Genomic DNA, 42,525 nt, shown 5'->3' with positions numbered 1-42,525 from the left:
TGTCCCTGCAGCACTTCAACCTGCCGCAGCTTCAGCACAATCTCTTCGGGCTTGTCTCGCTTTCCAGCCATCGCTTGGTCCTCCTGACATCGGGACAAATCTATCCCAGTTGGTGGACCACTTCAGTGGGGGCACTCCACTTGAAAACCCGCAATCCAGCGCGATCGGATCGTTGATCGTAAAGGGATTCCCCCTGAACGCGGCCGGCTGACCGTTGTTCTGAAACCCGACAAACGCCCCGTCAGGGTCTGAAAACTGATAATAGAGGTTGCCGTTCACACCCTGCAGAACGATCGCCACACCGCCCGCTTCTGGATAGCCATCAGGCAAAACGATGGACGTTCCGGGAACGGTTGACGTGAAGGGCGTGGCTCCGGCCAGCGTGGCCGCAAAGGTCAACCAAATTATGCCGAGAAGCCGTGCGGCGTGCACAATCCGTGGACTCATCATGCAGCCCTTCCCGACACTCATTTCTTTGATTTTCCACCTGTGCCGGAGGTGTGCCCATCGCGCCACTTGGGCCGACGCAATGTCGACGGTTGTGCCTCCCGCGCAACACAATTAAAATCTTATATTATAAGATACTTATAAGGATTTTCGCAGATCTTGAGCCATCAGGATCGGCGGTTTACCGCAAGTCACGCTGGCCGGGATCGTTTTTTCTCGAACGGGGCGTTTTGCGTCGCGTCTGGCTGCACGGTAAGCTGCGCCACTCGCATTCGGGTGAAATATCCAATACGCGCACGTCCGACCTGCGTGACATCACACGCGTTGCACCTTGCGCTCGGCGTCGATTGGCACAAGTAAATCTTTAAGTCACAGCCCACACGCACGTCATTCATTGATGTCCAAAGCCTTCGACCAAGGGAACATTTTCATGCATATTCGGTCATTCCCCGCATTCGCGCTTCTTTCCCTTCTTTCGATCCTGACGAGCCCTGTCGGGGCGCAAGACACCGACGCCCCCCCGAGCGAACTCGTCAGGCCCGCGAAGCTCATGACGCTCAGCGCCGAGCAGGCCATGCTGCGCCGGGATTTCTTCGGGCGCGTCACCGCGAAGGAAACGGTCGATCTCGCTTTCCAGGTCAGCGGGCAGATCGAACGCTTCCCGGTCGCCGAGGGCGAGACCTACGAGGAAGGCGCGCTTCTGGCGCAGCTCGACCTCGAGCCCCTGGAACGGAGCGTCGCACAGGCCGAGGTCAATCTGAACAAGTCGCAGCGCGACCTCGACCGGCTGCAGGAACTCTCCAGCGCGAATGTCGCCGAGGTGCAGGTGCAGGATACCCGCACGCAGCGCGACCTGGCGCGGATCGCGCTCGAGGATGCGGAGGAACGGCTGGCCGACGCGACCCTCCGCGCTCCCTTCGAGGCGCTGATCGTGCGGCGCCTCGCCGCCTCCTACTCGACGGTCTCGGCGGGCACGCCGGTCGTGCGCCTGTCGGACATGTCGGAGATCCGCGTGGATATCGACGTGCCGGAGATCCTCTTCCGCCGGGCGCAATCGACGAACGACGTGCGGTTCCTGGCGAAGCTGCCGGATACCGACGCGACCTATCCGCTGGTCATACGCGAGTTCGAGGCGGAGACCGCCGCGGTGGCGCAGACCTTCCGCGTCACGCTCGCCTTCACCGAGACACCCGGCGCCTTCGTGCTGCCCGGCGCCTCGGTGACCGTGACCGCCGAGGCCCGCGAAGGCGACCGGACGCGGATGCAGCTGCCGGAGACCGCGCTGGTCTACGACGCGGAGGGCGCACCGCATGTGATGGTGTTCGAACCGTCGTCGGACAATCCCGATACCGGCACCGTGCGCCGGACCCCGGTCGAGATCGCGGTCGGCGATGACGGGCGGATCGGCATCGCCGACGGCCCTGCCCCGGGCACCGAGATCGTGCGCGCGGGTGCTGCGATGCTGCGCGACGGGCAAAGCGTGCGCCGCTTCACCGGCATCGGGGAGTAAGACCATGGGCAAGGGTATCGCCGAGGGCGCCATCAACCGCCCGCTTCTGACATGGATGCTGATGATCGGCTGCCTGTTGGGCGGTCTCTGGGGCTTTGCCAGCATGGGGCGGCTGGAGGATCCGGCCTTCACCATCAAGACCGCCGTGGTCTTCACACAATATCCCGGCGCTTCCGCCGAACAGGTGGCGACCGAGGTCAGCGAACCGCTCGAATCGGCCATCCAGCAGATGTCCGAGATCAAGTTCATCACCTCCTCCAACAAGCCCGGAACGAGCCGCATCACGGTCGAGATCGAATCGACCTATGACGGATCGGAATTGCCGCAGATCTGGGACAAGCTGCGAAAACGCGTGGAGGACGCGCAGAACGCCCTGCCCTCGGGGGCGGGCCCAAGCCGGGTCAACGACAATTTCGGCGACGTCTACGGCATCTTCTACGCCGTCACGGCACCGGGTTTCACCGATGCCGAACGGCACGACATGGCCGATTACCTGCGGCGCGAATTGCTGACCGTCACGGGTGTGGCGGACGTGACCGTGGCGGGCCTGCCCGAGGAACGGATCTTCGTGGAGCCCGACACCGCCGTCATCACCAATCTCGGCCTGCCGCCGGGTGCGATCATTCAGGCCATCTCGGATTCGAACGCCGTCACCGATGCGGGATCGGTCAGCCAGATGGGGCAGGAAATCCGCATCGACGCGCCCGAGGGATCGGGCACCGTGGACGATATCAGCAGTCTGACCATCGGCGTCGCCGGAGAGGTCATCGAGGTCACCGATTTCGCCCGCGTCTACCGCGCGCGGGTCGCCGATCCCGAGATGCTGATCCGCTTCGACGGCGAAGAGGCCTTCACCTTGGGCGTCTCCGGCAAGGAGGGCGAGAACATCGTCGATGTGGGGCGCGGCGTCGACGCCAAGCTCGACCAGCTGCAATCGAATATTCCCATCGGGGTGACGCTGCACCCCATCTACCAGCAGCATGTGGTGGTGGACGAGGCCTCGACGAGCTTCCTCGTGAACCTCGCGATGTCGGTGGGCATCGTGGTGGCGGTGCTGGCGCTCTTCATGGGCTGGCGGGCCGCGATCGTTGTGGGCTCCACCCTGCTGCTGACCGTGGTCGGCACGCTGTTCTTCATGGCGCTCGCCGATCTGCAGATGCAGCGGATCTCGCTGGGCGCGCTGATCATCGCGATGGGCATGCTGGTCGACAATGCCATCGTGGTGGCCGAGGGCATGCAGGGCGACATGAAACAGGGCAAGACCGCCCGCGAGGCCGCACGGGACGTTGCGGGCAAGACGCAGGTGCCGCTCCTGGGGGCGACGGTCATCGGCATCATGGCCTTTGCCGGGATCGGCCTGTCGCCCGATGCGACCGGCGAGTTTCTGTTCTCGCTCTTTGCCGTGATCGGAATCTCGCTTCTGCTGTCTTGGGTGCTGGCGATCACCGCCACGCCGCTTCTGGCGCATTACGTGTTCACGCAAGGCACCGGCGAAGGCGGCGATCCCTATGGCGGTCCGGTCTTCCGGGCCTACGGGGCGGTGCTGCGTGGCGCGCTCAACCTGCGTTGGCTGGTGATCGTCGCGCTGATCGCGGTGACCGTCGCCTGCTACTGGGGGTTCGGGCAGGTGAAGCAGCAATTCTTCCCCGACAGCAACACGCCGCTCTTCTACGCGCATTACAAGCTGCCGCAGGGGGCCAGCGTCAACGCCACCGCGGCGGACATGGCCATCCTCGAGGAATGGCTGGCGGACCGCGACGATGTCGTGTCGGTCGCGACCTTCGTGGGCGGCGGGGCCACGCGCTTCATGCTGACCTATGCGCCCGAGGAATCGCTGCCGACCTATGGCCATCTGGTGATCCGCACCGAGACGCTCGAGGAAATCCCGTCCTTGCGCGCCGATCTGGAAACCTTCGGGCGCAATGCCCTGCCCGAGGGCGAGTTCCGGACCGAGCGTCTGGCCTTCGGCCCGGGTGGCGGCGCGCCCATCGCCGCGCGCTTCTCGGGCAACGATCCGGACGTGCTGCGCGCGCTGGCCGAAGAGGCGAGCCAGATCATGCGCGACAGTTCGGACCAGGTGCGCGACCTCCGCACCGACTGGCGCGAACGGGAGCTTGTGTTGCGGCCGGTCTATTCCGACGAACGCGCACAGACCGCCGGGGTCACGCGTGCCAACCTTGCCACCGCGCTGCAGACCGCGACAGACGGCTCGCGCGCCGGGGTCTACCGCGAAGAGGACCGGCTGATCCCGATCCTGGTGCGCATGCCCGGCGCGGCGGAACCGGGGGCGGCCCACCTCATCGACCAGATCGTCTATTCCGAGGCGGCAGGCGACTTCATCCCGGTGGAGCAGATCATCGACGGCTTCGATTACGGTGTCGAGGACACGCTCTACCAGCGCCGCGACCGCATGCCGACGATCACCGTCGAGGCGGGCGTTCCCGCAGGCGTCAACGCCTCGTCGGTCTTCGCCGAGGTGCGCGGCCCGATCGAGGCCATGACGCTGCCCGAGGGCTACAGCCTCGAATGGGGCGGCGAATACGAAAGCTCGACCGAGGCGCAGCAAAGCCTCGGCGGTCAGCTGCCGGTCTCGCTCTTGGTGATGGTGGTGATCTCCATCCTCCTCTTCGGCAAGTTGCGCCAGCCGCTCATCGTCTGGCTTCTGGTGCCCATGGCGGTGAATGGCGTGGCCATCGGGTTGCTGAGCACGGGCCTGCCCTTTTCTTTCACCGCCCTTCTGGGCCTGCTGTCGCTGTCGGGCATGCTCATTAAGAACGGCATCGTCCTGGTGGAGGAGATCGACCTGACCCGCGCCGACGGCATGCCCTTCCGGGACGCCATAATCTACGCCTCGACCACGCGTCTGCGGCCGGTCGTGCTGGCGGCGGGCACGACGATCCTCGGGATGATCCCGCTGCTCTGGGACGCCTTCTTCGCCTCTATGGCGGTGACGATCATGGGCGGTCTGGGCTTCGCCTCGATCCTGACGCTGATCGCGGCGCCGGTGCTCTATTCGCTAATGTTCCCGAAGGCGGACAAGGAAGCCCGGCAGGCGGCCTGACCCGTCTTCCCTGCAACCATGGGGCCGCCGTCACACCGGCGGCCTCATGTCTTCAAAGCGGCAGCGCGGTGGTGTCCTTGATCTCTTCCATGGCGAAGCTGGCGGAGACATCCGCGCTTGGCACCTTCTGGATGAAACGCTGATAGAACCGGTCATATTCCCCGACCGAACCCACGCGGACGCGCAGCATGTAGTCGATCTCGCCGCTCATGCGGAAGGCACCGACGATTTCCGGCATCTCCGAGACCGCCGCGCGAAACCGCTTGAGCCAGTCTTCCGAATGCTCCTTCGCGCGCAGCATCACGAAGACCGAAAGCCCGAGCCCCAGCGCCTCGGGATCGAGCCGCGCGATCCGCGCCACGATGACCCCGGCATCCTCCATCTGCTTGATCCGCCGCCAGCAGGCGTTGCGCGACAGGTGCACCGCCTCGGACAGGGCATCGAGAGACCGGCTCGCATCCTTTTGCAGGAATGCGAGGATACGCCGGTCCGTTTCGTCGATATTCATGCTCATGTATGGGACGTTATCCCATCTCATCCCGAATCTTCAATTATGATTGGGATCCATGCTCTCGTCCCGCAGGATAAACGTAGCGAAACAGAGGAGTTTCCGATGCAACATCTTGCCCGCCGTTTCACCGACCACCCCGCCAGCGTGGACGAGACCTATCTCGAGCATATGCGCTTTGCCGCGAGTTTCGCGGGCAAGCTCCTGCTGGCCGGCTGCGCCGCGACCGTGCACGCCATCCTGCCCTGGATGTTCGAGAAGACCGCGAGCCGCATCATCCGCGACCTGCATCATCGCATGGAGAACCGCTGACGCTCAGTCCGAAAGGACGGCGGTCGCCTCGATCTCTATCTTGGCGTCGTCCTCGACCAGCGCCGAGACGACGACCATCGTCATCGCCGGAAAATGGTAACCCATGACCTCGCGATAGGCCGCGCCGATCTCTTTCTGATGGGCGAGGTATTCGGTCTTGTCGGTGACATACCAGGTCAGCCGGGCGATGTCGGCCACGCAGCCGCCCGCCTCCTCGACCACGGCGCGGATGTTCTTCAGCGCCTGCACCATTTGGCCGATGAAATCATGCGCCTCGAAGACCTGATCGGCGGTCCAGCCGATCTGGCCGCCCACGAACAGGATGCGGCCCTCGGCGACGATGCCGTTGGCGTAGCCCTTGGCAGGCTTCCAGCCCTCGGGATGAATAGTGATCGTGCTCACGGTGTATCCTCCATGAATTGGGCAAGTGCCGCCCGTTTGTCTTCCGGCCAGCGCACCGAACGCATCGCTTCGAGATCAACATAGACCAGCGTCAGCGTTGCGGTCAGACGCGCCTCGCCCGCGCATGCGGCGGACACCGTCGCATCGAGGCTCGCCCCGCCGATCCGCGTGACGACGAGCCGCCAGTCGAGCACATCGCCCAGGCGCGACGGGGCGTGGAAATCGGTGGAGATCTTACCGGTCGGCACGCCCATGCGCTCGCGCACATGCATCTCGGCGAAGGGCCAACGCAAAGCGTCGCGAAACAGCGTCTCGACCACCTCGTTGATCATCTCGAAATAGCGGGGATAGAAGACGATGCCCGCGGGATCGCAATGCTGGAACATCACTGCGTTGCGATATGTGTAGCCCGCCATGCCGCACTCGTCCCGTTGCATCCCTGCCCCATCTGAGACCCGGAGCATTCCGCCGAGACTGTCCCGCACCGCGACAAAAACTTCAAGCCTAAAGTTTTATACTTGAAATTTCTTGGGCCCGGTAGATACTCCCCCTACCCAAGCTCGAAGGAGGGGACGCCGATGAAGACCGTCTGTCTGGGAGGTGGGCCTGCCGGCCTCTACTTCGCGATCAGTCTGAAGCTGCGCCAGCCCGACACGGAGGTCGTCGTGATCGAGCGCAACCGCGCCGACGACACCTTCGGCTGGGGCGTGGTCCTGTCCGACGAGACGCTCGACAACCTCGCGCGGAACGACGCCAAAAGCGCCGAGGCGATCCGCGAACACTTCGCCTATTGGGACGATATCGCCGTCGTGAAGGACGGCACCCGCATCACCTCCACCGGGCACGGGTTTTGCGGGATCGGGCGCAAGAAGATGCTGCTTCTTCTGCAGGACCGCGCCCGCGAGCTGGGCGTCGATCTGCGCTTCGAGACCGAGGTCGAGGATATCGACGCACTGCGCCGCGATTACGATCTGGTGGTCGCCGCTGATGGTGTGAATTCCCGCACGCGCACTCGCTTTGAGGACGCCTTCAAGCCCGAGATCGACACCCGCGCCTGCAAGTTCATCTGGCTCGGCACCCATGCCAAGTTCGACGACGCCTTCACCTTCATCTTCGAGAAGACCGAGCATGGCTGGATCTGGGCCCATGCCTACCAGTTCGACGACGACACTGCGACCTTCATCGTCGAATGCTCCGAAGAGACTTGGCGCAGCGCGGGTTTCGACAAGATGGACCAGGACCAGACCATCGCCGTCTGCGAGGCGATCTTCGCCAAGGATCTCGATGGCAACGCGCTGATCTCGAACATGAAGCATCTGCGCGGCTCGGCCTGGCTCAACTTCAACCGCGTGCTCTGCGAAAAGTGGCACTTCGATAATGTGGTGCTCTTGGGTGATGCCTCGGCCACGGCGCATTTCTCCATCGGGTCGGGCACCAAGCTGGCGCTCGAATCCGCCATCGCGCTGGCGGAGCTCGTCTCGACCAAGCCGACGCTCGAGGATGCCTTCACCACCTATCAGGAAGACCGCCGCCTCGACGTTCTGCGCCTGCAATCGGCCGCGCGCAACTCGACCGAATGGTTCGAGGACGTCGAGCGTTATCTCGACCTCGACCCGGTGCAGTTCAACTATTCGCTGCTGACCCGCTCGCAGCGGATCAGCCACGAGAACCTGCGCCTGCGCGACGCCAAATGGCTGCGCGAGGCCGAGGAATGGTTCCAGGCGCAGGCCGGGGCGAACGGCGTGCACCGCGCGCCTATGTTCGCACCCTTCCAGCTGCGCGACATGCGGCTCGCGAACCGCGTCGTCGTCTCGCCGATGGCGCAATACAAGGCCGTGGATGGCTGCCCGACCGATTGGCATTTCTCGCATTACGCCGAACGCGCCAAGGGCGGCGCGGGGCTCGTCTATGTCGAGATGACCTGCGTCTCGCCCGAGGGACGGATCACGCCAGGCTGCCCCGGGCTTTACGCGCCAGAGCACGAGGCCGCCTGGAAGCGGCTGGTGGATTTCGTCCATGCGGAGACCGAGGCGAAGCTCTGCATGCAAATCGGTCACGCGGGCCGCAAGGGCGCCACCCAGCTTGGCTGGGAAGAAATGGATGCGCCGCTCGAGGATGGCGGCTGGCCGCTTCTGTCCGCCTCAGCGATCCCGTGGTCGGACCGGAACGCGACGCCCAAGGCCATGGACCGCGCCGATATGGACATGGTCCGCGACCAATTCGTCGCCGCGACCGAAATGGCCGCGCGCGCGGGCTTCGACATGGTGGAGCTGCACGCCGCGCACGGCTACCTGATCTCCTCCTTCATCTCGCCGATCTCGAATATCCGCGAGGATGAATATGGCGGCAGCCTCGAGAACCGGCTGCGCTATCCGCTCGAAGTGTTCCGCGCCATGCGCGCCGTCTGGCCCGAGGGCAAGCCCATGTCCGTGCGTATCTCGGCCACCGACTGGGTCGGCGATCGTGGCATCGAGGGTGAGGAGGCGGTCGACATCGCCGCGGCCTTCCGCGACGCGGGCGTCGATATCGTCGATGTCTCCGCCGGTCAGACCAGCGTCGAGGCGAAGCCCGTCTACGGCCGCATGTTCCAGACGCCCTTCTCGGACCGGATCCGCAACGAGCGCGGCATTCCCACCATGGCCGTGGGCAACATCTACGAACCCGACCACGTCAATTCGATCCTGATGGCGGGCCGCGCCGATCTCGTGGCGCTCGCCCGTCCGCATCTGGCGGATCCCTACTGGACGCTTCATGCCGCCGCGGCCCTGGGCGACAACGAAACCGCGTGGCCCCTGCCCTATCTGCCCGGACGGGACCAGATGCAACGCCTTGCCGAACGCGGCGAAGGTCTGGGCATCCGCGTATGACGGACCTGTCCGGCAAGACCGTGCTCGTGACCGGCGGCGGCACCGGCCTGGGGGCAGCGCTTGCCCGGGCCTATGCGGATGCGGGCGCCACAGTCTGGATTGCCGGGCGCCGCGACGGCCCATTGGCCGCGCTCGCCGCCGATCACGACCGCATTCACGCCGTGACCGCCGATGTCACCGATGAGGCCTCCGTCGCGGCCATGTTCGAGGCGATCGGCCCCTGCGATATCGTGATCGCCAATGCAGGCGCCTCTGCCTCTGCGCCTTTCCCGAAGACCGACCTCGCCACTTGGCAGCAGATGCTCGACGTCAATCTGACGGGGGCGTTCCTGACCCTGCGCGAAGGCGCGCGGCATCTGAAAGGCCGCGATTGGGGACGCCTGATCGCCGTCGCCTCCACTGCCGGGCTGAAGGGCTATCCCTATGTCGCCGCCTACACCGCCGCCAAACACGGCGTGATTGGCATGGTGAAGGCCACCGCCCTCGAGATGGCCAAGACCGGTGTCACCGTGAACGCGCTCTGCCCCGGCTTTCTCGACACCGAGATGACCGAACGGTCGATCGAGAACATCATGGACAAGACCGGCATGTCCGCCGCCGATGCCCGCGCGCAGCTTGAAAAGATGAGCCCGCAGCGGCGCCTGACCCAGCGCGCCGAGGTCGTGGCCGCCGCCATGTGGCTGACGGGGCCGGGATCTGAAGGGATCACCGGGCAGGCAATCTCAATCTCGGGCGGGGAGGCCTGAGCCTACCGGAAGCCGTGCAATAGCAGGTCCGCCGCGGCGAGCAGGTCATCGCGGACAAGGTCCGCACTACCAACGGCAATCCCGATCTCGGTCGGCGGAAGCGCCACCATCTGCGACACTAGGATGATATAGGGCGCGCCCGTGATCACGGTCTCCACATGCAGCTTCGGCACCAACGCGCCCCAATAGGTGCGCGGCACCACCGGCGCGCACAGGATATAGGGCGTCTCAATCCCCAGATCGGCCTGCAAGCGGCAGAGGAGGTGCAGACCGTCCTACGTCTGGAAGATCGTGCCTTGGCTCAGCCCATTCGCGCCACCTTAGGTTCCAACACAGCCGGAATTACTGCTGGAGCGACCAAGGGAAGTAGAACGCAAATCAAACTTGTCTGGCATGGTCTGCCACGATCTGTCGTCTATCGGCGTCCATTGTTGAGAATAACGTTAGGAATATGGTGATAGGCAAGCATGAACAGGCCAATTATGCACAACCTGAGGGGCCAATGTTACGGCAGGCCAGCTACTTTGCCGGCTTCTTGGAGGCGCACATAGCCGCGGAGAAAGCGGTCGAGTCGGTGATCTAAGAGATGTGGATCGGCGGTGTCTCAACCTGCCGCTTCAATGAGTTGGCGCAGGCGATGGGCCTTCAGGGCATGTCCAAGAGGGCGGTGTCGAAGCTCTGCAAATAGATCGATGAAAGGGCGAATGGGTTCCTCAACCGCCCGCTCTCCGGCGAATGGCCCTATGTTTGGCCGGATGTGACTTACCTGAAGGTGCGCCGAGGAAGCCGGATCGTCAGCGTGGCGGCAATAATCGCCGTTGCAGCCAGCACCGACTGGCGGCGCGGAATAATCGCGTTGGGGCTGGAGCCATCCGAAGATGAGACCTTCTGGATGGATTTTCGGCACGTGTTGAAAGCCCGTGGGTTCAACGGAAGCACGCTGGCTATCTCAGACGCCCATAGCGTTCTGAGTGGCAGCCATAGAGCCGGTCTCGTGAGCGGTCTGGTTTAGAATAACGATTGCTGAGAGCCGAGGCTCGGATATGGCCACCCACCGCGCTATTTGAGCACCTTGCGCGTGGCCATAACCTTGAAGAACCTCTTCTTCGCGACGTGCTCCGGCCCAGTTTTTGCTGGGCGTCTGCTCGCCCGGAAGGCTTCCCCTAACAATGACGAGGTCGACTTCTGACGACCCGGAAATCCAAGCGACTATGCGTGCATCGAGGCATTCAATAGTTGCGTCAGGCATGAGCGTCTCAACGCCTCGTGGTTTGAATCCACGGGCGATGTCCGCTAAGGGATCGGCTAGTGGCGTATTTTTTCGACATAAGCCGGCCGAATACGGCACTCGGAAACCTGACTTCACCCGCCTAGGCTGCCCAACTTCAACGCCTCCGAAAGGTCACATGTAGCCGCGTCGAAAAACGAAGTGAGATCTTAGTTTGACAATCCTTGTTTGTGGGATACTCCATTTGAGGACTACTCGCTGGTATTTTAAGAAGAAACCATGCTTATGAGAATATCTCAGGATTGACTCGCCCCGACAAGACGCTACCTATGGTTGCAAAAGAAGCTGAACGAGACCACGAGCATGTCGGACGCAAGAACCAGGGCAGACAAATGCGGCAAGGCCCGCACGCTTTTCGCCTTGGTCGTCGCCTCTAGCGGATTCTGGACAGTGCTTCTGCTGGTCGGTCTGGGCACGGACACGGGGTGGGGCTACGCACTGATTGCAGGCCTCGTCACAATGATCATTCTGTTTTCGCTCGTCTATATCTACCCCGGCCTGCGCAACAATATTACAAGCGGAGCAGCCAGCAATACTGCCTCAAACCGCTGACGATCCTTTCTGCGCACAACATTATCAATTTCTTTTACGCGGCGTCCGTGTCATTCTAGACCCGCACCGTGTCGCATCTTGCGATCTAGTATTGGTATGTGCGCATGTTAATTTCGGTCTGTAAGTTTTGCCATGTTCAAGCACTTAGCTCATATTTTCGCCGTGTTGCTTTTGCTCGGCGCCCTTTCCGCCTGCGATTCATCTGAGGATCGAGCAGAGAAACACTTCCGCAAGAGCGTTGAGCTTTACGAAGCTGGCGATACCGCGCGTGCAGCGGTTGAGTTGCGCAATGTTTTCAAGCTCAACGGCGCCCACCTCGACGCGCGCAAACTGATGGCGCGAATCGAAGAGGATAGAGGCAATCCAGCTGCGGCCTTCAACCAATACTTAGCGGTTACCGAGCACCATCCCGAAGACATTCAAGCAGTGCGCGGCGCAGCGCGGCTGGCAGCGATGCTGGGGAATTGGACTGCAGCGAGCCATCACGCCAAGGTCGCTGGCGAATTGCTGGCGGTCGGGCAGACCGATCAGGTGTTAAGAGAAATCAACCTCGCCCTTGCTTACCGACGTGCGCGTGAGGACCAAGATCCGCAAGAGATGCAACGCATTTCGCGGCAGATGGCGGACCTGCTGACGGACGACCCCACCCTTATCCTGGCACGCAGGGCGCAGATCGACGAGCGGCTCTACCGGCAGGATTGGACCTCCGCGCTGCAAGCCATCGACGCGGGCCTAGAACACAATCCTGACGAACGCGTTTATTATGGGCTTCGGCTTGTAGTGCTCAAGAAATTGGGGCGGTCCGATGCCATTGAGGCGCAGCTTCGGGATATGGTTGACCGTTTCCCCGACGAGGACAGCCTGCGAAGAACACTGCTGCGCTGGTACGTATCTCAGAATCGCACAGACGATGCCGAGGCTTATCTGCGGGATCGAATACAGCCGGATGTTCGTAATCCCGATGCGCGCCTCATGCTAGTCGACTTCCTTATCCAATTTCGCGGACCCGATGCCGCCCTTGCAGAGATCGACAAAATCCTCGCCGACACCGCACCCGCCGATCCGGACCGGCCGTTATACCAGGCGGCGCAGGCCATGCTGGCCTTTGAGGCTGGTGATCACGAGACCACAATCACCGAAATGCGCGCAATCGTCGACGGGGCGCAGTCCTCCGAACACCTCCCTGCGATCAAGATCGCGTTGGCGAAAATGATAGAGCAGTCCGGAGATCTGGTCGCTTCCCGGGCCCTCGTCCAAGAGGTTTTGGACGCCGACGCGACAAATGTCGAAGCCCTCAAGATGCGCGCCGAGTGGATGATTCAGGCGGATCGCCCTGAAGAAGCGCTGGTGGACCTGCGGCGCGCTCTTGATCAGGCACCGCGCAATGCGGATCTGTTCACCCTCATGGCCCATGCACATGAACGCCTCGGCAACAACAGCGTGATGGGCGAAATGCTGTCGCGAGCGCTCGAGGCGTCCAACAGCGCTCCCGAGGAATCAATGCGTTACGCGGCCTTCCTCATGGGAGAAGATCGGCTCCTACCTGCGGAAGACGTCTTGATCGGCGCGCTGAGGCTGAGACCGGACCACATTCAAATGCTCGTCATGCTGGGCGACTTGTACGTCCAACTTGAAGATTGGCGCAGGGCGCAAGGTGTCGTTGATCGATTGGCCCAACTCCAAGAAGCCGACGCCGCAGTCAATGCTCTTACCATCCGGGTCCTCGTCGGCCAGCGTCGGCAAGACGATCTTCGTGCCATGCTTGAACGGCTGTCTAGAAATACGAGCGGTGACAAGAGGGCCGTAGGATTGGCTGCAAGGGCGCGGCTGGATGAAGGGAATCTCCACGGAGCGTTGGACCTAATCGCTGACGGACTGGCTGAATTCCCAGATGACCCCGAGTTGCGACTCATCTCTGCGGGGCTGTCGGCGCTCAGCGGCGAGACCAATGAAGCACGAAAGACACTTCTGAAGCTCGTGGAAGAGAGCCCTAAAAATGAGCGGCCTTGGATCGCGTTATATTATCTGCATCAGAGCGAAGGAGAGCCCGAGCAGGCGGAAGAAGTGCTGGACCGAGCACGGAAAGCCTTGCCGGAAAGCTCTGTTTTGAACTTGGCATTAGCCGGACATCTTGAAAAAATGGGAAATTTCGAAGCGGCGATCGCTGTTTACGAGGACCTCTATAACCGAAATTCGGACTCCGCTGTGCTCGCCAACAACCTGGCAAGCTTGCTCTCTTCCTTCCGTGAGGACAAAGCCAGTCTCGAGCGGGCCCACGTCATTGCCCGCCGCCTACGTGGCACCAACGTACCTCAATTTCAGGACACCTATGGCTGGATCACTGCCAGGTTGGGCAACCATCGGGAAGCGTTGGACTATCTCGAGCCTGCCGCGAAGGCGCTTCCCGATGACCCGGTGGTGAACTACCATCTTGCTCGGACCCTCGCCATGGCCGGGAATAACAAATCGGCTCTAGAAACTTATCGAAAAACGCTACGACTAATAGAGACGAGCGGACGGCCCCTGCCCTTCAGAGATGAGATCAATACCGAAATAGTTCGATTGAGCAGCGATCTGGCTGTCCAAGAGTGATTTGTACCGTGCGGTGATAGGCGGCCGGGCTGACTGAATGGATAACAGAATTGCCGTTGTCGATAGAACAGGAAGCAAAGAATAGCTATGTGACCAGTATTCGTTTACAAGTATATCCCTTTAGATTTTTTGAAGGATATGAGGATAATATGTCCTTGAAGGATTCAATTATTGTATTCGGTTTTATTTGAAATTGTCCATTATCCGGTACTCTAAAGAAGCGCAACCGCGAACATTTCAACCTATGCGTGCAAGATAAATAATTTGTTGATTTTCCACGCCTTCCCAAGGATTATGAGTAAATCATTGAACTCAAGTCAGGTGTCTGAGACCGGCAGCCTGAATGCATTTTGGAGACCTATTGATGAAAACGGCTATTCTTGCCGGGGGCAAGGGCACTAGACTTGCCGAAGAAACAAGCATTCGTCCGAAACCGATGGTAGAGATCGGCGGAAAGCCGATCCTATGGCACATCATGCAAATCTATTCCCATTACGGGTTCAATGAATTTGCCGTCGCGCTTGGCTATAAGGGTGACGACATAAAGCGCTATTTCGTCGAATACGGGACACTGTCAGGCAACTTGACGGTCGATTTGAACAAATCGGACGCATTGATGCGTCACGAAAAAGACCATGCGCCCTGGAAGATCGATCTGATTGAGACCGGCGACGAAACCTTGACCGGCGGTCGGGTGAAACGTCTGCAACCCTACCTTGGTAATGAAACCTTCATGTTGACCTGGGGTGACGGGGTTTCAGACATCGATATCAAGAAGCTCATCGCCTTCCATAAGAGCCACGGCAAACTTGCCACTGTCACTGCAGTGCGACCACAGGCGCGCTATGGCCACATGCGATTTGACGGCGATCGGGTCACGGCTTTCGAGGAGAAGCCGCAGACCGCAGAAGGCTGGATCAATGGCGCGTTCTTCGTACTCGAACCGCAAGTTTTTGATTACATCGAAGGCGATATGGCCATGTTCGAACATGCGCCGCTAGAAAATCTCGCTAAGGACGGTCAACTTATGGCCTATCGTCATGAAGGCTTCTGGGCGGCGATGGATACTTTGCGTGACAAGCACACGCTGCAAAAAGCCTGGGAATCCGGCGAGCGTCCTTGGGCGGTTTGGGAAGAATGAACATGCGCGTATTGGTTACCGGACACCGCGGTTACATTGGAACCGTACTCACCCCGATGCTTCTGAATGCAGGATATGACGTCGCAGGCATCGACAGTGATCTCTACGAGCGTTGCACCTTCGAACCAGGCGGTAAAATGCCTGACATTCCTACTGTCCTCAAAGATATCCGGGCAATCACCCCAGCTGACCTTCTAGGCTTTGACGCGGTATTGCATCTGGCGGCGCTGTCGAACGATCCTCTTGGTGATTTCCGTCCCGAAACCACCTACGACATTAACTTCGAAGGCACGATGAAAGTGGCCCGCGCCGCCAAGGCAGCGGGGGTGGAACGCTTCGTCTTTTCCTCTTCATGCTCGAATTACGGTGCGTCGGGCTCCGACTTCATCGACGAAACCGGTGCCTTCAACCCGGTTACGCCTTACGGCGTATCGAAGGTCCGGTCGGAGAAGGCGCTGGCAGAGCTGGCGGATGACGGGTTCTGCCCAACCTTCCTGCGGTCTGCCACCGCATACGGCGTCAGTCCGCGGATCCGCTTCGACCTGGTTTTGAACAATCTTGTCGCCTGGGCGGTCACAACGGGTAACATCCACATGAAGTCCGATGGGACACCTTGGCGGCCGATCACGCATATCGAGGATATCTCGCGCGCGTTCCTGGCCACCCTGTCGACGCCGGTAGATCGGATCCGCAACGAGGCGTTCAATGTCGGCGTTACCGAGCACAACTACCAGATCAAGGAATTGGCTCAGATTGTGGCGGATGTCGTGCCGGGCTGTGAAGTGACGTTTGCCGACGACGCTGGCCCAGACAAGCGCAGCTACCGCGTGAATTGCGACAAGATACGTCGGGTCATGCCTCAGTTCGAACCGCAATGGAACGCCCGAAGCGGTGCCGAATCCCTTTATGAAGCCTACAAGGCGCAGCACCTTACTCTGGAGGAATTCGAAGGGCCGCGCTATCAGCGGATCGGGCATATCAAGAGCCTTATCGCTGACGGAATCATCGACCAGACGCTTACGCATTCCCAAAAAGCAATCGACGAACGCGCTGGAGCGTCGCCAGACGCGCATGGAGCCGGTTTCGCCGCTGATGCGGCCAAGGTTAGCTGCATCTCCTGCCATCACAAAGGCCTCCGCCCAATCCTCGATTTGGGCCGAATGCCTCGGTCCGACGGACTTCTTGAAGAAGGGGCGCTCGATCGTCAGGAATCGCTCGTTCCCCTTCGATTGGGATTTTGCCCAAACTGCACACTCGTACAGCTTCTGGAAACACGCCCGCCCGAAGAGATGTTTGGCGATGACTATCTTTACTTCTCATCGTTCTCTGAGGATCTGCTGAAGCATAGCCGCGAAAATGCCTTGGAGCTCATTGAGACGCGGGCCCTAGGATCGGAAAACCTAGTGGTCGAGATCGCGTCCAACGACGGCTACCTGCTGCAAAATTTCAAAGAAAAGGGCGTACCGGTCCTTGGTGTAGATCCGGCCAAACAACCTGCGAGCGCGGCTATCGAAAAGGGTATCGAGACAATCAACGATTTCTTTGGCACACGCTTAGCAGGCGATCTGGTCGGTCAGGGGCGAAAAGCCGATGTCATCATCGCCAACAATGTCGTCGCCCATGTTGCTGACCAGAATGACCTTGTGGCCGGGATGGCCGCCCTCCTCGCGGAGGATGGGATCATTTCAGTCGAATTCCCATACGTCCGGGACCTGATCGACTTCATCGAGTTCGACACGATCTATCATGAACATCTGTGCTATTTTTCGGTATGTTCTGCCAAATCACTCTTCGAACGCCACGGGCTCTTTCTTAACGACGTGCGTCGGTTGCCGATACACGGCGGATCTCTCCGGCTCTACTTCGGGAAGACCACCGCGCCATCCAACTCCGTCGTCCGTATCCTCGCTGAAGAACGCGAACTTGGCCTCGACAGCTTTGAATATTATGCCAACTTCGGCTCGCGCGTCCGCGCTTTCCGCGATGAGGCCCGCGCATTGATCGGCAAGCTGAAGGCCGACGGCAAACGCATCGCTGTCTACGGCGCCGCCGCCAAGGGTACGATCATGCTTAACTTTCTTGATCTCAACTCGCGCGCCATCGAATATGCCGTAGACCGCAACGTTCACAAGCAAGGCAAGTACATGCCGGGTGTGCGGGTTCGTATTGACGACCCCGATAGGCTTGCCTCTGACCGACCAGACTACGTGATCATTCTGCCCTGGAACTTCCGGGACGAGATCATTCGTCAACAACAGCACTTTCTGGCGAACGGCGGCAAGTTTGTGGTGCCGATCCCCGAACTCGAAATCGTCTCGAACTGATGGTGGAAGAGTTGCGCGCTTGCCCGGCCTGTGAATCCCAAGCCGTGGCTGAGATTTACCGGCTGGATGCAGTCCCGGTTCAGAGTTGCATTCTGTTGGACAGCGAAGCGGAGGCTCGGTCGTTTCCGCGTCGGCCGCTCCAGCTCAAGTTCTGCGACGACTGCGGTTTCGTGTTCAACGCTGTGTTCGATCTCGCTTTGGTGGACTATGCCTCGACCACCGAGGAGAGCCAGCATTTCTCGGGAACCTTCAACCGCTTCGCAAAAAATCTCGCTTCCGAGATCGCTTCGATTTACGATCTTAAGGGCAAGCAGACGGTGGAAATCGGCTGCGGCAAGGGCGAGTTCTTGCAGGAACTGTCCCAACAGACGGGCACCCGAGGCCTAGGTGTCGATCCAGGTTTCATTCCCGACCGTCTGCCGGGGGCCGACGGTCACGATATCTATTTCCAACGCGAATACTTCGACTCTACAACCATTACCGATCCACCGGACTTCGTGGTCTGCCGCCACACGCTGGAGCACATCCCTGAGGTCGGTCGGTTCATGAACGATATCGCTCGGATGATCGGCAACCGCAGTGACGTAGGCATTTTTTTCGAGACACCCGATGTACGACGCGTCCTCGATGAGGGCGCATTCTGGGACATTTACTACGAGCACTGCTCGTATTTCACTTTGGGCTCACACGCGCGACTATTCCGCCGACACGGCATGGACGTCACGAAACTCTATCTGGCCTATGACAACCAGTACATCATCCAGTATGCCAAGCCGACCATTGGCAGCCGTCCCCTGCCGGAAGAAGACGATCTGGACACTCTGCGCGCGCTAGCAAAGACCTTCCCCAGGAAGGTCGCTGAAACCCGCGCCTATTGGACCGATTTCGTCCAAACCCGGCATGCAGCAGGCAAACGCGTGGCGATCTGGGGGGGCGGTTCAAAGGGCGTGTCCTTCCTAACAACCAACGGGCTCGGGCCGGAGGTGGCGCAGGTCGTCGACATCAATCCTTTCAAACAAGGCCGTTTCCTGCCCGGTACCGGACACCGCGTCTGCGGCCCCGAAAGCCTGAAGCACGCTCCGCCAGATACGGTGATCGTGATGAACCCGATCTACCTCGACGAAATTGGCAGTGATCTCGCTAAGAATGGGCTTGCCCCCGAACTGGTGGCTGTCTGATGAGCCTGAAGACGACATGCCCCGTCTGCGGCGGAACCGACCTTCGTGGTGTATTCATCCTCGGCAACGTGCCCGTAATCTGCAATCAACTCTGGCCTAACGCTGAGACTGCCCGCGCCGCGCCTGCCGGCGACGTGGACCTGATGCGTTGCGGCGCCTGTGCGATGATCTGGAACACGGCCTTCGAACCCGATCGCATGGTCTACGCGCCCGGCTACGAGAACGCGCTGCATTTTTCACCCAAGTTCCAGGCCTTCGCCGAAGATCTTGCAAAGGGCTTGGTTGAGCGCTTCGGCTTGAAGGGCCGCCACGTCGTCGAGATCGGCTGCGGCGACGGCCATATGCTCGACCTGTTGGTGAAGCACGGTGCGGCCACCGCCACTGGCTTTGACCCATCCATGGAAGGCAAAGAGACACCCTTCACCGCCCGCGACGGGGTCGAAATCGTGCCGGAATACTTCCGCTCCGACCAGTTGAACCGCTCCTTTGACGCGATCCTCTGCCGTCATGTGCTGGAGCATCTCGATGCGCCGATGCCATTGCTGCACGATATCCGCCGCGCCATCGGAGACCGCGACGTACCGGTCTATTTCGAGGTCCCCAACGCCGGGTGGATGCTGCGCGCAGTTTCGATGTGGGACGTGATCTACGAGCACGTCGGCTACTGGACCGCCGCCTCGATGGAGACAGCTTTTCGCCGCGCCGGCTTCGAGCCGGCCTCGGTGCGCGAAGGCTATGACGGCCAGTTCCTGATGCTAGAGGCAGCCCCGGCCGCGCCGGACCCGGCCTGGGTCTCGCCGGATGCGACAGAAGTGGCGGCGGACGCCGACGCATTCGCCAAGGAAGCCAATGGCCTACTCGAGAAGTGGCGCAACCGTCTCGGCCAGCTCGACGGCACCGCAGTGATATGGGGCGCTGGCTCGAAGGGCATCACCTTCGCCAACGCGCTCGGCCAGGCGGCTGAGCCGCTCGTTGCCCTCGTTGACTTAAACCCGCGCAAGCACGGGCTCCATGCTCCTGGCGTCGCGCTGGCTGTGGTAGCCCCGGACGCGCTTGCGAAAGTGAGACCCGACCTCTTGCTCATTTCCAATGCGCTTTATGAGGCCGAGATCACGGCCCATGTGCGTGGGTTAGCGCTCGATACTGAAATTGCGGTGGTAGCAGGCTGATATTGTGAGTCTTTTAGGTGCGTTCGCTGCAATTCGCCACAACCGCAGAGCCTCACGGAATGAACGGCCGTTCTCAAAGACGTGCAGCGGCGCCACACCCGCTGAAAATATGATCAAGTCACGGGCGCGCCAAGAATTTACCATATTGATATCAAAGGGTTCACTAACTGGAGCTGTCTGAAGATTTCGCCTATACTGAGTTATTATTTACCATGTGTTGTCGCGTCAGCGATTCCTTCTGAAGGTTTGCGTAGGTTTCATGTCGTCAGCGAATATCTACCTTGATTTCTTCGGCTTCGATAACCGCCCGTTTTCGCTTGTTCCTGACTCAGACTTCCTTTTCTGGTCAGAACAACATAAGCGCGCGTATGCCATCTTGGAGTTCGGCATTTTTTCGAGCGCGCCTATAACGCTGATTACCGGCGAAATCGGCACCGGAAAGACGACACTGATCCAAAAGTTGCTGGACGACGCTTCTCGTGATCTGACGTTCGGTTTGGTTTCCAACGCTCATGGCGACCGAGGAGAACTCCTCCAATGGATATTGAATGCGCTTTCGGTCAGCTTCGAGTCAAAGGCCAGCTACGTCGAAATGTTTCAGATCTTGCAGGATTACCTTTTGGAACAATATGCCGATGGTCAGCGCGTCATTATTGTATTCGACGAAGCACAAAACCTGACGCTTGAGGGGCTTGAAGAGCTTCGGCTACTCACCAACATCAACTCCAAAAACGATGTCTTGATCCAGCTAATATTGTCTGGCCAGCCTGAATTGCGTGACATGGTGAAAAGCCGGTCGATGCAGCAACTTGCGCAGCGCGTCGCCGCCAGTTTTCATCTTGGACCAATGGACGCTGAGACCACGATCGAATACCTCTCACACCGGTTGAAAACAGCCGGCGGGACGGGTTTAGAATTTACTCCAGCTGCTTGCAAAATGATCCATGGAGAAGCTGGGGGTGTGCCACGACTAGTCAACCAACTGTGTGAATTCTGTTTGCTCTACGCCTGGGAAGCCGAAAGCCGGGTCGTGGATGAAATCACCGTCCGAAATGTCTTGGACGACGACATATTCTTCAAAGGATATCAGCCAGCCAGCCCTCCGTTGGCTCTCATAGAAGCAGGGGGCGACAGCAATGGATGATTTGAGGTTTTACCTCTCACTTTTCCTGCGGCGGCTGCCCTATTTTCTGGTGGTCGCCACCATCGTTTCAACCATCTCGATCACCGTGGCCGTGTCGTTGCCCCCTGCCTATGTCAGCCAGATGCGGCTTGTGGTTGAATCACCGCAGATTCCCGAGGACCTTGCGGCGTCGACCGTACGCACGCCTGCGCTCGAACAGTTACAGATCATTGAACAGAGACTTTTGACCCGCGCCAACCTGCTGGACCTCGCGCGGCGGCTGCAGGTCCTGCCCAATATCGACGAAATGAATCCAGACGAAATCGTCCGGGCGATGCGCTCCCGAACGATTATTGAGACATCGTCGGCACGTAGCCCCGCAAAGATGATGTTCGTGAGCTTCGAGGCGCCGGAGGCGCACAAAGCTGCCGAGGTCCTGAACGAATACCTAACGACCATCCTTGAGGCTGATGCCGAATTCCGCCGCGGCAGGGCCAGCGACACGCTGGAGTTTTTTTCCCAGCAAGTAGCGCGTGTCGGCGACGAGCTGAGTGAAGCGAGCGCCAAGATCATCGCGCTTAAGCAAGAGAATTCGGATGCGCTGCCCGAAAGCCTGGATTTCCGCCTGGAAAAGCGTTCGGAACTTCAAGAGCGCGTGATCCAGACCGAGCGCGACATCTCGCGCTTGCGCGGCCAACGCGCTCGTCTGTTGGAAATCTACGAGACGACAGGACGCACCGACCGCTTGTTGCCCCAGGAACCACCGAGCTTGGCGGAACAGCAGCTTAGCCAGGCCGAAACCGAGCTCGCGCAAGCGCTTTTGGTATTTTCCGAGCAAAACCCAAAAGTCAAACTGCTGCGCGGGAAGGTCGAGGTGATGAAGGCCGAAGTCGCTGGCGAACAAGCTGTTGTTTCGCCGTCAGACGACGATCAGCCTAACGATCCTCAACGCAACCTGATTAATGCGCAACTTGACGAGATCGACGCAGAAATAGAACAGACCGAAATCCAGGTCGCGGCGCTGCAATCCGAAATCGCAGCCTTGACCGACTCCATCGAGCGGACACCCGAAGTAGCCGCACAGCTGTCAGCGCTGGAACGGGCTTATGAATTGCTCGTAACCCAATACACGATAGCGGAAGAGCAGGTGTCGAGAGCGCAAACTGGAGATCTGATTGAGTCGCGCTCGCGCGGGCAGAGAATAGCTGTGATCGAACAGCCGAACCTGCCCAACGCTCCGAGCAAGCCAAACCGCATCCTAATCGCCGGTGGCGGAAGTATTCTTGGACTGCTGGCCGGCCTCGGGCTGGTTGTACTTCTGGAATTATTGAAAGCTACGACAATCCGTCGACCCGAGGACCTGGTAGCACGGTTCGACATCGTGCCGTTCACCACAGTTCCCTATATCTTGACGCGCCGGCAGCTCATTCTTCAGCGAGGCATCAAAGCGTCGCTGATACTTACGATACTCATCGGCATTCCAGCGATGATATATGCGGTGCACGTGTATTATCTGCCGATAGACCTTTTGGCGGAAAAGTTGATGAACAGATTGGGCGTGCGCTGGTAAGACGCGCTGTAAAGGAGACCCGCGGGCATGGAACGGCTACAGGCTGCAATCGACAAGGCTCGTGCCCAAAGAGACGGAGAATTGGGCATCGAGACCCAATCTCAAAGGTCCAGGCCCAAACCGGCCTCTTCCGCAGAGCAGGAAGCTGCCTGGCTGGCCGTCCCTGAAATCAAGCTGAGAAGTTCCCTTCTCAGCAGTAAACGCGTGTTCACAGTGCAAAGTGGGCCAATAGCGGCGCCCTTCGATATTTTGCGAACCCGCGTTATCCAGCAGGCGCAGAGCAATGGCTGGCGCCGCATCGCCGTGGTATCGCCACGCAGCGGCTCGGGAAAGACCACGACGGTGGCCAATTTGGCGTTCGGCCTTGCGCGTCAGCAAGGGATCCGAACCATTGCCATGGACGCGGATTTACGACGCAACGGGCTAGGCCGCGTGCTTGGGCAGAAGGGCGATGTGCCGATGTCCGATGTGCTAAACGGTCTGATACCCTTTTCTCACGCAGCCCGGCGCTACGGCAGCAACCTTATATTTGGTCTGGGCTTCGGCGCGGCCGGTAACCCGGCGGCAATCCTGCAAAGTGCAATATCTGACGACGTACTCAGAGGTATCGAAGCGAAGTTTGGCCCCGATATCTTCCTTTTCGATATGCCGCCACTCTCGGCCAGTGATGACAATCTGGGTTTCCTGACCCGCGTCGATGCAGCGTTGATCGTCGTGGAAGCTGAGAAAACAAGGTCGAAGGAATTCGATGTGGCCGAGCGCCAAGTCAGCGAGCTGACCAATGTCATGGGCGTAGTGCTGAACAAGTGCGTCTACACGTCTGGCGCCTATGGCTACGAGGAAGGCTATTACTGACGTTCCAGAGGTGACCGAAACAATTCTCAGATCGCCGAAACCAAGAGCTCCGTCCTAGAACAAGAGCTTCAGTGCGGCACGAATCGAGGCAAATATCCGAGGCTTTGTTCGACGAAGCCTTGCAGCCGCGCCTCGGCGTCCGCCTCAGTTTCGTCGGGATTGATCGCGGTGACGTAGCGCACTAAGGCACCGTCGGTACGGCCAAGGACAACTCCATCCACCAGCACACTGAATTTCGCCAAGACGTCGTTGGTCATCCGTTTGCCGCGCTGCTCGAACCAGTAATAAACCAACTGTTGCGACAATTCTTTCTGGATCACCGCGCGGTTTACCTTGAACGAGCCATATCCCACCATGGTCATGTCGATCAGGTGCGGCTCCAACGCGAAGATTTCCCAACCACCAACCGGCAGACAGACCTCCGGCGAATGAAGTCCTTCGCCTTCGACCTGGGAGTCATAGAAAGCTACGAACATATTTACCTGGGCGCGCGCAACAGGTGATTGATAGGAGACATTGAGATAGTCGCTGGCACCCAGAACGGCCTCGATCTCAGGCGACAGCTGCTCGCTGTAGCCTGACCAATCGCCAATCTGGTGCGGGAAGAGACTGAATCGCTCCCGATCCAGCGTCAGCGCATCGGATTCGCCGCGCGCTATCCACACCGCCGAGACCGCCAGCGTCGCCACGGCGCCGATAGCCAAGGCACCCGTGGGGCGGATAAAACGAATACGTCCCAAGATCGACAAGAACCCCTCGGTATCGAGGTCGATCAAATCTGCCATCGGCTTCGGGCTGTCCGTCAGCCGCTGTAGCCCCGCAGCTGTCGCGAACAAGATACCGATGCAGGACACGAAGATCACCCAGCCTTCGAAGAAATGCAGAAATCCTTCAGCCTGTGCGATACCATAGCGGTCGACCAGGATACCGATGACGCCGATCCGGAATGAATTCATTAATACCGTCAGGGGAGCTGCCATCAGCAGAAGCAGAATCTTGTGCCAAACCGGCCCGCGATAGAGGATTGAGAAGAGATAGGAGAAGCTCAGGATAGGAAAGAGGTACCGTAAACCGGAACAAGCCTCGGCCACTTGCAGTTTATAGATGCCAAGGTCGATAACATTTCCTTCCAGGAAAACCGGGATTCCTGCAAGTCCGACGAGCCATACCCCCACGAGCGAAGAAATCCACTGCAGGAAGATCGTAAGTTTCCAGTAGAGGACCTGCGGCAAGGGCAACATGAAGATAAGGTGCACGACACCCAGTTGGTAACGTCTGCCCAGCTGCCAACCGAAGACGGTCAGCACCACTCCACCGACCCAGATAATGATAGCGTAGGTCACGATATCCGGGATGTGAGCCAGGTTGCCCAAGACGGCAACGACCAGAGAGGTCAAGACCACAAGGATACCTGGCAGGCGATTGATTGGGCCCGCTTTCGCCTCAGGCATCTGACGCATTTGGCGCAAAAAGAGATACAGCGACACTATGGGGATCAGCGGCCCGTGGCTGTATTCGGGCGTGCTCCACGCTGCCCAGAGCGACTCCAGGCCAATCCAGAAGATCGGCAGCGATCCAATGACCAGCAGCGCAAACAGCAAAAGTCCTATGGCATTGAAGCCATACCGGCTGAGCTCGAAGTGATGGTCAGAGCGGACGCTCATAGGCTTCAGCTTTCGCTAGTAATGTTCATAAGTAGCAATCGAAATTGCGCTTTGGGAAATATCCCAAGGCGGCGTACGGCGTACGGCTTGCGGATCGGGGCGTAGGCGCATGATCGGAAACTCCAAGATGCAAAGCCGTTCGTGCGCTTCCTCATAGTCGCATGCCGTGGCCTGAGCCTCTGATTGTTCACACGTATCGAAGATGTCCTTTCGTTCAAGCTTATTGATCGAAGCTCGTAGGCGAAAGTACCCCAACACCACAGCAGCAGGCAAGAAAGACGCAAGGCGCTGCGCGCTGTCGGCTTGCCAACCCCTGCCCGGCCAGACTGCATCAAGCCACATGGCGACCGCGTTTTCCAAATCGGTCACCAATTCCCGAACAGCCTGGCAGAGCGACTAGGCCCAAGAAATAAGCGAACGAAATTGATGATGATTTCCTTTACCAGCGCGTTGCCTTCAGATCTGCGCCTCACATAAAATCCGCACATTTCTTGAAAGCAGCGAACTCTATCGCGGCCGGAGGGCAAGACAATCGCTCCCCGCACTCTTTGCCAGAATGCTCGCCACCGAGGGAAAATCAGTCGCGGGGCCTGTTTACCGGAGAACCATTCGGTTCGGGCATCGTATTCTTCACTGTCTCGCATTGAGCGGTCACGGTGATCCCGCTTAAAGAACAGCCGCTTCTCTATCTCCACGAAAGCACCAAGCATGAGAAGCTCTTCAATAAGGATAGTGTCAGATGCAATGTAGTTACCAATGAGAGACGTCTGTCGGAGCATATCGGTCCGGATGACACCGTATATCGGGATCCAAAACCCCTCAATCGCTTCCTTACCCCATGCCTTACGCTGATCGACGCCGACAAACAGGTCGTGGTAGCGCTTGAGTCGCAACGCGGGTTCTACCGCATCGAGTGCGAGTCCGGCGTTCAGTTCAATGATTGTATCGCCGTATTCGTCGATTTTGGCCGACTGGGCATAGGCGAGGATCGCTGACCGGTTGCTCGAAAGAGCCGCCACGGCGCTTTCGACATAGGTGGGATCCCATAGGTCGTCGTGATTCGCCCATGCAAAAAGTGTGCCCTTGGCGACCATAGCGACGCGATTAAAATTACCAGCCGCGCCGATGTTCGCGCTGGTGCAGGAATAGCTTATTCTGGGGTCGGCGCCCGACAATCGCTTGCAGATATCCGGGGTGGCGTCGGTGGAGCAATTGTCGGAGATGACTATCTCAATGTTCGGATAGGTCTGCGCCTGCAAAGACGCGACAGCCTGTTCAATATAAGCTGCTCCATTGTAGACAGGAAGACCAATGGAAACGAGAGGCAAGGCCTTCAAGTTCGCGTTCGGTTTGGAGCCGTCAAGCGCGCCAGGCCGAATATTTGTCACGAGCGAATTCTCCCTAATAGGGATTGCATATCTTTTCTTTCATCCATGTCGAGGCATTGTCCGAAGAGAACCAGAAGATAGATAGAGGCTCCGATAATTCCTTGGGTAATAAGTGTGCCCCAGCTCTCGGGAGGGAATGTGATGCGCATCGCGGCCCACGCCAACGCGCCAATGGCGGCGGGAACCATCCCCCGCACAAGGGTATTAGACGCGAAGTCTTTGAAGCTGCGCTGCGTAAGGCGAAGGCATAATTGCCAGAAAAAGCTCAGTTGCGACACGATGGTCACCAGCATCAGGGCCATGGTCACCCCTACCGCACCAAGCTCGAAAACATATGCAAGAATCAGCATCAAGACAAAGCCGAGGCACTGGAACATGAAAGCCGGTAGAAAAAACTCGCGGACTGCCTTTTTGGCCATCGCCGTGGACGCCAGCAGAATTGTGGGTTGGCTGAATGGAAAGGTGACCATGAACATGATCAAAATCCAAGCCGCAGTTTCATAGCCCGGGCCCATGTAGAGCCGCACAAAGATATCGGCATAAATCGCCAGAGGTACCGCCAGAATGAGGGCGGCCCAAAGCGCATACCGCCCACCCCGAAGGACGGCCGCGCCAAGTCGAGCGTTGTCCGCGACCGCGTTCATCGCCGTAACAATCGGAAGCAACGGCATCGCGGCCAGTTTTATCGTGCTTTCGATCTGGCGAAAGAACGTTGCACCAACGTAATAGGCTGTCACATCCGCTGCGGTACTAGTCAGGTTGAGAATGAGCGTCGCCGCATGGGTATGCATGATCGCCCCCAGCCGGTCCAGAGTCGTCCAGAAACCGAAACGGGTCATTTCTCGTGCCAGCGGCCAGGAAAACAGTCGCCATTCAAATCCAAGCTCCGGAACAATGCGGAACGACCTGAAGAGCATGATCGTGTTCGTCAAGCTTTCGGCGATTACCGCGGCAATCACGACCCAAATGACCGACGGTCCCAAGATAAGAAGCATACCGACGGTGAGCGCCGCACGCACCAGGTCGCGTATGACGTCAAGCAGGTTCTTTTCGTAGTACCGAAGGCTAACGGCATACGCCGAAGTGAAAGGCACAATTACTGTCTGGTAAGTGAAACTAAACAGCAAAAGACTGAACATGAGCCGCGCATCGCCAAGCATTCCGGGAGAGACGTTGAACACTTTTTCGATGTTTGCCGCGAAGAGCACGCCCAAGGGCAAAAGGATACAGCTGACGCCAGCAAGAACAGGGAAGAGCGAGGACGTCACCCGCCGCATTCCCTCCACATCACCTTTGGCGTAAGCGTCGACCATATATCGGGCGATTCCGCCAATAAAGAACGAAAAGAAGAGTGGACCGAAGACCATCAAAGAATTTACGAGCGGAAGAACCGCAAATTCCTCGGCCGACAGATGCCTTAGCAGGAACTGATAGACCCAAAGCAGCACCACGAAGTTGACGAGGCGCGCAAACACGCTGCTTGCGGAATTGATAGCCACAAGCGACTTGGAGATGACGAGAGACGCCTGCCCGCTCATTCCAGCACTCTACCTCGGAAACGGAACCAATGATGAATTACGCGAACTGTCCCTCGTAGATGAAACTCGTTCCATAGAGATCGAGCCCCGTCACATCGTTCAGCAGACCGATGAGCTCGTCGCTCTCATCGGCTTGGCCGACGCGCCATATAGCAGTGCCTGGCGTCAGACCCGCATGATTTTCTGTAAGAACGTAATCCACTGGACCGCCAGCCAGTTGGACCATATCGATTCCGACCTCGAAATCCCAAACAAAACCGTAATCGTTGAGACCTTCATCGCTGGCGGTTGTATCGTCGTAGTAAGTGCCGTTTGCATCGCCGAAGACGAATATGTCACTGCCGCCGCTTCCAACAAATACGTCAATCTCGCCGATACCCGGTGCGGCATCCAAGACGTTCACTGCCATCAGAACCTCGTCAGTTTCATCGCCCTGAATAATGTCATCTCCGGTAATTTCGGTAACTGTCAGGTCGCCGAACGTCACGTCGAAGTAATGCGCGTTTAGATATATCGATCCCGTGGCCGGCGCTTCGTCGAGCGAAAAGGTCTCGACGGTCTGCAACGTCCAATCGACCGGCTCCGTTGTTCCGACTTCCCAGGCCTTCAGGCTGTACAGTCGGTCATACAGGCCAATCTGTTCGACCCGAACCGTGAAATTGTAGCTGAGACCCTCTTCGAGCGAGAGGCTTCTGGTGGTGCCAAGCACTTCTGAGAATGTATGGTAACTGTGGCTTTTGAAAAGATGAGTGTAAAAGAACGACGCGCCCGGTTCGTAGCCGCTTGCGGGCTGCCAACCGGTGAACCGCCCCGTTGTATGCCCGTCCCAGAGCATCCCGATGGCCAAACCACCGCCATCACGTCCAAGCGGATCAACGTTCTGAAGATCGTGAGCGGTAATGACTACGTTCAGCTCGTAGTTGTCCCAGCTTTGATCGCCAAGCACCAGAAGCCGATCGTATCCCAATTGAACTGGCCGGGCACCATTTTCATCCCAGGTCCAGGCGCCGTCTACGACTTGAACAACTTCCTGAATATCGGCCACGGAACCCCAGTCGATCGCGTAATTCGGGTCCCAAGTGCCGCCACCCTCGTACTCGATTGTCACATCTTGAGCAAAAACCGCACCGTTCGCCAGCGTCGCATAGATAGTAACGATGTCGTCCGTGGCACTTGGATCAAGCAGGGCATAGTCGATATCGATATTGAAATCGCCGTTCTCCTGCAGGCGCCTTGTATCCGGCCCCATGGAGAGTGAGACAAGAGCGCCACCGTTCAGGCTGTAGGCCAGACTGGAGACCGTATCAGCGGCATTGCCCAGTATATTGATCCACCGCTGACCTTCCCCGGGACTCCCAAAGCTTTGCACATCGCCGTGCCAGACATCTATCGGCTTCTGGACATCGAGCGTTGCCGTCGCTTGCGACGTCAGCGTCCCGTCGGTTATCGTATAGGCAAAGCTGTCCAGCCCTTGGAAGCCTTCGTCCGGCACATACAGGAACGTGCCATCGCCATTATCGGTCAGCGTGCCATGTGACACAGAGCCAACCGAAGTGACTGAGATCGTATCGCCAACATCCGGATCATAGTCGTTTGCCAGAAGATCATCATAACTAAAGATCAGATTGTCCGGGACACCGAACGCATCATCCGAAGCGACTGGGGCATGGTTCTGCGGGACATAACTTCCGTCCTCATCCACGATCGGATCAAGCGAGTTCTGGAAATAGTCGATCTGAGCTATGTACCCCGGAACATCGCTATCAAACGACGTGCTACCCGCAAAAACACCGACCTTCGTGACGGTCATTTCCCGTTCCAGGGTATGGGCCACGATCCAGTCCGATGTGTCCCCCCGATATTCGAAGGTGAACAAATCACCTTCCCGGGTGATCCGGAATTCCTCGACCGCACCGGAACCGACCGTGCTGAACAACGGGTAGGTCGTCGTGTTGCCGTCGATATTACCGACGATCAAAGTCAGTTTGTTGCCTGTGTAGGCCAAATCGAACCGCAACCAGTTTCCGTCATCCTCCACCACGAGCAAGCCGTGTTCCTGATACTTCAGGCCAGGCTCGGTCAGAAACCCGGCCTGTATTTGAAAATCCAGATCCAGGACATCCTGCATAAGCCGGGGTGTCGTCAGGTTGCCCGACGCGCTGACCTGTACTCCCTGCGGCGAGATGATCTGCGCAAAGGCCTCGACTCCATCATAGCCAATGTAGGCAGCTCCGGAGATGCCCTCGAAGGTCCAGACGGATGACAGTGCGTCGCCCGAAAAATCGTCAGATACAGCATCGAACAGATCGACAAGTACCGAGACTTGACCTTCGGAAGTGAACGAACCGTCACTGACAGTGTATGTGAACGTCTCGATACCTTCGAAAGAAGGCGCGGGCATGTAGACGTAGTTGCCACCGCCAAGGCCATCGATAGTACCGTTTTCAAGTCCGCTGAATCCGACGATTACCAATTCATCGCGGTTGATATCGTAGTCGTTGCTCAGAAGATCGGCGGCTGTAAATTCAAGAAACGTGTCCGGGTCCATCGAAAAATTGTCAGGCGCGGTCACAGGCGGAGCGGGCGCTGGCTCGTATCCCGCGTCCTCGTCCAGTAGCGGCGTTTCCGAAGACTGTACGTAGTCCACTTGAACCGTCAGGCCCGAATCCGCGCCCACACTCCCCGCGAAAACTCCCGCTTGGGTAGGGGCCATCGCGATCACGGCATCGCCAGCGACTGTCCAGGCGTCTCCATCCTCGGAATAGGAGAACGTAAACAAATCAGCGTTCCGCTCCAAGCGCAGATACTCGACCGTTTCGGGTATCGGTGTCTTGAGCAAGACCGAGGAATTGCCACCAACCGTTAAGGCAGCAAAGGCGTAAAGTCGTGTGCCGTCCGAATACATGTCATAGCGCAACCAAGTCCCGGCACCTTCCTCGATCAGGAAACCCTGCATCTGGTGGGCTTGGGACGGCGTCGAAATAAAACGTACCTCGTAAGAAAAATCCTCGTCTGTGATCTCTTGCATGGCGCGCGGCGCATTGCGTGTGGTTCCCCACAGGTCAAAATTACCGCCGGTCGTCGCGATCTCGAGGTAGGCATCGTCGGCATTTCCGCCAAGACCGAAAGTGGCGCCCTGCTTTGGCACGACCTGCCAATTGTGAGACAGGGTCGATCCGTTGAAATCGTCAGCAACAAGTTCGGGTGGCGGAGGCGTGCCGACCGTGAGCGTCACCGTGGCGGTGTCTTCGGACGTGCCGTCCGAAACCGTGTAGGCAAACCCATCGTACCCTTCATAGCCGGCAGCCGGCGTGTAGGTATACGTACCGTCGCCATTGTCAGTGAGAGTGCCGTTGCTTGGTGCAGTCACCGAGACGATGACCATGGGATCACCGTCCGGTTCGATGTCATTGGCGATCAGTTCCGCAGTCGACAGCGTAAGCGGGACGTCAGGAGCCGTCGCAAAGGAGTCGTCCACCGCATTCGGCGGGGCCGTGATGCCGTCCTCGGTCAGCACCGGATCGCTTGTCGCTTCGACATAATCTACAATAGCGGAGAACCCGTCGGCAGCTCCGACGCTGGCGCCGAAAACCCCGGTCTGGGTCACGACAATGCTGCGGGTGGCAGTACCGGCAACAGCCCAAGTCTCCCCATCTGTCGAATATGAGAATGTGAATGTGTCTTCGGTCAGCACCGGATCGCTTGTCGCTTCGACATAATCTACAATAGCGGAGAACCCGTCGGCAGCTCCGACGCTGGCGCCGAAAACCCCGGTCTGGGTCACGACAATGCTGCGGGTGGCAGTACCGGCAACAGCCCAAGTCTCCCCATCTGTCGAATATGAGAATGTGAATGTGTCTTCGGTCAGCACCGGATCGCTTGTCGCTTCGACATAATCTACAATAGCGGAGAACCCGTCGGCAGCTCCGACGCTGGCGCCGAAAACCCCGGTCTGGGTCACGACAATGCTGCGGGTGGCAGTACCGGCAACAGCCCAAGTCTCCCCATCTGTCGAATATGAGAATGTGAATGTGTCTCCGGTGCGATCAAGCCTCAGATAAGGCGCGGCGCCCTCCGGGATCACGGTCCGGAACAACTGCGAAGAACTGCCCTCTACAGTAGACGCGGCAAAGGCGTAGAGCCGGGAACCGTCGGAATAAGTGTCGAAGCGCAACCAGTTGGACTCATCTCCCTCGATGAGGAAGCCTTGCATCTGGTAGGCCTCGGTTGGCACGGAGAGGAAACGTGCCTCAATTTCGAAATCTTCGTCCGATACATCCTGCATAGCACGAACAGCGTTGTTGCCGTTCCAGATGTCATGGTTGCCGGGTCCGGTGCTGAGCGATAGGAATGACTCTTGGCCCTCGCTTCCGAGTGAATGCGACGTGCCGTTCGGCGCCACGATCTGCCATTGCAGTCCGAGTGCACTATTATGGAAGTCATCCGAAACAAACGAAGGCGGTGGCGGGGTGCCGACCGTCAGAACGACCTGTGCCGTGTCTTCGGTGATCCCGTCTGACACCGTATACTCGAAGACATCGTATCCTTGGTAACCCGCATCGGGCGCATAGGTCCACGTTCCGTCCTGGTTGTCCGTAAGCGTGCCGTTCTGCGGCGATCCGACGGAAATCACCGTCAGAGTGGTTCCATCCGGTTCAAGATCGTTGTACAGCAGGTCGGCGACGGCAAACGTCAGCGGTACGTCCGCATCGGTGACAAGGCTATCGTCCACCGCATCGACGGGCATCAAGCTACCATCTTCGCTGCCAAGCGGGGCCAGGGAGGTTTCGAAATAATCGACCTGCGCAGTAAAGCCCGTGGCCCCCGCCGCATTGCCTGCATAGACACCAGTCGCGGTGACATTCAGCGCATGCGTGAAGCTTCCAGCCGTTACCCAGGTCGCGCCATCGGTGGAATAGCGGAAGGTCCATTCGTCGCCGACGCGCACCACCTCGAGGTACGGCGCAGCTGCCGTCGGCAACGCTGCGCTGATCCGCACCGAAGACGCGCCGTTCACGGTGACCGCTGCAAAGACGCGCAACACGTTGCCATCGGAATAGGTGTCGAACCGGATCCAGTTGGCTTCATCCTGCTCGACCAGAATGCCCTGCATCTGATAGCGCTCGCTCGGCACCGATAGGAAACGCGTTGAGAGTGTGAAATCCTCGTCCGGCGTGTCCTGCATCGCCCGTCCGGCGTTGTTGTTGTTCCAGAGATCGAAGTTCCCGTCCGGTGTTATCAGTTCAAGCCAGGAATCGATGCCATCGGACACCAACCCGCTCGTGACCCCGGAAGGCCCTTCGATCCGCCAACCGCCGCCCAATGACAAAGATGAAAAATCATCCGAGAAAGGATCGGACGGGGGCGAAGGCGCTTGGACCGTAACCGTCACCGTCGCGCTATCTGTCAGTTCGCCGTCCGACACCGAATAGGTGAAGGTGTCATCGCCCACATACCCTGTCCCCGGCGTGTAGGTCCAAGTGCCGTCAAGATTGTCCGTAAGCGTACCGTTGGTCGGCTGCGTGTAACCGGTAATAACCAGCGTGTCATTTTCCGGGTCCGAGTCATTGGCCAGCAGGTCTGCAGCATTGATTGACACCTCAGTATCGGCCATCGCCGCCACTGCGTCATCCTGCGCCGTCGGTCCGGTATTGGCACCGATAACCGTTCCATCTTCGCTGCCAAGCGGGGCCAGGGAGGTTTCGAAATAATCGACCTGCGCAGTAAAGCCCGTGGCCCCCGCCGCATTGCCTGCATAGACACCAGTCGCGGTGACATTCAGCGCATGCGTGAAGCTTCCAGCCGTTACCCAGGTCGCGCCATCGGTGGAATAGCGGAAGGTCCATTCGTCGCCGACGCGCACCACCTCGAGGTACGGCGCAGCTGCCGTCGGCAACGCTGCGCTGATCCGCACCGAAGACGCGCCGTTCACGGTGACCGCTGCAAAGACGCGCAACACGTTGCCATCGGAATAGGTGTCGAACCGGATCCAGTTGGCTTCATCCTGCTCGACCAGAATGCCCTGCATCTGATAGCGCTCGCTCGGCACCGATAGGAAACGCGTTGAGAGTGTGAAATCCTCGTCCGGCGTGTCCTGCATCGCCCGTCCGGCGTTGTTGTTGTTCCAGAGATCGAAGTTCCCGTCCGGTGTTATCAGTTCAAGCCAGGAATCGATGCCATCGGACACCAACCCGCTCGTGACCCCGGAAGGCCCTTCGATCCGCCAACCGCCGCCCAATGACAAAGATGAAAAATCATCCGAGAAAGGATCGGACGGGGGCGAAGGCGCGTCCACAAAGTCCGACTGGTAGGCCACGCCATCCTCTGTCGTAAGCGGGTCGGACGAGATTTCGAAATAGTCAATTTGCGCGGTATAGCCGGTTGCAGCGCCCGAGTTACCTGCAAAAACGCCCGCCGAGGTCACCGTCAGTTCCTGGCTAAAATTGCCCGCTTCGACCCATGTCTCCCCATCGCCAGAATATTCGAACGTCCAGACTCTGCCGTCCCGGGATACTCGAATGAATTCTGCGCTGCCTTCTGGGATCACCACGTTGATCCGAGCCGAGGACTGGCCGTCCAGCGTCACCGCTGCAAAGGCCCGCAACGAGGTCCCGTCCGAGTACACATCGAAGCGAATCCAGTTGTTGGCATCGCTTTCGATCAAGATGCCCTGCGTCTGTGCACCAGTGTCGGGCGTCGAAAGAAATCTGGTCTCAACAGCGAAGTCTTCGTCGCTTACGTCCTGCATGGCGCGGGCGCTGTTGTTGATATTCCAGAGGTCGTAATTTCCGTCAGGCGTCACCAGTTCCAGCCACGCTTCGCCGTTCGCCGATCCATGCCCCCAGCCCACTCCGGCAGGGCCTTCTACCCTCCATCGGCTATCAAGGATCGAACTGGAAAAATCATCTGAAGCCATCAAAGCAAACCTTCACAGAAAATATAAAAACAACTTACGCCAGAGAACATTTTACGCGTTGCATATTGAATCACCAAGAAATCAAACCGGAAACTGGCGGTGTATGCTACCCTTCCGTGCTTCGACGTGGGCGCCAAAACATACAAAAATTCAACTTCAGCGTGTGAGCATGTTCCAAAACAATTCGATATCGCTGAAAATTTTTCGTACGGATCAATACTTAGTGCCAGAAGATTATGCGCTTGGGTTGATCACCGGTCTCAGTTTCGCACGGGACGCTGTCACACATCGCTCGATGATTTTATACTCGCAGGAGTGTACAGACTGCATGATGAATCGTCTTTTCGGTGTTAGACGGCTGCTTCCCGGCCCGTTGATTCGTCCAAATCCAATCGAAGACATCCATTGGAAACCCGAGCAGCGCAAGTCATTGCCTCGATGCTGTCTGGCGTTTGCTTGAGAGACAGGACTCGCAAACCCATGCAGAAGGAGGGTGCCCCGCCTTACCGAGGCTCTGGACCCGTTCTTGTGTCATAACCAAAACATGACGATTGCGTTGCGTGCGAACGCGGACAGAACGAATTTTGGACACATGTCAAAGCGGGTTGCGACGCGCCGTCAGTGCTTGAGCGTGCCTGACATGCCACTGGACTTTGACCGCGCCCGAACCGGAGCCATGCAGATGGTTCCGGCGTTTGGCGCGGATGGAGCAGCCGAAACATGCGCGGAGCTTTCTAGTGGCGCGGCGCGGCTGTCGGTAGTGGTCAAGAGCTTCTCGGCGAAATCCTTTGATTTCAGTTTGCGCTTCACCCTGATCGTCAAGCTCTCCCGGCTGTGCTCGTCCGGGATGTGGCGTGTCCGGAAGACCATTGAGTCCTCAATCCGACACCGCACGAAGTCATAGCACCAGATATGTTTCGATAATCCGGTCGCAGCCGAACACATGATCCGTCATTCGACCAGAACCTCTCGGATCGCATCCACGCGCGCCTTAACTTGCCCGACAAGCAACTCACCTTGCCGCAGCTTCGTAGCAGTTCTGATGCTACGTTTTCCCAGATTTTACGCGGACCACTTCAGTGAAGGAGGATCACGGGAGCGTTCTTCAGCTTCTCAAAACATCGTTCGACCAGGTTGCGCAGCTGATACCAGCTCGGGTCACGATCGACACGTCCTGCGAGTCCATTTTTTGAACACTGCCGAGCCGCCATTCAGCTTTCTGGAACAGCTTCTAGGCACCGACACACGCAGTATCGGGATGCACGATAGAATCTTAAGAAAGAATCATTGAAAACTTAGAAAGCTTGTCATGAAATAAGTCTTAATTGTGACATTTTTTGTTCGTACTAGGGTGGATTACTATGAAGGTTATTTTCGACAACGCCGCGCAGACGCATGGCGCTTTTTCATACGAGACAACCACAGATATCGTCAAGGTTGATGGATTTTATAGCAGATTTATTAAGAGAGGTCTAGATGTAGTATTGGTGTGCTTCGTCGCCCCAACGGCGCTCATAGTTATCCTATTTTTTGCGGCACTGATCGCGATGGATGGAAGTAATCCTTTCTATTCCCAGACCCGCTTAGGGCGAAACGGCCGAAAATTTCGGATGTGGAAACTGCGAAGCATGATTCCCGACGCGGATGCAAGGCTTGAAGAGCACTTGAAGGCCAACCCGGACGCTGCACGCGAGTGGCGTACCAAACAGAAATTGCAGAACGATCACCGACTAACCCGTGTGGGTTCCTTTATCCGCCGCACGTCGATTGATGAACTGCCGCAGGTCTGGAATGTCCTGAATGGGACGATGTCCTTGGTTGGTCCGCGCCCGATGATGGAATGCCAGGCCGAACTCTATCCGGGAAAACGCTACTATCGGCAGCGGCCTGGAATTACCGGGTTGTGGCAGATCTCCGATCGCCATACCTCCGATTTCGCTGAACGCGCCAAATTCGACGACGCCTATGACAGGGAAGTGTCGCTGATGACCGACCTGCGGATCCTCGTTGCGACAATTGGTGTGGTTTTTCGTTGCACCGGTGTTTAACACGGGTGCGACCTGCCAAGGCCGCGTGACCTTACTGCCATAGAGTACAAAAGAAATCTGCTTGGCGTGATGTTTTGCGAGCGGTCGGTCGCCTGATGTGGAAACCTTTGTTGCGGTCACCTCCGATCAACAGAAAGGTGTCCTCATGCAGGCACTCTACAAAGCAACTTTGGTTTTCGTAATCTTGACCTTCGCGGGTTTGGCTTCTGCTCAATCTGCCTATCGCATCAGCCCGGGCGACACGCTTCAGGTCGAGGTTATCGAGGACCCGTCGTTAAACCGCAACGTGGTCGTGCTGCCGGATGGTCGCTTCAGTTTTCCGACAGCGGGTTCGATCATGGCGGCGGGCCGCACGGTCGAACAAGTGACCGCCGCGATCGCCGTCGCAATCGAGGACAACTTTGCCTCACCCCCGAACGTCTACGTAGGCGTTCAGCCGGCACCACCCCGACCCTTGCCGCCCGTAACTGTGGAACCCCGCGAAGAGCCCGTGATCGCCGTCTTCTTATTGGGCGAAGTCAAAACGGGCGGTCGGATCGAGATGGTGCCAGGCACGACTTTTTTGCAAGCTCTTGCGCAGGCCGGGGGGCTTACGCCTTTTGCTGCGACCAAGCGCGTGCAGCTCCGGCGGACCGACGCGTCTACCGGTCAGCAAAAAGTCTATACGGTGAATTTTCATGCCCTTTCGCGAGGCGCTGCTTTGAGCCGAGATATCCGACTTCTGGATGGCGATGTAATTCTGGTTCCCGAACGCCGACTGTTTGAGTAGGACGCCAAACATGCCTTGCAGCAATTGGCCGTGGACGACAGCGGCGAGTGTCGGCTGCCTTATGGCGCAGGGCATTTTCAGCGGTGCCATTGCTCAAGAAAACACAGGCGGTATGCTGGCACGAGCCCAGCTGTCCTTTGGCATTCTGGCCGAGAACAATGATCTTCGCGCTCGCAGCGACCTAAGTTTTGACTTGAGTACTGTGACCCGGACGCAGGAATTTCGGTTTTCAGTTGCGACCGAGCTAGAATATCCAGACTCCGATTCTTCATTGGGCTTGGTTTCGCCAACGCTCCAGGCGGAGTACGCGCGAACAAGTGCCAACGCGTCACTTGGTGTAACCGCATCTTATAGCCGGAATGAGATCGATTCCTTCACCGCTCAAGAGATCGAGGAAGACAGCGACGCGCCTCGCCAGGCAGAGCTTATTGCCGACAGCGGCTTCCGTTCAGACACCCGCGTCTCGACGCGGCTGACACTTGCGACCCGTTCGCCGGTTGGAGCCGAGCTCGGGGTTGGTCTTCAACAAGTGCGATACACTGGAGTGGATAACGTATCACTGACCGACTACGACGTCTTCGATACTGAGGCGCAGTTGCGCTTCACTGTTGATCAGCGCATTGAGGCGCGAGTCTCATTGCGTCAGAGTGACCTGCGATCAACAGATGCTGGTGATGACAGGATCGAACAGTCTGTCGGCATCGGCACCACCCTTTTGCTGTCTCAATTGGCGCGGTTAGACGTCAATCTGGATTATACCGAGATTGAAAGCAGCTCCGCTGGCCAATCGACCAAGACCGACAGCGGTCCGACCTTCACTGCTGCGGCGGTCTGGGATCGGTCGAACGGCGAATTGCGTTTTGATGTGGATAGCCGGATCACCGGGGGCGGAACCCGGTTCACTGCGGAAGCGGGACGGTCGCACGAAAACCCGCGAGGCGCATTCAGTTGGTCGGTGGGTGCCTCCCGAGGTGGAGATGGCCTCGTCCATGCGACACTCGCTTTTGGCTACGATGTCGAGAACCAAAGCTCCGGGTTTGGTGCCGGGCTGTTTCGGGAAATCCGAGCTGATGCCTTCGGCGAAGAGGCGCTCCAGAATCGCATCGACGTCAATTATCGAAATGCCTTGACAGAGCGTGATGCCGTTGAAGTCGGTCTGGGCTATCGCGTTACCGAACCACTTGTCAGCGAAGATGAAGGCGTAACAAGCTTGGATTTCACGCTCGGCTACAGCCGCGAGGTAACGCGTGGCATCCATCTGCTGACAAGCCTGTCGCATTCCCGCACTCGAGTAGAGTCCGATAGCGATCAAAGCGAGACGTCACTTTACTTCGGGATCCAGAGACGTTTCTCTTGGTCGCCTTGAGACTGCGTTTGCGGTTGAGATACGCGCCCGAAGCTAGTCGGAGCCGCCGAACCCTCGGGCCCTTTTAAACTGATGAAGTCGGCCAGCGCCCTTACCAAAGAGGCATGGCGCCGACCTTGTGACAATTGCGGGGCAACAAGTTCGGTTGAGGTGAGGAGCCTGGGCAGTTCAGAGACATCCCATGCCACATAAAGACCTGGTGTGCCCTCGAAGGAATGAGCGGTTGCGACCTGATGGTCGTTGCGATGCTCGCCCAGATCATGCCGTCGTGGTACCAGGATCAGGGGGCGCCGGTAACGGCAGGCTGAAAGAACCGTCCCGATCCCAGCATGGGCTACTATGACTCGCGCACGCTGAAACATTTCACCAAATTCATTCGGAGGTATCATCGAGCGCACGTCTAGATGCGGGCGTGAGGCCTTTTCCTCCCCGATCTGCGCCACGACTTGCTCGTCGTTGACCGAGGCGAAATGGTCCATCGCTTCTGTCAGTCTGGGAAACGGTAACTGGGTGCCGATGGTCAGAAAAATCATAGGACAGCCCCAAAATACTTTGCATCTTCCCGCTGTGCGAGGTCAGGCCATTGCGTCACCCAAAGGTCCGAGAACCGACGAGCGAGCTTGCCCGACATGGAGATCGTTTCAGCATTGGCAAGGGAATCGATCCACACCGTCCGCTTGCCCAGTCCTTTGGCCAGCACCAAGGCAAGCAGACCGGGCAGAGCCCCGGTCGAGATGACAATGTCAGGCCGGAATTTCAGCAGGCGGTAGCTTATGCTGACAACGGCCCAGGGAAGCTTGATTAGGCTGTCGCGGCTAATATCGGGGATGACCACTGCCGGCGCTGCGTCGAATTCTTCCGAAAGCCCGGCAAGAGTCGTGGCAAAAAGCACGTCGCAATCTTCGAACGCCGACCGCAGCACCATGAGTTGCTGCCAGTGCCCGCCGGCCGATGCGATGGCAAGGACCCGGGTGTGTCGAACGTTCTCTGTCCTCTTCATATGTGCTCCTCCAAGCCAGCCGAGAAAGGCGCTCGCGCACAGGCAATTTTCAGCACCGGGAATAAATGTCTTCGTAGCGGCGGATATCGTCTTCACCGAGATATGTGCCGGTCTGGACCTCGATGAGATACATCGGCACCTTTCCCGGGTTGGCCATGCGGTGAACGGTGCCAACCGGGATGTAGACCGAGCCGTTTTCCGAGACGAGCGAGACCTCTTCGCCAATTGTCACTTCGGCCGTACCGCCCACGACGATCCAATGCTCGGAACGGTGGACGTGAGACTGTAGAGACAGCACACCGCCAGGTTTGACCATGATCCGTTTGACCTGAAAGCGACCGCCGACGATCAGGGACTCATACCAGCCCCAGGGTCTGTGGTAGCGAGGGTATTCTGTGGCCTGCGTCTTGCTTTGCCTCTGAAGCTGGGCGAGCGCCTCGGGCAATTCGTCCAGTTTGCTACGGTCCGCAAAAAGCACCGCATCGCGCATCGCGACCGCAACCACGTTGGTCAGTCCGAGGCCGAGGACCTGGATGGCCCCGTCATCGCTGCGTAGCAGCGTATCGCGGCATTTCACCGCCAAAACGTCCCCCGACGTCGCTACCCCGTCGGCGTCGCGCGCGCTGAACGACCAAAGGGCGTCCCAGCCGTCGAGATCGAGACATCGGGTCTTGTGAGCGATCCGCGGACGGTGCGTGTCTTTCCCAATAATATCCTCTACGAAATCGAGCTTCTTTGCTTGGGAGTAGGCGGCAGCGTCGCATAGGAAGGCACCCGGTTCCGCGGTGCCCTCACTGACTGCCCGTCGGCAGACTTCCACTAGCTCCGGCGCAGTATTGTCGAATGCAGTTATCAGATCAGAATGCCGCATCATCACGATGCTCGCAGAGGCATCTGCGGCGCTTGTTTGCTCGAAGCTCTCTTCATCTGGATCGGACAACACCCGAAGTGCCGCACCTCTGGAGTCCGGAACAGACGCGACACTGCGTTTGGCGCTGTGGTTCACCTGTTCTCGGTTTGCGACCGGGAATATTACTATCTCGCCGCTACGAACCTCGTCCTGGGCATCAAGAAGAGCGGCGCGAAAGGCTGCGACGTCGTTCGCGACGTGGGTTGCAGAGATAATGAGCAGCAAGCTTTCCGAGTCTTTGTCGACGGTTAAGGCCGCAGCAAGGACTGAAGCGGCAGTGCCGTGACACTCAGGCTCGGCGAGTACCGTTGAGTCCCAAACGCCCACTTCTTCTGCTTGATCATGCGCAAGGTAACGAAAATCCGAATGTGTGACGACCATTGGCGCGGCAAACCCCTCGCCGGAGATTTGCCTCAAAATGTTCTGGAAGGGTGAGGAGCCATTCATCAGCGGAGCAAATTGCGTGGGCAAGCTCTGACGTGAACTGGGCCACAACGGAGTCTCTGAGCCTGCACAAAGGATAATAGGTTGGATCATAAGAAAAACCTTCACTTTTGAAACGAGGAAACAGGGGACCTGAAGTACGCAATTTCATTGCGAGTTGTAGAGTTGAATGCACTGGGAAGTGCAAAGCGGACTGAAGCCAGCCTGTGCGTCATCACGTGAAAGCCGAAATGACAATGTTGAATAGATCAAATTTTGTCCACGTAGCCAACGCCGCCCATTGTCGGCACCCATCGGAAAGCGTTAACTCATGCAGAACGATTTAGGCTGAGACAGATTTCCTTTCAAACGCGATCAGTCGTAATGAGCCCCTATAGCGAAACGCTGCCGACAGAAGGTCAGCGTTAACCTTAAGGCAGCAATCAGTTTTATATTGGACCCTACAGGTCGCAATCCGTCAACTGATTCCTCTTGCCCTCGAGAGGGTGGAAGTTTTGAGAAAGTGGCCAGCGCGGGTAAGTCAGCAATGCGCTTTTCCAAGCTAAAGAATTGATAACAATTGCTTTTTAGATTGATTTGGCCTGCGAAACAAAATCTTTCCAGCATTTAGGCTTTGTAAGGTTTAGGCGATTGCTTCGCCGTATCGTTAAAGGGATATGTGCACTATTATAGAGAGTCGGTATATCGCAGCACAGCTCAAGGTGGTATTTCTTAGGCAATGTTGGCTTGGATCAAGGTTTGTAACCAGTAGATCACGGTTGCCGCCAGCGCGATGGCTGAGCTGAAGACCTTTGGACAGCTTTCATGGCCTGTCGCCACGCGTCGCCAATCTCTGAG

The 42,525-nt window shown here is 58.2% G+C and carries 31 protein-coding genes and 1 pseudogene; 19 read left to right on the top strand and 13 right to left on the bottom strand.

Annotated features, from left to right (window positions below; translation table 11 throughout):
* Nucleotides 1-15: 15 nt before the first annotated feature.
* Nucleotides 16-450, bottom strand: coding sequence for a hypothetical protein (locus tag BW990_RS21685; protein ID WP_143526302.1), 435 nt, complete (start codon nucleotides 448-450; stop codon nucleotides 16-18).
* A gap of 547 nt (nucleotides 451-997) precedes the next feature.
* On the opposite strand from BW990_RS21685, the gene BW990_RS20125 reads away from it, so the two are divergent.
* Together BW990_RS20125 and BW990_RS20120 are read left to right on the top strand one after the other, a co-directional pair.
* Nucleotides 998-1,957, top strand: coding sequence for an efflux RND transporter periplasmic adaptor subunit (locus BW990_RS20125; RefSeq protein ID WP_159441704.1), 960 nt, complete (start codon nucleotides 998-1,000; stop codon nucleotides 1,955-1,957).
* A 4-nt stretch (nucleotides 1,958-1,961) separates the two neighbouring features.
* Nucleotides 1,962-5,018, top strand: coding sequence for an efflux RND transporter permease subunit (locus tag BW990_RS20120; RefSeq protein WP_076451171.1), 3,057 nt, complete (start codon nucleotides 1,962-1,964; stop codon nucleotides 5,016-5,018).
* 52 nt (nucleotides 5,019-5,070) lie between these two features.
* On the opposite strand, the gene BW990_RS20115 is transcribed toward BW990_RS20120, so the two are convergent.
* On the bottom strand, nucleotides 5,071-5,532 hold the full coding sequence (locus tag BW990_RS20115; protein ID WP_076451169.1) for an Lrp/AsnC family transcriptional regulator: 462 nt from the start codon (nucleotides 5,530-5,532) through the stop codon (nucleotides 5,071-5,073).
* A 99-nt stretch (nucleotides 5,533-5,631) separates the two neighbouring features.
* Between BW990_RS20115 and BW990_RS20110 the strand changes: the two genes are divergently transcribed.
* A complete protein-coding gene (locus tag BW990_RS20110) occupies nucleotides 5,632-5,838 on the top strand; it encodes a DUF6356 family protein (RefSeq protein ID WP_076451167.1) in 207 nt (68 codons plus the stop codon).
* A gap of 3 nt (nucleotides 5,839-5,841) precedes the next feature.
* Here BW990_RS20110 and BW990_RS20105 read toward each other — a convergent pair whose 3' ends face one another.
* On the bottom strand, nucleotides 5,842-6,240 hold the full coding sequence (locus BW990_RS20105; RefSeq protein WP_076451165.1) for a RidA family protein: 399 nt from the start codon (nucleotides 6,238-6,240) through the stop codon (nucleotides 5,842-5,844).
* Complete coding sequence (locus BW990_RS20100) at nucleotides 6,237-6,656, bottom strand: acyl-CoA thioesterase (RefSeq protein WP_076451163.1); 420 nt, start codon at nucleotides 6,654-6,656, stop codon at nucleotides 6,237-6,239. Before BW990_RS20100 ends, BW990_RS20105 begins: the two co-directional genes overlap by 4 nt.
* 162 nt (nucleotides 6,657-6,818) lie before the next feature.
* Between BW990_RS20100 and BW990_RS20095 the strand changes: the two genes are divergently transcribed.
* Both BW990_RS20095 and BW990_RS20090 read left to right on the top strand, forming a co-directional pair.
* Entirely contained in the window at nucleotides 6,819-9,107 is a 2,289-nt protein-coding gene (locus tag BW990_RS20095; RefSeq protein WP_076451161.1) for a bifunctional salicylyl-CoA 5-hydroxylase/oxidoreductase, read from the top strand.
* Nucleotides 9,104-9,853 (top strand): SDR family NAD(P)-dependent oxidoreductase, encoded by a 750-nt coding sequence (locus BW990_RS20090; RefSeq protein ID WP_076451159.1) that lies wholly within the window; start codon nucleotides 9,104-9,106, stop codon nucleotides 9,851-9,853. The genes BW990_RS20095 and BW990_RS20090 overlap by 4 nt, the downstream gene beginning before the upstream one ends.
* 2 nt (nucleotides 9,854-9,855) lie before the next feature.
* Here BW990_RS20090 and BW990_RS20085 read toward each other — a convergent pair whose 3' ends face one another.
* Nucleotides 9,856-10,104 (bottom strand): hypothetical protein, encoded by a 249-nt coding sequence (locus BW990_RS20085; protein ID WP_234990324.1) that lies wholly within the window; start codon nucleotides 10,102-10,104, stop codon nucleotides 9,856-9,858.
* A gap of 248 nt (nucleotides 10,105-10,352) precedes the next feature.
* On the opposite strand from BW990_RS20085, the pseudogene BW990_RS22395 reads away from it, so the two are divergent.
* The 10 genes and pseudogenes from BW990_RS22395 to BW990_RS20030 all read left to right on the top strand — a co-directional run.
* Nucleotides 10,353-10,832, top strand: a pseudogene (locus tag BW990_RS22395) (transposase); the annotation flags it as partial.
* A 612-nt stretch (nucleotides 10,833-11,444) separates the two neighbouring features.
* Nucleotides 11,445-11,693, top strand: a complete 249-nt coding sequence (locus BW990_RS20075) for a hypothetical protein (protein WP_159441703.1) — start codon at nucleotides 11,445-11,447, stop codon at nucleotides 11,691-11,693.
* A 132-nt stretch (nucleotides 11,694-11,825) separates the two neighbouring features.
* Nucleotides 11,826-14,285: a tetratricopeptide repeat protein gene (locus BW990_RS20070; RefSeq protein ID WP_076451152.1), complete on the top strand. Its 2,460-nt coding sequence runs from the start codon at nucleotides 11,826-11,828 to the stop codon at nucleotides 14,283-14,285.
* 364 nt (nucleotides 14,286-14,649) lie between these two features.
* Complete coding sequence (gene rfbF, locus BW990_RS20065; protein ID WP_076451176.1) at nucleotides 14,650-15,426, top strand: glucose-1-phosphate cytidylyltransferase; 777 nt, start codon at nucleotides 14,650-14,652, stop codon at nucleotides 15,424-15,426.
* The gene (locus BW990_RS22150) at nucleotides 15,423-17,750 is read left to right on the top strand and encodes an NAD-dependent epimerase/dehydratase family protein (RefSeq protein WP_200798082.1); all 2,328 of its coding nucleotides are present in this window, start codon (nucleotides 15,423-15,425) and stop codon (nucleotides 17,748-17,750) included. Before rfbF ends, BW990_RS22150 begins: the two co-directional genes overlap by 4 nt.
* The gene (locus tag BW990_RS20050; RefSeq protein WP_076451150.1) at nucleotides 17,750-18,928 is read left to right on the top strand and encodes a class I SAM-dependent methyltransferase; all 1,179 of its coding nucleotides are present in this window, start codon (nucleotides 17,750-17,752) and stop codon (nucleotides 18,926-18,928) included. Before BW990_RS22150 ends, BW990_RS20050 begins: the two co-directional genes overlap by 1 nt.
* Nucleotides 18,928-20,097, top strand: coding sequence for a class I SAM-dependent methyltransferase (locus BW990_RS20045; RefSeq protein WP_076451148.1), 1,170 nt, complete (start codon nucleotides 18,928-18,930; stop codon nucleotides 20,095-20,097). The genes BW990_RS20050 and BW990_RS20045 overlap by 1 nt, the downstream gene beginning before the upstream one ends.
* Nucleotides 20,098-20,356: 259 nt before the next feature.
* On the top strand, nucleotides 20,357-21,241 hold the full coding sequence (locus BW990_RS20040; protein ID WP_076451143.1) for an ExeA family protein: 885 nt from the start codon (nucleotides 20,357-20,359) through the stop codon (nucleotides 21,239-21,241).
* Nucleotides 21,234-22,790: a GumC family protein gene (locus BW990_RS20035; protein WP_076451141.1), complete on the top strand. Its 1,557-nt coding sequence runs from the start codon at nucleotides 21,234-21,236 to the stop codon at nucleotides 22,788-22,790. The genes BW990_RS20040 and BW990_RS20035 overlap by 8 nt, the downstream gene beginning before the upstream one ends.
* 27 nt (nucleotides 22,791-22,817) lie before the next feature.
* Nucleotides 22,818-23,645 carry a CpsD/CapB family tyrosine-protein kinase gene (locus BW990_RS20030; RefSeq protein ID WP_076451139.1) on the top strand — a complete coding sequence of 276 codons (828 nt, stop codon included), beginning with the start codon at nucleotides 22,818-22,820 and terminating at the stop codon, nucleotides 23,643-23,645.
* Between the two features lie 68 nt (nucleotides 23,646-23,713).
* Here BW990_RS20030 and xrtD read toward each other — a convergent pair whose 3' ends face one another.
* Genes xrtD through BW990_RS20010 form a run of 5 tightly spaced genes read right to left on the bottom strand, consistent with a single transcriptional unit; the run spans nucleotide 23,714 to nucleotide 35,151 of the window.
* Entirely contained in the window at nucleotides 23,714-25,309 is a 1,596-nt protein-coding gene (xrtD, locus tag BW990_RS20025) for a VPLPA-CTERM-specific exosortase XrtD (protein WP_076451137.1), read from the bottom strand.
* A 15-nt stretch (nucleotides 25,310-25,324) separates the two neighbouring features.
* Entirely contained in the window at nucleotides 25,325-25,678 is a 354-nt protein-coding gene (locus tag BW990_RS21680; protein WP_143526300.1) for a hypothetical protein, read from the bottom strand.
* A complete protein-coding gene (locus BW990_RS20020) occupies nucleotides 25,675-26,697 on the bottom strand; it encodes a glycosyltransferase family 2 protein (RefSeq protein WP_076451135.1) in 1,023 nt (340 codons plus the stop codon). Before BW990_RS20020 ends, BW990_RS21680 begins: the two co-directional genes overlap by 4 nt.
* Nucleotides 26,694-28,235, bottom strand: a complete 1,542-nt coding sequence (locus BW990_RS20015; RefSeq protein WP_076451133.1) for a lipopolysaccharide biosynthesis protein — start codon at nucleotides 28,233-28,235, stop codon at nucleotides 26,694-26,696. The genes BW990_RS20020 and BW990_RS20015 overlap by 4 nt, the downstream gene beginning before the upstream one ends.
* A 37-nt stretch (nucleotides 28,236-28,272) precedes the next feature.
* Nucleotides 28,273-35,151, bottom strand: a complete 6,879-nt coding sequence (locus BW990_RS20010; protein ID WP_083950745.1) for a cadherin-like domain-containing protein — start codon at nucleotides 35,149-35,151, stop codon at nucleotides 28,273-28,275.
* Nucleotides 35,152-35,791: 640 nt separating this feature from the next.
* Between BW990_RS20010 and BW990_RS22595 the strand changes: the two genes are divergently transcribed.
* The 4 genes from BW990_RS22595 (at nucleotide 35,792) to BW990_RS21675 (ending at nucleotide 39,334) form a co-directional block, all read left to right on the top strand.
* Nucleotides 35,792-36,055, top strand: coding sequence for a hypothetical protein (locus BW990_RS22595; protein ID WP_200798081.1), 264 nt, complete (start codon nucleotides 35,792-35,794; stop codon nucleotides 36,053-36,055).
* A 457-nt stretch (nucleotides 36,056-36,512) separates the two neighbouring features.
* Nucleotides 36,513-37,199, top strand: a complete 687-nt coding sequence (locus tag BW990_RS20000; RefSeq protein ID WP_076451128.1) for a sugar transferase — start codon at nucleotides 36,513-36,515, stop codon at nucleotides 37,197-37,199.
* A gap of 145 nt (nucleotides 37,200-37,344) precedes the next feature.
* Nucleotides 37,345-37,968: a polysaccharide biosynthesis/export family protein gene (locus BW990_RS19995; RefSeq protein ID WP_076451127.1), complete on the top strand. Its 624-nt coding sequence runs from the start codon at nucleotides 37,345-37,347 to the stop codon at nucleotides 37,966-37,968.
* Between the two features lie 61 nt (nucleotides 37,969-38,029).
* Entirely contained in the window at nucleotides 38,030-39,334 is a 1,305-nt protein-coding gene (locus tag BW990_RS21675) for a hypothetical protein (protein ID WP_143526298.1), read from the top strand.
* Here the strand turns inward: BW990_RS21675 and BW990_RS19985 are convergent.
* Genes BW990_RS19985 through BW990_RS19975 form a run of 3 tightly spaced genes read right to left on the bottom strand, consistent with a single transcriptional unit; the run spans nucleotide 39,295 to nucleotide 41,781 of the window.
* Nucleotides 39,295-39,867: a glycosyltransferase gene (locus BW990_RS19985; protein ID WP_076451124.1), complete on the bottom strand. Its 573-nt coding sequence runs from the start codon at nucleotides 39,865-39,867 to the stop codon at nucleotides 39,295-39,297. The genes BW990_RS21675 and BW990_RS19985 overlap by 40 nt on opposite strands.
* A complete protein-coding gene (locus tag BW990_RS19980) occupies nucleotides 39,864-40,334 on the bottom strand; it encodes a glycosyltransferase family protein (RefSeq protein ID WP_076451122.1) in 471 nt (156 codons plus the stop codon). Before BW990_RS19980 ends, BW990_RS19985 begins: the two co-directional genes overlap by 4 nt.
* Nucleotides 40,335-40,383: 49 nt before the next feature.
* Nucleotides 40,384-41,781 carry a sugar phosphate nucleotidyltransferase gene (locus tag BW990_RS19975; RefSeq protein ID WP_076451120.1) on the bottom strand — a complete coding sequence of 466 codons (1,398 nt, stop codon included), beginning with the start codon at nucleotides 41,779-41,781 and terminating at the stop codon, nucleotides 40,384-40,386.
* Between the last annotated feature and the right edge of the window lie 744 nt (nucleotides 41,782-42,525).

Origin of the sequence: Roseivivax lentus (assembly GCF_900156805.1) — a bacterium.
Lineage (GTDB): Bacteria > Pseudomonadota > Alphaproteobacteria > Rhodobacterales > Rhodobacteraceae > Roseivivax > Roseivivax lentus.
This window is presented reverse-complemented; position numbering and strand designations above follow the sequence as displayed.

Bases quoted from the DNA above. Each gene is read 5' to 3' on its own strand.
- BW990_RS21685 (WP_143526302.1), bottom strand. From the start codon at position 450: ATGATGAGTCCACGGATTGTGCACGCCGCACGGCTTCTCGGCATAATT.
- BW990_RS20125 (WP_159441704.1), top strand. From the start codon at position 998: ATGACGCTCAGCGCCGAGCAGGCCATGCTGCGCCGGGATTTCTTCGGG.
- BW990_RS20120 (WP_076451171.1), top strand. From the start codon at position 1,962: ATGGGCAAGGGTATCGCCGAGGGCGCCATCAACCGCCCGCTTCTGACA.
- BW990_RS20115 (WP_076451169.1), bottom strand. From the start codon at position 5,532: ATGAGCATGAATATCGACGAAACGGACCGGCGTATCCTCGCATTCCTG.
- BW990_RS20110 (WP_076451167.1), top strand. From the start codon at position 5,632: ATGCAACATCTTGCCCGCCGTTTCACCGACCACCCCGCCAGCGTGGAC.
- BW990_RS20100 (WP_076451163.1), bottom strand. From the start codon at position 6,656: ATGGCGGGCTACACATATCGCAACGCAGTGATGTTCCAGCATTGCGAT.
- BW990_RS20095 (WP_076451161.1), top strand. From the start codon at position 6,819: ATGAAGACCGTCTGTCTGGGAGGTGGGCCTGCCGGCCTCTACTTCGCG.
- BW990_RS20090 (WP_076451159.1), top strand. From the start codon at position 9,104: ATGACGGACCTGTCCGGCAAGACCGTGCTCGTGACCGGCGGCGGCACC.
- BW990_RS20075 (WP_159441703.1), top strand. From the start codon at position 11,445: ATGTCGGACGCAAGAACCAGGGCAGACAAATGCGGCAAGGCCCGCACG.
- BW990_RS20070 (WP_076451152.1), top strand. From the start codon at position 11,826: ATGTTCAAGCACTTAGCTCATATTTTCGCCGTGTTGCTTTTGCTCGGC.
- rfbF (WP_076451176.1), top strand. From the start codon at position 14,650: ATGAAAACGGCTATTCTTGCCGGGGGCAAGGGCACTAGACTTGCCGAA.
- BW990_RS22150 (WP_200798082.1), top strand. From the start codon at position 15,423: ATGAACATGCGCGTATTGGTTACCGGACACCGCGGTTACATTGGAACC.
- BW990_RS20050 (WP_076451150.1), top strand. From the start codon at position 17,750: ATGGTGGAAGAGTTGCGCGCTTGCCCGGCCTGTGAATCCCAAGCCGTG.
- BW990_RS20045 (WP_076451148.1), top strand. From the start codon at position 18,928: ATGAGCCTGAAGACGACATGCCCCGTCTGCGGCGGAACCGACCTTCGT.
- BW990_RS20040 (WP_076451143.1), top strand. From the start codon at position 20,357: ATGTCGTCAGCGAATATCTACCTTGATTTCTTCGGCTTCGATAACCGC.
- BW990_RS20035 (WP_076451141.1), top strand. From the start codon at position 21,234: ATGGATGATTTGAGGTTTTACCTCTCACTTTTCCTGCGGCGGCTGCCC.
- BW990_RS20030 (WP_076451139.1), top strand. From the start codon at position 22,818: ATGGAACGGCTACAGGCTGCAATCGACAAGGCTCGTGCCCAAAGAGAC.
- xrtD (WP_076451137.1), bottom strand. From the start codon at position 25,309: ATGAGCGTCCGCTCTGACCATCACTTCGAGCTCAGCCGGTATGGCTTC.
- BW990_RS20015 (WP_076451133.1), bottom strand. From the start codon at position 28,235: ATGAGCGGGCAGGCGTCTCTCGTCATCTCCAAGTCGCTTGTGGCTATC.
- BW990_RS20010 (WP_083950745.1), bottom strand. From the start codon at position 35,151: ATGGCTTCAGATGATTTTTCCAGTTCGATCCTTGATAGCCGATGGAGG.
- BW990_RS22595 (WP_200798081.1), top strand. From the start codon at position 35,792: ATGCCACTGGACTTTGACCGCGCCCGAACCGGAGCCATGCAGATGGTT.
- BW990_RS20000 (WP_076451128.1), top strand. From the start codon at position 36,513: ATGAAGGTTATTTTCGACAACGCCGCGCAGACGCATGGCGCTTTTTCA.
- BW990_RS19995 (WP_076451127.1), top strand. From the start codon at position 37,345: ATGCAGGCACTCTACAAAGCAACTTTGGTTTTCGTAATCTTGACCTTC.
- BW990_RS21675 (WP_143526298.1), top strand. From the start codon at position 38,030: ATGGCGCAGGGCATTTTCAGCGGTGCCATTGCTCAAGAAAACACAGGC.
- BW990_RS19985 (WP_076451124.1), bottom strand. From the start codon at position 39,867: ATGATTTTTCTGACCATCGGCACCCAGTTACCGTTTCCCAGACTGACA.
- BW990_RS19980 (WP_076451122.1), bottom strand. From the start codon at position 40,334: ATGAAGAGGACAGAGAACGTTCGACACACCCGGGTCCTTGCCATCGCA.
- BW990_RS19975 (WP_076451120.1), bottom strand. From the start codon at position 41,781: ATGATCCAACCTATTATCCTTTGTGCAGGCTCAGAGACTCCGTTGTGG.